Source organism: Collinsella sp. AF29-7AC, from assembly GCF_003475665.1.
Lineage (GTDB): Bacteria > Actinomycetota > Coriobacteriia > Coriobacteriales > Coriobacteriaceae > Collinsella.
In genome coordinates this window covers 1-57671 of record NZ_QRQX01000007.1, presented here as the reverse complement: position 1 = coordinate 57671, position 57671 = coordinate 1, and the positions used below count along the sequence as shown (strand labels likewise).

The window sequence follows — 57671 nt, the reverse complement described above, 5'->3', positions numbered from 1 at the left end:
CGACTCGATAAGGTCGCCGATAACGCCCAGAATGGACACGACCACGCCGCACAGCAGCGCATAGGGCAGGCTGAGCTTGTAGAAGTGCGTCGCCCACAGGATGAGCCAAATCAAAACCGAGCCCAGGATGCCGCCGACAAACCCCTCCCAACTCTTTTTGGGAGAAATCTTGGGAACCATCTTGTGCTTGCCGATACGGCTGCCCACGATGTAGGCAAACGAATCGGAGACCCAAAGGGACGCGCAAACGCCCACTGAAAGCAGGGCGCCGGCAAAACCGGGCACGGCATCGCGCAGCAGCACGATAGCCGACAGCATAAAGCCAGTGTAGATGGGACCCATGAGCGTCACGGCCACATCAGAGATGCGGGTACGCGGCGACCAGACATACCAAATGCCCACAGCGAGCATCAAGGCAAAAAGCAGGGCATTCAGCAACATCGAATCGCCCAACGCTGACAGCGGAAAGAGTACGGCGGCAGCGATACCCATGCGCTCGTTAGCCATCTTGCCATCGAGCCTTGTCATACGGAAAAACTCATAGCAGCACAGACCGCTCATGACGGAAACAAAGATGGCCGTGGGCACGATACCCAAAACCAGGCACAGGATAAAGACAACGGCGTAGACGATACCGGCGGCGGCACGGGTAATAAAGCCCGCCAGCCACGAACCGGTGCCGCTCTTCGCTGCAGGCGCTCCCGCAGTGGCAGCTTTGCGCGCAGGCGTCTTGGGAGCAGATGCCTTGGGACGATCGGACACGATTAAGCCTCCTCGGTCTTGCTCAGTCCACCAAACCTACGGTCACGGCCCTGATAGGCCAAAATGGCGTCGACAAGGCCCCAACGATCAAAGTCGGGCCAATAGGTATCGGTGACGTAGAATTCGGAATAAGCCACCTGCCACAGCAGATAGTTCGAAAGGCGCAGCTCACCAGAGGTGCGAATCACAAGCTCAGGATCGGGAAGGCCGGCAGTATAGAGGTGGGAAGCCACCATGTCGTCATCAATTGCGGCAGGATCGATCTTACCGGCGGCAGCGTCGAGTGCAATCTGACGGACAGCGCGGGTAATCTCGGCACGCGCGCCGTAGTTGACGGCAAGCGCCAGCGTCATACCGGTGTGATCGGCGCACTCGGCAAGACCGCGTTCAAAAACGTCGCGGGTCTTCTTGGGCAGCGCGGAAATGTCACCCAAAAAGACAACACGCACATTTTCGCGCTTAAGAAGCGGCAGCTCGTCGATAAACGTCTTGGCAAACAGATGCATCAAGACGTTGACCTCATGCTGCGGACGGTTCCAGTTTTCGGTAGAAAACGCATAGGCAGAAAGCACGTCGACGCCCAGGCGCACGCAGGCGGTAATGATCTCGCGCAGCGAGAGGATACCTGCCTTATGACCCTCGGTGCGTGCAAGACCGCGCGACGTGGCCCAACGACCGTTGCCGTCCATGATGCACGAGATATGGTGCGGAATGTTATTGAGGTCAAGGTCGGAAAAACCGACGCCCGCAGGGGCGTCGGCAAAGTACTCGACCAGTTTATGCTCGTCGTATTGCACCTTAGATCTCCATGACCTCGGCTTCTTTTTCCTTCAGAAGCTCCTCGACCTTGGCGACATACTCATCGGTGTGCTTCTGGACCTTGGCCTGCTCGCGACGGACATCGTCCTCGGTGAGCTCCTCATCGCGCTCGAGCTTATTGTTGAAGTCGCGACGGATGTTACGGATAGACACCTTGGCCTGCTCGGCGTACTCGCGGCACTCCTTGACGAGCTCGCGACGGCGCTCCTCAGTGGGCGCCGGGAACGGCAGACGAACGACGGTGCCATCGGAGTTGGGGGTAATGCCCAGATCGGAAGCGCCGATGGCCTTGACGATAGCGTTGATGAGCGCCTTGTCCCACGGCTCGATGAGCAGCATGTGAGCCTCGGGGGTCTTGACGGCGGCAACCTGCGTGACCGGCGTGGGGACACCGTAATAATCAACGGTGATGTCGGACAGAATGTTGGCGTTGGCGCGACCGGTACGGACCTTGGAGAAGTTATGCTTGAGGGACTCGAGCGACTTGTCCATATGGGCGGTGATGTTCTCTGCCATGCTTAATCCTCCTGATAGACGAGCGTGCCGACGGGCTCACCCGCGAGCGCGCGCTTGACGGTGTCCTCGCCATCGATGTTGAGGACCAAAATAGGCATACGGTTATCCTGGCACAGGGCCGTAGCCGTGGAATCCATAACCTGCAGGCCGCGAACGAGAACCTCGTGATAGGTAATCTTGTCAAAACGGACGGCATCGGCGCACTTGACGGGATCCTTGTCGTAGATGCCGTCAACCTTGGTGGCTTTAATCAGAATCTCGGCGCCGATCTCGCACGCACGAAGAGCCGCGGCGGTGTCGGTCGTAAAGTACGGATTGCCCGAACCGGCAGCGAAGATGACGACGTTGCCCTTGGACAGATGGTTGATAGCGCGGCGACGAATATAGGGCTCGCAGATCTCGTTCATCTGGATAGCGCTCATCACGCGGCAGGGAACATCGTTGTGCTCGAAGGCATCCTGCAGGGCGAGCGCGTTCATAACGGTTGCCAGCATGCCCATGTAGTCGGCCTGAGCACGCTCCATGCCACCGGCAGCGCCGGCCATGCCACGGAAAATATTGCCGCCGCCGACAACGACGCCGACCTCATGGCCAACGGCGAGCAGCTCCTTGACCTGCTTGGCAAGATGGTCGGTAACCTTGGGGTCGATGCCATATTGGCCGTCGCCCATCAGTGCTTCGCCGGAAAGCTTAAGAAGCACGCGTTTATATCGGATGTCGGACAAAGCGATCCTCCTTTAATTAGACTCTCAATATGATAACAAAGGCTTAACGGGGAGCCATGAAAAAGCAGGCTGTGAGTAAAACCCACAGCCTGCTCATTACCAGCTACAAGAGCTTATTTACTCGCCACGGACCAGACGGTCGAAGGCAACGACGGTAATGGTGTCGCCAAGCTCCTTGGAGACCTGCTCAGCGTACTTCTTGATGGTGAGGGAGCTGTCCTTGATGAACTCCTGCTCGGTGAGCACGGACTGCTTGTAGAACTTCTCCAGACGGCCGACAGCCATCTTCTCCTGGATAGCCTCGGGCTTGCCGGACTCGGCAGCCTGAGCCATGTAGATCTGCTTCTCGTGCTCGACGGTCTCGGCCGGAACCTGATCGCGGGTAGCGCAGATCGGGGCGACGGCGGCAACCTGAAGGGCAACGTCGTGAGCGAAGGCCTTGAAGGACTCAGCCTGAGCGGTCTCGGCCTTCTCGAAAGCAAACTCGACGAGGACGCCGATCTTACCACCCATGTGGATGTAAGAAGCGAGCGCGCCGTTCTCGGCCTTGCGGGCAGCGAAGCGGGAGATCTTCATGTTCTCGCCCATGATGTGAATCATCTCGGTGAGCTCGGAGGAAACGGTCTCCTCGCCCATCGGCTTCTCGAGCAGAGCGTCGACGTCAGCAGGCTCGGTGGTAGCGACAACCTCAGCGACCTTGGAAGCAAAGCCAGTGAACTTGGCGTTGGAGCCAACGAAGTCGGTCTCGCAGGAGAGCTCGAGCAGAGCACCGGTCTTGCCATCCTCGGAGACGAACGCGGCGACAGCGCCCTCGTTGGTCTCACGGCCAGCCTTCTTGGCAGCCTTGGCGAGGCCGTTCTTACGCAGAACGTCGACAGCGGCGTCCATGTCGCCGTCAGCCTCGACGAGAGCCTTCTTGCACTCCATCATCGGGGAGTCGGTCATCTCGCGGAGCTGCTTGACCATAGCGGCGGTAATCTGGGCCATTGTGGTTCCTTTCAAAGAGATGAAAAAGAATTAACTAAGACTGATTTACTCGGCCTTGGGCTCAGCGGCCATCTCGGCCTCGGAGACCTGCTCCTTGCCGGAGCCAGCGAGGCAGGCGTCAGCCATGAGCTCGCACATAAGGGTGACAGCAGAGATAGCGTCATCATTGCAGGGAATGCCGTACTCGACCTCGTCGGGATCGGAGTTGGTGTCGATCAGAGCGACGACGGGGATGTTCAGGCGCTGAGCCTCCTTGATGGCGTTCTCCTCGCGCTTGGTGTCGATGACGAAGAGAGCCTGGGGCAGACCCTTCATGTCGCGGGCGCCACCGAGGTTGGTCTGGAGCTTGGTGAGCTCCTTGCCGAGCACAGCCTGCTCCTTCTTGGGGAGCACTGCCATGCGACCGTCCTCGACCATGGCCTCGAGCTCCTCCATGCGGTTGATGCGGGAGCGGATGGTGACGAAGTTGGTCAGCATGCCGCCGAGCCAACGCTGGTTGATGTAAGGCATGTTGGCGCGCTCAGCAGCGTTCTTGACGGCCTCCTGAGCCTGCTTCTTGGTGCCGACGAACAGCACGTTGCCGCCCTTGGCGACGTTCTTGACGAAGGTGTAGGCCTGGTCGGCGTCGAGGATAGTCTGCTTGAGGTCGAGGATGTAGATGCCGTTGCGCTCACCGAAGATGAACGGCTTCATCTTGGGGTTCCAGCGACGGGTCTGGTGACCGAAGTGGCAGCCGGCCTCGAGCAGGGTGCGGATATTAATCTTGGTAGCCATGTTAAACCTCCTGTGGTTTGCCTCCGCGCGGGGTCATCCTCCAAAACCAACCCGGACATGTGCTACCAAAGCCCGGGCACCACGGTATGAAGTAGCCGCGCGTGCGTGATAAAAACCTGTTGCCGTGAAGCAACCCGATGAATGATAGCAGGAATGCATCTTCCTGCCAACCCGCAATCAAAACCACACACCTGAGCGCGGCGCGGGACGTCCCAGCCACTATTCGCCGCGGGGATGGGCTTGAGCCACAGCCCGCTTAAGCCGATCGGGTGTGAGATGCGTGTAGATCTGCGTCGTGGACAGGCTCGCATGACCTAGCAGCTCTTGAACCGAGCGCAGGTCCGCGCCGCCCTCGAGCAAGTCGGTCGCAAAGGTATGGCGCATCGCATGCGGGGCGATGTCGGCCGGAATGCCGGCGAGCGTCGCCAGCATATGAAACCGCCGCCTGAGCATGGCGGCACTCATGCGATTACCGCGCGCCGATATAAGCAGCGGATGCGGCCCGGTAGCGGGGTCACGACGCTTTGCCTGAGCGAGCAACTCCGGCCTCCCCTCCTCAATATAGAGACGCGTCGCCTCGAGCGCACGACGATACAGAGGGACGATACGTTCTTTGCTCCCCTTGCCCCACAGGCGCAGCGTGCGTTCGGACCACGCAATGGACTCCACATTGAGTGCTGCGAGCTCAGAGATACGGGCGCCCGAGGCATAGAGCAGCTCGAGCATCGCCGCATCGCGCAGTCCCGCGGGTGTTGAGGTATCAGGCGTCTTGAGCAGCGCCTCCACCTGTTGGGTCGTCAGCACACCGGGTAGATCGCGCGGGAGCTTGGGCGAGGAAATTGCCGAGACCACATCGCCCTCCACGACCCCCTCGGCAGCCATCCATCGATAGAGCGATCGGATAGCCGACAGATGCGCCGCAAGCGTTCGGGGAGCCACCTGCTCACGCGAAAGCTCGGCAAGATAGCGACGAATGGTGCGCACGTCGGCAGCGAAAGCATCGATATCCTCGCGCTCGCACCAGGCAGCAAAGCGCTCCAGCCTCGAGCCGTAGGCCGTCACCGTGTTGGGAGAAAGTCCCTCGACACGTGAGATATAGGCGATAAACGAGTCGACGGTGTCGTACAGGTCAAAGGCTATGACCGGTCGCCTCCAAACAGATCGGAGCGCGATTCCAGATAGGCATCAAGGGCCTCGAGCGCACGGTCCGCATAGGCCTGGTAGCGGTCGCGCTTGCTGCGGCGCTTACCATCCTCGAGTGGCGGCACCAAGCCAAAGTTGACATGCATAGGCTGATAGCCCACGGTGGCAGGATCGGTCGCATAGCCCACGAGCGCACCCAGGGCGCCCACGCGCGGCAACTCGACGCCCGCGACACCGATAGCCTCGGCATAGGTGTTGAGCGCCGCGAGCAGACCGGTCGCCACGGCTTCCATGTACCCCTCGGTGCCGGTGATCTGACCGGCCAGGCGCACGCTGGTACCGGGCACGGCAAAGGTGCCATCGAGCACGTGCGGGGCGTCGACAAAGGTATTGCGATGCATGACACCGTAGCGGAAGAACTCAGCGTTCCCCAGGCCCGGCACCATATGGAAGACGCGCTTCTGCTCGCCAAAGGTCAGGTTTGTCTGGAAGCCCACCAGGTTATAGGCGGTCTTCTCCTTGTTCTCGGCACGCAGCTGAATCGCCGCCCAGGGGCGACGTCCGGTACGCGGGTCGGTGAGGCCGACGGGCTTCATGGCGCCAAAGCGAATGGCGTCCTTGCCGGTGCGCGCAACTTCCTCGGCAGGTTGGCAGGCCTGGAACAGATCGCCGCCCTCAAAGTCTTTGAGCACCACGCGGTCGGCCGTGGTAAGTGCCTCGATAAAGGCCTCGTACTCCTCCTTGTTGAGCGGAGCGTTGAGATAGTCGCCGCTCCCCTGCTCCTCGTAGCGCGACTGCGAAAACAGCACGTCCATATCGAGCGTGGAGGCATCGACGATCGGCGCCGCGGCATCGAAGAACGCAAGGGCGTCGCCACCGACGAGCTTCATGACCTCTTCGCTCAGCGCCGGTGAACACAGCGGGCCCGCGGCAATGACCACGTGGCCCTCGGGAATCTGCGTGACCTCGCCGTGCACGACCTCGATATTGGGACGGGCGGCAACCTCGGCCTCGACAAGCTCGGAAAACTTGACGCGGTCGACCGCCAGGGCACCGCCGGCGAGAACAGCCGCGCGATGGGCGCAATCGAGCAGGACTGAACCCATGCGCTCAAGCTCGGCCTTCAGCAAACCAGCCGCGGAATCCGGACGGGTCGACTTAAACGAATTGGAGCAGACGAGCTCTGCCAAGTGATCGGTATGGTGAGCCGGGGAGCTCACCTGGGGGCGCATCTCGCACAGCCTAACGGCAAAACCGCGGTCTGCCAGCTGGATCGCGCATTCCGAACCCGCCAGACCGCCACCGATAACCGTCACCTGATCGAACTGCATCTGCAAACACCTTTCTAATTGACACGTTTTCCATTGTGACCGAAGGGCGTCTGGGCGTGAAGGGCAAACTTGGAGGGCGCATACCTTCCATCCATCATGCGCTCGATAAGGCCCTCGAGTTCAAGCGAACCCAAGAGTTTGAGTACGCCGACAGCATCGAGCGAGACGAGCGCCGCGATGTCGTCGACCTTGAGCGGAGAGGCGATGAGCGCATGCATCACGGTCTGCTGTGTTGGATCTAGGTCGGCAATGCCGGAAGCATCGGGGCGCGAGTAGCGCAGGGTGCCGTAGATGCGTGAGATAGCCATCTCGATAGATTCCTCGTCGATGATGCAGCAGGCACCGTTCGCAATGAGGTAATTCGTGCCACGCGACTCGGGCGATAGGATCGACCCCGGCACGGCAAGAAGTTCTCGCCCCAAATCCATAGCAGCCTCGGCTGTAGAAAACGTCCCGGAAGGCATACCCGCCTCGGATACAAAGAGGGCTTGCGACAGGGCCGCGATCACGCGATTGCGGCGCGGAAAGGCAAACTTGCGCGGACCCATGCCCCACGGGGAGATCGACACGACCGCGCCGCCCGTATCGAGTGTGCGCGTGATGAGGCCAGCACTCGAGCGCGGATAGACCACGTCGGCGCCCGTCCCCAGCACCACGACGTGTTTGCCGCCGGCATTGACCGCAGCCCAACCCGAGGCCTGGTCACAACCGACCGCGCCGCCCGAAACTACCGTCACGCCCGCCTCGACCGCAACCTTTGCCGCAAGCTCTGCCACGGCAAGACCATACGGAGAGGCCTTGCGCGCGCCGATGATGGAGAGCGCGGGCGTCGAAAGCACCTCGGGGTTGCCGCGCACATAGAGTGTCTGGGGTACATCAGAAAGCTCCAAAACGGTCTCGGGATACAACGCGTCACCTGGATGCAGCTCAAAGGTCCCCTCGGCCATCATTGGTCCCTCCTTCCCTGGTACATCGCCGCCTCGAGCACGTGGTCCTGCGTCACTTGCTCGCTCTCGGCGACGTCAGCGATTGTACGCGCGATACGCACCAGGCGCACGATGCCGCGGCCCGTGAGATGCGTGCGCTTCGACAGGCCGAGCACACACTTCTCCGCCGCATCATCGAGCTCAAAGGTCGAAACGACGCCGTCAATGGACCGTGTCTCGTCATCCTCGGTCTCGGCATCAGCATCGTCCATACGGGATTCGCGCCAAGCGCGAAAAGCGCGACCGCGCACAACGTAGTCACGTAACTCAGCTGACGACATACCCTCCGCGCCCTCGATAATCACCTGAGGGTCAGGACGGGTCACATCGATCATCATGTCGATACGGTCGGCCAAAGGACCGCGCAGTTTAGACCGATAGCGCTCGACCATCGCCGCCGAGCAGCGACACGGTACCTCACGATCGCCCAAAAAGCCGCAGGGGCAGGGATTGCTCGCAGCCAGCAGCTGAAAGCGCGACGGGAAGGTAAAAGCCCCGTCGACGCGTACGATCCTGACGTAGCCGCGTTCGATGGGCTGACGCAGCGTCTGCAGCACACCCGTGGGAAACTCGGCAAGCTCGTCCAAAAAGAGCACGCCGCCATGAGCAAGGCTGATCTCACCCGGGTGCACCGGGCGCCCACCGCCGATAAGACCTGCGGTCGAAATACTGTGATGGGGGCTGCGGAAGGGCCGGTGCCCCGCCAACAAGCCATCAATGTTCTCACCCAAAACCGAATGGATGCACAGCGCCTCCTGTTGATCCTCAACGGAAAGCTCGGGCAGGATGCCGGTCATACGACGCGCGAGCATCGTCTTGCCCGATCCCGGGGACCCGATCATGAGCAAGCCGAGTTCTCCTGCCGCCGCAAGCGCCATGCCGCGCTTGGCGACCTCCTGCCCCAGTACGTCGGCATAGTCGAGCTCGGGCTCAAAGGTCGCCTCGAGCACTTCAGAATCCAAGTAGTGCCGCGCGGCATCGCCCATGCCATGGGCAAGCTGAGACAAATGATCGATGAATCCACAATCCACGCCCGCGAGTGGCACATGCTGGTCGGACCTGCCGGCGATAAAAGACAGCCCCATGTCGCGAGCCAGCAGCTGAAACGCCACCTCGCCCTTGACGGGAAGCACCGTACCGTCCAAGCCGAGCTCGCCGGCGATAAGGCAGCGATCGAGGTTGTCACGGGGAATCTGCCCATCGGCCGCCAGAACCGCGATGGCGATGGGCAGATCAAAGCCGCTACCGGTCTTGCGAATATCGCCGGGCGCTAGGTTGACCGTAATGCCCGAGCGTGGGATCTCGAACCCGGCGGAGCGCATCGCGCAGCGAATACGACCGCGTGACTCCATCACCTCCATGCTCGGAATGCCGAGCATTTGGATGCCCGGAACACCACCGGCAAGCGAGACCTCGACCGTGACGTGAATCGCCTCGACGCCGCGGATGCAGGCCGCGTGAACGGCAAACGTCTCGAACGCCATCACGACACCTGCCAATCGAACGCGTTGTACTGATGCTCGATCTCAGCGATATGCCCGCCACGAATGGTGACGCCCACGGCATCGAAGCGAATCGCCTTGAGCGGATAATGCTCCATGAGATAGCAGCTTGCGATGCGGCGGTAGCGGCGTTGCTTCTGGACGTCCACGGCCTCCTCGGGAAAGACCCGCGTGTTGCAATCCAGTGCGACGCGTCTGGTCTTGACCTCGGCCATCACCACGACATCGTCGAGCTCATCGAGCAGCACCAGATCGGCCTCGCCCTCGGTGCAACGATAACCCTGCTCCAGCAAGGTGTAGCCGCGCTCGTTAAAGTAGTCGATGGCGATCAGCTCGCCCAGCATGCCCAGCTCGCGGGGACTGAGTCCCTTGATAAACTCGGGCGTCATCGCCCCGCAGTCGAGCTCGCCGTTTTCCCAACGCTCCTTGAGCTGCTGCGTCTTGCTCTTTTTGCTTGCGGCACTCATGGGGTCTCCTTTCCCGCACGCTGCATTGCCCCGATGATGAGGGCACCTTTCATGCGGGTAAGTACCGGAAGCAAACCAAAAGCTGACCAAATGCCGTCAAAAAACGGGCCGTACGCAGCAATGATGTTGCATACGGCCCGCTACCAGCAGGTTTATAAAACCCCTGAGGTCCCTGTCTCCACAATTGACCTAGAAAAGGCGCTCAGTCTGCAGAAAGTTCCCGCAAAAGCTCACGCGGTGCAGTGGACAAAGTCCATGTTTGCGAATGGCCTCGATGTGCTCGGGGCTTGCGTAGCCTTTCGATTCGGCCAAATGGTACTCGGGATACTCGGCATCGTACTCGACCATCACCTCATCACGCGTGACCTTGGCCATGATGGACGCCGCGGCGATACAGGCGATCTTGGCATCGCCCTTCACCACGTCGCGCTCGTTGGGAACGGCGCCCAAGGGGTTACCGTCCATAAGCACGCAATCGGGCTCGAGCCCCGTATCGGCCACGGCGCCCGCGACAGCGGCTCGAATGGCGCGGGCCATGCCCATCTCATCGATATCCTTCGGCGCGATATGGCAAAAACCGATTGCCGTCGCCACCTCGGCAATCTTCACCGAGAGCAACTCGCGGCGCGCGGGCGTGAGCTTTTTGGAATCGTTGATACCCCAGACGCGCGGCTCCATAGGAAGACAGACGGCGCATACCGTCAAAGGGCCGGCCACCGATCCGCGACCTACCTCGTCGACACCAACGACCACCCCATCGCCGCCAAGCTCATGCATAAGCTCGTACATGTCATTGACGCGCTCGCGCTCGGCAAGCTCTTTGTCATGGCGTTTGAGGGCGCGTTCACAAGCCTTGATCACCTGCTGGCGCGGGTCCTCGCAATAATGCTCCACGAGGGCGGGGATCTCCTCAAACGTAGCGCTCGCCAACTCACCGGCAACCTGCGATGCCGAAACCGAGCTCGTCATGTTGGCCATACCAGGCCCTCCTTGCATGCAAATCAGATAAAAAGAAGGGCCACCCGAAGGTGACCCTTGTGTCCAAACGAGTGGACAGACGCTGCGATCTTCTTAGCGCTTCTCGGGGATGCGAGCAGCCTTGCCCACCTTGTCGCGGAGGTAGTACAGCTTGGCGCGACGGACGCGACCATGACGGACGACCTCGAGCTTGGCGATCTTGGGGCTGTGAAGCGGGAAGGTACGCTCAACACCGACACCGAAGGACATCTTGCGGACGGTGAAGGTCTCGCGGGCACCGGCGCCGGCCATGCGGATGACGTCGCCCTGGAAGACCTGAATGCGCTCGCGGTCGCCTTCCTTAATGCGGTAGTGAACCTTGACGTTGTCGGCGACGCGAACCTGAGGAATGTCCTCGCGGATCTGCTGACGCTCGATTGCGCGGATGTAATCCATGTGCAATTCCTTACTCTTCTAGAGGTGCCGTACCACCTTGGCCGGCACGTAGTTGAACAAACGTATTCGAGTATACACGCGCGGGTTTCTGCTGCAAGAACATTTTTTCACGCAGACAAAAAGACAAAACCCGCACATGATAACCGCCCGTCTCACGAATGAGACGGGCGGCATGAAGGGGGCTACGCTAGGCGTCTAAACCCAAAACGTTAGGCGGAACGCTTGGCCTCGAGCTTGGCCTGAGCGGCAGCCAGGCGCGCGAGGGGCACGCGATAGGGCGAGCAGGACACGTAGTCCACGTCGGCCACGTTAAACAGGCCCTTGATGGACTTGGGGTCGCCGCCGTGCTCGCCGCACACGCCAAAGTGCATGTCGGGATTGGTGGCGCGGCCCTTCTCGACGGCCATGCGCACCAGCTCCAGCACCGCCGCGTCGATGGTCTCGAAGGGGTTGTCTTTCAGGATCTTTTTATGCATGTACAGCGGGATGAACTTGGCCTCGGCGTCATCGCGCGAGAAGCCAAAGGTCGTCTGGGTGAGGTCGTTGGTGCCAAAGCAGAAGAAGTCGGCATGATGGGCGATCTCGTCAGCGACCATGCAGGCACGCGGCAGCTCGAGCATCGTGCCCACGGGAATATTGAGCTCGACGCCTTCCTCGGCGGAAACCTCGGCGATCACGCGCTCGATAACCTCGCGGGTCTGGACATGCTCGGCCGTGATGGAAACGAGCGGAACCATGATCTCGGGGCGCGGGTCGACACCCTCCTTGACAAGGCGGGCAGCGGCCGTGGCGACGGCGCGAACCTGCATGAGCGGCAGATCGCCAAAGACGACGGACAGGCGCACGCCGCGCAAGCCCAGCATGGGGTTGGACTCGACCATGCCGTCAATGCGACGCAGGCGGGCGCGCAGGGCAGTGAGCTCCTCCTCGGGAGCGCCGGCGGCCTCCTTCTTGGTGATGGCGACCTCGAGCTCGCGAGGATTATCCAGGAACTCATGAAGCGGCGGATCGAGCAGGCGGACGACCACATCGCGACCGGACATGGTCTTGAACATCGCCAGGAAGTCCTCGGTCTGAACCTTGAGCAGGTCGGCCAGGGCCTGCTGCTTCACGGCCTCATCGTCAGACAGGATAAAGCTCTGGATGATGTTCTTGCGATCGCCCAGGAACATGTGCTCGGTGCGGCACAGACCGATGGCCTCGGCGCCAAACTCGAGCGCGAGCTCGGCATCCTCGGGGTTGTCGGCATTAACGCGCACGTGGTTGGCGTGGCCATCGGTCTCGTCCAAACGGATCTCATCGGCCCAAGACAGGATGGTGTCCAGGTCGCCGGTGAGCTCTGCAGAGACCAGGTCGACCGCGCCGTCGACGACGATACCCTGGGTGCCGTCGATGGAGATGACATCGCCCTCGCGCAGCACGCGGTCGCTGCCCTCGATGCGCACGACCTTCTCTGCCGCGTCAATGTGGAAGCGCTCAACGCCGCAAACGCAGGGCGTACCCATGCCGCGGGCGATAACGGCGGCATGGCTCGTCTTGCCACCGTGGCTGGTCAGGATGCCCTCGGCGGCGACCATGCCCTTCAGGTCGTCGGGGTTGGTCTCCCAGCGGACCAGAATGACCTTGTGGCCCTCGTTGGCGCGCGCGACGGCGTCATCACTCGAGAACACGACCTCGCCCACTGCGGCACCAGGGCTGGCGTTAAGGCCGCTGGCCAGGGCCTCGTACTTCTTGGAGGCGTCGAACTGCGGGTGCAGGAGCTGGTCGAGCTGCGCGGGATCGATGCGGCTCACAGCCTCCTCGCGGGTGACGAGGCCCTCCTCGACCATCTCGATGGCGATGCGCAGGGCGGCGGTGGCGGTGCGCTTGCCCACGCGGGTCTGGAGCATCCAGAGCTTGCCCTGCTCGATGGTAAACTCGATATCGCACATATCGCGGTAATGATCCTCGAGCGTCAGGAACACGCGCTCGAGCTCCTCGCCTGCGGACTCGAGGCCCGAGGTGGTCTTGAGGTCGGCGATGGGCTCGGTGTTTCGGATGCCGGCGACGACGTCCTCGCCCTGGGCATTCACCAAAAAGTCACCATAGAACTCCTTGGTGCCGTCGGCCGGGTTGCGCGTAAAGGCGACGCCGGTCGCAGAGGTCTCGCCCTTGTTGCCAAAGGCCATGGCCTGGACGTTGACGGCGGTGCCGAGCTCGTCGGAAATGCCGTGCTGCTTGCGGTAGATGCAGGCGCGCTCGTTCATCCAGCTGCCAAAGACGGCCTGGATGGCAAGGCGCAGCTGGAGCTCCGGATCGTGCGGGAAAACGGGCTTACCGTCGGCGACCTCGAGCTCGGGATACAGGGTCGCCTCGACGTTCTCGGAGAAGATGCCCTTAAAGGTCTCGACGAGCTCCTGCAGGTCCTCGGCCGAAAGCTCGGAATCGACACGAACGCCGGCGACCAGGCGGGCCTGGGTCAGGGCGTTCTCGAATAGGTCGGCGTCGACGCCCATGACGACGTTGGAGAACATCTGGATAAAGCGGCGGTAGCTATCCCAGGCAAAGCGCGGGTTTTGCGTCTGGGCGATAAGGCCCTGAACGGAATCGTCATTGAGGCCCAGGTTGAGGACTGTGTCCATCATGCCGGGCATGGAGAACGGAGCGCCCGAGCGAACCGATACGAGCAGCGGATCGGAGGCATCGCCGAGCTTTTTGCCGCAGCGGGCCTCGAGGTCGGCCTCGGCGGCAACAATCTCATCGAGTGCGCCTTCGGGCCACACATTGCCGGCACCGGAGTACTCGACACAGGTCTGGCAGGTAATGGTAAAGCCACCGGGGACCGGCAGACCGATGCGGCTCATCTCGGCAAGGTTTGCGCCTTTGCCGCCAAGCACGAAGTTCATGGATTTGTCGCCCTCAGTGACACAGGTGCCCTGGGCGTCGGTTCCAAAACGGTAAACCCTCTTGCAATCGCTCACGATACTTCCCCTTCCATGCGCTTACGCGCACGACCGTGGTAACGAATCGACCCGCCGGATGCGGGCCGTGAGGGAACTATACGGCGGGTTTTGGACAGGCTTGAGCAGAGGGTGCGCGGTTTGGTAAACGTGCTAAAACCGGCGGTAAACGGTAGGTAAAGGTGGTTAGCTTATGAAGATACCACTACAAGGAAAATGCAGGTCGGATGCGATGTTTTTGCTAAATCGCTTTACCATTTATCAGCATTATTTCCAAGTATTCTCTTTGGGCAGCTAAAAGAGCCCCGTCCCAAATTAGCTACCCAAACAACCTTGTCCCAAGAGAGCTACTTTTGTTGAGCGCGGCGGGCGGCACGGCGGGCCCTGGCTTCCTGGATCTCCTCGAGGTGGGCAATGATCTCGGCAGCGCTTTCCTCGATGGCTTTGCCGTCGGTGCGCACCACAAAGCAGCCCAGGCGCTTCATGAGGGCACGGGCTTCCTCGAGCTCGCTGCGCACGCACTCAGGCTCGGCATAGGAGCCTGCGACGGCGCGGGCGTAGTCGTCGCCCAAGCGGCTATCGCGAATCTCGGAAATCACATCGACGGTCGAAATCAAGCCGAACAGGCGCATCGGGTCAACCTCGTAAATCGACTTGGGCGGCTCCATGCCATGCGCCAACGGAACATTGGCGACCTTGTAGCCCTGATAGGCTAAATACATCGACAGCGGCGTCTTGGATGTACGCGACACACCCAGCAGCACGATATCGGCACCCGACAGATCGTCACAACCACGACCGTCATCGTGCTCAACGAAATACTCCATGGCCTCGATACGATGGAAATACCGATCGTCGGTCTTGTGAATCACGCCCGCAACGCCTTTGGGCGGCGCACCGATGAGCGACGACAATACGGCGAGCGTCGGACCGATCAGGTCGACCGAGCGAATGTGCAGCATGCCCAAATAATCGAGCACGCGGGCGCGAAGCGCCGGATCGACGATGGTGTGGAACACGGCGATATCGCGATGGTCGGCATCGACGCGCGGCCCCACAAATGACTTGACCTGCTCCACGGAGGTCACCTTAGGCAGGCGCAAAACGCGAAAAGCCCCTACATCAAATTGCCCGGACGCCGCAAGCACCACCTCACAAGCGGTATCGCCGAGCGAGTCGGAGATAACGATAACGGTGGGACGAGCGGTGACCGGGCAATCCATGCGGGGCTCCTTTTGCGCTTATGCGCAGGCTGGCTTACTTCTTGCGGGCAAGCTCACCGATGTTGGCAATGCCGGAGAAAACGGCCTCGAAGCGGTTGAGCAGCTTAAGGCGATTATCGCGAAGCTGCTCGTCTTTGTCCATGACCATGACCTCATCGAAGAAACGGTCGATGGGCGCGCGCAGGGCGGCGAGGGCGGCAAATGCGGCCGGGTAGTCCTCGACAGCAAGGGCGGCATCGACAGCGGTCTGAGCGGCCTCGGAGGCGTCGGCGAGCGCGAGCTCGACCTCGCCCATCAGGCTGCGGTCATACTCCGCACCAAGCTCAGGCTTGGAGATATGCGCGGCGCGGGCATAGGCGGTCGCCAGGTTGTCGAACGTCTCAGCGTCGTTCTTGCGGGCCTCGTCGAGGGCGGCGCAGCGGGCGAAGAAGACGGACGGGGCGATAATGTGCACCGCGGAGACGGCGGCAACGGTATCGGCCGGGATCTTTTCGTCGCGGGCCATGCTCACCAGGCGGCCATGGAAGAAGTCACGAACCTGCTGGGCGACCTCGGCGGCGTCGAACTCAATGCCCTGCTCGCTATAGAGCTCGAGCGCAAAGTCGATGAGCGACGTGGGATCGATCGGCAGACGGTCGCGCAGGATGTTGATGATACCGATAGCGGCACGACGCAGCGCGTAGGGATCGGAGGAGCCAGTCGGGGGCTCGCCGATGGCAAAGATACCGGCGATGGTATCAAGCTTGTCGGCGCAGGCCACGATGCAGCCAGCGGTGCCCTCAGGCAGCTCGTCACCGGCAAAACGGGGACGATAGTGATCGCGAATGGCGTGGGCGACCTCGTCGTTCTCCCCCATCGCGGTGGCGTAGTAACCGCCCATCACGCCCTGCTGACTCGTGAACTCGACGACGGCGTTGGACACCAGGTCGGCCTTGCACAGGTGCGCGGCGCGAGCAGCGTCGGCGGCAAGATGGGCGCCCAGATGAGCCTCGCGGGCAATAGCGAGCGCGAGCTGCTCGATGCGCTCGGACTTGGCGAGCACGCTGCCGAGCTTCTCCTGGAAGGCAACCTTGGCCAGACGCTCGCGGAACTCGTCGAGGGAGATCTTCAGGTCCTCCTCGTAGAAGAACTTAGCGTCGTCTAGACGGGCGCGCACGACGCGCTCGTTGCCGTCGATCACGCGCTCGGCATTCTCGGGCTTGCTGTTGGAGACGACCACGAACTCACGCGTGAGCTTGCCCTCGCCGTCATAGATCGGGAAGTAGCGCTGGTTGGTGAGCATGGACTCGCAGATAATCTCGTGCGGGACCTTGAGGAACTCCTCGTCGAAAGTACCGACGAGCACCGTCGGCCACTCGCAGAGGTTGATAACCTCCTCGAAAACCTTCTTAGGCGTATCGACATGGCAGCCGGGACGGGCAGCCTCGACCTCGGCGATACCGGCGAGAATCGCCTCGCGACGACGCTCAGCAGAGAGCACGCCGGCGTCCTCGAGCACCTGCTCGTAGACGGCGGGGCTGGCGACAACGTGGTCACCAGGGCCAAGTACGCGATGACCACGCGTGGTGTTGCCACTCGTCACGTCGGCAAACGACACGGGAACAACATCCTCGCCCAGAAGGCAGCAAATCCAGCGGACCGGACGCACGAACGTCGCGTGCTCGTGGCCCCAGCGCTGGGAGCGGTAGTTGGGCCACTGCAGGCCGGCAATGGTCTTCTCGCACAGGGCCGTCAGGATCGGGGTTGCCGGTGCGGAGGGAATGTTCTTCTCGGCAAAGACATACTCGCGACCGTCGGTATCCTCACGACGGACCAGGTCCTCGGCAGCCACACCGCACTTGCGGGCGAAGCCCTGGGCGGCCTTGGTGGCGTTACCGTCAGCGTCGAAGGCGATGTTTGCCGCGGGGCCACGCTTGACCTCGTGAACCTCATCGGTCGCGGTGGCAACGTCGGCAACGAGCGCAGCCAGGCGACGCGGGCTCGAGATCACGCGGACCTCGCCGTGGGCCAGACCGGCCTCGTCGAGACCCTTGGCGATCATGGTACCAAGCTGCTTGACGGCATTGTTCAGCGGTGCAGAGGGCATTTCCTCCGTACCGATCTCAAACAGGAAATCCTTAGCGTCTGCCATGGCTTACGCCACCTCGCCTTCCTGGTCGGCATTCTCGTTGACTCCGGCGACCTCGGCCATGTAGGCCTCGCAGCACGCCTTGGCGACGGCGCGGACGCGCAGGATGTAGTTGGCACGCTCGACCGCGGACAGGGCGCCGCGGGCATCGAGCAGGTTGAAGGCGTGACTGCACTTCATGACACAGTCGTACGCCGGCAACGGCAGCTTGCGCTCCAGGCAGGAATGGCACTCGGCCTCGTAGTCGTCAAACTTCTGACGCATCATCTCGACGTTGGCGACCTCAAAGTTATAGGCACTGAACTCGCGCTCGTTCTCGAGGAACACGTCGCCGTAGGTCATGGGCGTGCCGTCGGGCAGATAGCTCCACACCAGATCGTAGACCGAGTTGACGCCCTGAGCGTACATGGCGATACGCTCCAGGCCATAGGTGATCTCGACGGGCACGGGGGCGACCTCGATACCGCCCACCTGCTGGAAGTACGTGAACTGCGTGACCTCCATGCCGTTGAGCCAGACCTCCCAGCCAAGGCCCCAGGCGCCCAGCGTCGGGCTCTCCCAGTCGTCCTCGACAAAACGGACGTCATGGTCGTTGGGGTCCAGGCCAATGGCAGCAAGAGACCCCAGGTAAAGCTCCTGAGCATTAACCGGAGAGGGCTTAATGAGCACCTGGAACTGATAGTAGTGCTGCATGCGGTTAGGGTTCTCGCCGTAGCGGCCGTCGGCGGGACGGCGGCAGGGCTGCGCATAGCAGGTGCGCCATTCGGCGGGACCGAGCGAGCGCAGCGTGGTCGCGGTATGGAAGGTACCGGCACCGACCTCGGAGTCATAGGGCTGCATAATGACGCAGCCCTGCTCGCCCCAGTACTGCTGGAGGCGCAGGATGATGTCTTGGAAGGAAAGCGATGAAGCGTTCATGCCTCTAATATCCCCTCGTCGAAACGATTACACGGTTAGGTACTGTACTATAGCGGTTTTTAGTCGATAGCGCCGATGCGGTTGAGCGGCCAGTAGCGCACAAGCGCCACAGCGATCAAATCAGAGCGATCGACGGGACCAAAGTAGCGCGAGTCGGCAGAGTTTTCGCGGTTGTCGCCCATCACCCACACGCACCCGTCGGGAACGGTGTAGGGATAACTCACCTGGGCGCCAGGCGCTTGGACCGAAAGCGGCCAGCTCATGCCCGTCGTATAGTCCTCATCGAGCGCTTGGCCGTCAACGACCACCTTGCCGTCCTGCAGGTCGACCGTCTGGCCGGCCGTGGCAATAACACGCTTGACAAGAACATCATGCTCGGAAGTGACATCGGGGTTGTGGAACACCACGATATCACCCTGTTTGACGGGCTGACCGAGCTCGAGGCTCACCTTTTGTGCCAGGATCTGGTCGCCAATCTCGATCGTGTCCTCCATGGAGCCGGTGGGTACCACAAAGGGCTCGACCACAAAGGTGCGGATCAGGAAGGTGGCCACGAGCGCGATCGCGATGACCGCGACCCACTCAAAAGCGCCCCTCAACGCGGAATGCTGCGATGGAACCATTCTCACTCCTCGCTCTGCGAATACGAAGCGTCCAGAATCTCCTGCGCGTATGCGCGCTCCTGGGGCGTAAGCCGTGCCGTCTCGATCAGGTCGGGACGCCAGCGGCAGGTGCGCTCGATGGCATTCTTACGGCGCCAGGCGTCAACCTTGGCATGGTCACCGCTCACGAGCACCGGCGGCACGCCCTCGCCGTTGAATTCAGCAGGGCGAGTGTACTGCGCATACTCGAGCAGGCCTCCGTCCTCGGCGGTCGAGAACGACTCGTCGACGTTGCTCATCTCGTCACCAAGGGCGCCGGGAATCAGGCGTACGACGGCATCGGCAACGACCATAGCGGGAAGCTCGCCGCCCGTGAGCACGTAATCGCCGATCGACAGGCGCTCGTCGGCATACGCATAGGCACGCTCGTCGACACCCTCGTAACGGCTGCACACAAACAGCAAGCGCTCGCTTTTGAGCAGGCGCTCGGCCACATGCTGTGTAAAGGGCTCGCCACAGGGGGTAAAAAACACCACGGTGGGCTTAGGACCCTCGGAGCTAATAGCCTCGATGGCCTCGACAATAGGCTCGACCTTCATGAGCATGCCCTGCCCGCCGCCGTACGGCTCGTCATCGACGGTACGATGGCGGTCGTGCGTCCAGTCGCGCAGGTTATACGCCTTAAAATCAAAAAGGCCGGCCTTGCGGGCGCGGCCCAAAATCGATGTGGACATGACGGGCTCAAACATCTCGGGAAAGACCGAAAGGGTCTCAATCAGCATGTTGTCCTCCCTACTTGTCCATATCGATCAGGCCGTCCATAACGTGGACGGAAATTGTTCCTGTGTCGGGAAGATCGAGCACAACCTGCTCGATCACAGGAATCAGTACCTCGCCGTACCGATCACCCTCGACAACCCAAACATCGTTAGCGGGCGTCGACATGATCTCGACGATCGTGCCGAGTGAACCGAAGCGCTCGTCGACCACCTCGCGACCCATCAGGTCGGTATAGGCGGCGTCGAGTGAATCGAGCTCTAAATCGTCACGATTTGCCAACACATAGCATCCCGTGATGCCCTCGGCGGCCGTCAAGTCGTCAATGCCCTCAAACGAGACCAGATCGCCATCGCCCGTATCGGTGACGGACACGACCGTGCAAAAGCGGTCGCGCTTGAGCGCCGGCGGCGTCAGGGCGACGCGCATACCCGGCTCTAATACAGAAGGAAGCCCCCGCAGCGGTTGCGCGAGGACCTCCCCCTTCCTTCCGTGCGGCTTGACCACACGGGCGATGTTTTTGTACTGGGACCTCAAGGTCCTAGCCCAGAACCTCTACCTCGACAGCAGTGTCGAGGCGAGCGGCCAGTGCACGGGCGAGCGTGCGAATGGCCTTGATGGTACGGCCACGACGGCCGATGACCTTAGCGACGTCATCCTCGGCGACCGAAACCTCGATCGTAGAGGCGTCGTCACCATCGATGACCTCAAGGCTCACGGAATCCGGGTCGTCGACGATCTGAACAACGAGATATTCGACGAGATCGGCGATGCGATCTGAGAGCATTGCCTCACCCTCGAGCTGTGCAGCGTCAACCTCAGGCACGATTTACTCCTCGGCGCCCTCAGCGGCCTCAGCGGCAGCCTTAGCGGCCTCGGCCTCTTTGGCGAGCTGCTTCTTGGACTTCTTGACGACGGTCTCGGTCTTCTCGCCCTCGTTGGCGGCCTTGACCAGAGCGGCGACGGCGTCGGTGAGCTGAGCGCCCTTGGACTGCCAGTCGGCGATCTTCTCGAGGTCGAGGTTGATGGTCTTGGGGGCGGTCATCGGGTTGTAGCGGCCAACCTCCTCGATGATACGACCGTCACGCGGGGCGCGGGAATCGGCGACGACGACACGGTAGTACGGACGCTTCTTAGCGCCGTGACGAGCAAGGCGAATCTTGACTGCCAAAGGAAACTCCTCCAACCAAGCAGCTTTAGGCTGCAACTACAAACAAACAGTTGAACATAATACGCCATCGACGCGGGCAGGTGAAGTCCGTGAGACCAACTTCTTCGGTGTAGTCGAGGGCAAATCCATATCTTAGACAAGAATTCGGGATTTGCAAGCACATACACGCACCCCACATGAGCTGCGCGGTATACTCATGACATGGAAAGACGCGAACATACATACGGTTATGAGGATGCCATGGGCGTCACGCCGCCTCCCTGGACGGGTCCGGCAGTGGGCCTGATGGACCTCGATGCGTTTTTTGCGAGCGTGGAAATGCTCGATCATCCCGAATGGCGCGGAAAGCCGCTCATCGTGGGCGGAGACGCCGATTCGCGTGGCGTCGTGTCCACGTGTTCGTATGAGGCACGTCGCTTTGGCGTGCACTCTGCCATGGCCTCGGCCGAGGCGCGGCGCTTGTGCCCGCAAGCCATTTGGACGCACGGGCACTTTGATCGCTACCGCGAGGTGAGCGCGCAGGTCATGGCGATTCTCGCCGACGAGACCCCGCGCGTTGAGCGCGTATCCATCGACGAAGCCTTTATCGATATCACACCGGGTCGCTTTGCGCCCGAAGACCCACTGCTGGTTGCGCGGCGTATAAGCGACCGCGTGGCAGCGCTGGGAGTGACGTGCTCCATCGGCGTGGGCTGCAACAAGACGGTTGCAAAGATCGCAAGCGAGCGGGATAAGCCGTTTGGGCTGACCATCGTGCGCCCCGGAACCGAGCAGCGCTTTTTGGCCGCGCTGCCGGTGTCTGCCATGAGCGGCATCGGACGCTCAGCCGAGGAGCGACTGCGCCGCATGCGCATCTACACCCTCGGCGAGCTATCACGTGCACCGGAATCCACCTTGGCCTCTATTTTTGGCGTCAACGGCGAACGCATGCGCCAGCGTGCGCTGGGACTCGAGGTTTCCGAAGTCACGAGTCTGGACGAGGAACGCGAGGTTAAATCGGTGAGCAATGAGCGCACCTTTGCGAAAGATTTGACTGAGCGTGGGGACATCGAAGCGGCGATTGCGCTGTTGGGAGAGTCAGTGGGACGCCGTCTGCGCCGTCAGGGACTAACGGGCGCCACGGTGACGCTCAAGCTTAAGTATTCGTATGGCAGCGGGCGTACGGCACAGCGTCGACTTCCACACCCCACCGATGACGAGAATATCTTTGTTGCCGTGGCGCTCGAGCTGCTCGACAATATCTGGCAAGAAGGCATGCACGTGCGTCTGGCAGGTATCGGAATGAGCGACTTCAACCACCAAGGCGGTATCCAAACCGACCTGTTCTGCGAAGTCGATGGCCGCGGGGCCCAATCCAGCGACCGACGCGACCTCTCCGTCGCCATCGACGCCGTCCGAGACAAATTCGGCGACACCGCCCTATCCTTCGGCCGCCAATCCCGCTTCAACGATTAACCGCCTTTAGGCAAAAAAGAAAGCCGGGCAGGTGCGGAAAACCGCAACTGCCCGGCGAAATGCGCGAAGCTAGCTAAAAAGCCCCGTATCAAATGAGCTACTAGAGGAGATTGAGGGGGAGCTGGGGGGCGTCACCCCAGAGCTTTTCTAGGCGGTAGAAGTCGCGGGCTTCGGGAGTGAAGACGTGGACGACAACCGAGCCGTAGTCCATGAGCATCCAGGTCTTCTGCTCGCGGCCCTCGATGGAGAACGGATGCTCGCCGCAAGCCTCGGCGACCTTCTCCTCGATCTCGTCGACGATCGAATCGACCTGGCGGTTGTTGGTACCGGTGGCAAGCACAAAGTAGTCGCACACGTCGGAAAGCTCGGTCAGGTCGAGCACCTGCACGTCGTCGCCCTTCTTGTCGTAGGCGGCCTGCGCGGCGGCGCGGGCGACATCCTCGGCGGCGACACCGCTCGCGGACAGCGAGGCGGCGGTGCGGTCGGACGTGGCAACGAAACTCTTGTGCTCCACACCTTCAAGAATCTGCTCGTCAGTCATGGTCTCGTCGGCCATGGAATACCTCTTTCTAGACACACCCGAGCTAGCGCAGCTGGGCGTAATGGTTGTAAATCGTAATAGCCGTGGGATAAAGATAGCGCCCGGACTGGATCACATAGACCAGACCCTGCGCAAAACAGGAGAAGAACAACTCGTCAAGCGTCGACTCCCCCACCATCTTGCGCAGCGCGTGGGCATAATCACCATGGCGGTTGGGTTCGATGGCATCGGCCACAAAGACCACCATATCGAGCGGCGTCATGTCGCAGGCACCCACGGTGTGACGGTCGACAGCCTGGAAAACAGCCGGCGACAGCTCGGGGAAAAGCTGCGGAAGCTCATAGGCGGCAACAGGGCCATGCAAAAGCGGCGTCGCGGCGGAAGGAGAGCCGGCAACCTTGATGCCATAGTGAAGCGCGCGGGCCACGAGCTCGTCATCGGAAAGAACCTTGTCCCAATCGTGAATTAAGCCGGCGGCAGCCGCATCAAAGCGGTCAACGCCGTAGACCTCGGCCAGATGAAGTGCGGTCTCGGCAACACCCAGCGAATGCACATAGCGCTTGCGCTTATCTTTCATGCGAACATCGAGCAGCTCTTGAATGCGCTTGAGCAGCGCGCGCTCATCGCCCTCAAACTGATCCTCTACCGACAACGTAGCCCCCATCACTCAAAATCTTCTTGGCCCAAATCGGCATATAGCCTGCGCTTGCGAATGTAGCCGAGCACGGACTCGCTCGTAAGATAGCGCACGCTCATGCCGCGGGCAACTCGCTTACGAATGTTCGTCGAGCTGATCGCCAGCGCCGGAATCTGAATATAGCGCACGTCGAACGGCAGCCCCGACTCTTTGATTCGGGCACGCGCCGTATCGATATCAAAGCCCGGTCGCGTCGCCGCAATAAAGGTAGCAAGCTCAGCGATTCGTTCGGCATCATGCCAGGTCACAATATCGATAATCGCATCGGCGCCCGTAATAAAGTAGAGCTTTACCTGCGGCGGGTAAAAATCGCGAAGGGCATGAAGCGTATCGGCCGTATAGGTTACGCCCGGACGGTCAATCTCGAACCGGCTCGCCAAAAAGGCCGGGTTCGCGGCGGTGGCGAGGACCGTCATGGCATAACGGTCCTCGGCAGGCGTCACCGGCTTGTCAAGCTTAAAGGCGGGAGAGCCCGCCGGCATAAAGAGCACAGCGTCCAAGTCGAGCGACTCGCGCGCCTGCTCGGCAGTCACCAGGTGCCCGTAATGAATCGGGTCGAATGTGCCGCCCATAATGCCAAGCCGAAACTCCTTGCCCTCTTTTATGGGAAGCTCGGGCAAACCGATTCCACCGCGCAGCGACATGGCTTACTCGCCCTCCGAGGTCTCGGCATCGTCCGCGGCATCCGCCGCATCGATAGCCTCGACGCCCTCATCCGCAGCATCGGCCACGTCAATGGCCTCAACGGCAACGTCCTCGCCAGCGTCCTCGAGCTCCTCGTACTCCGAGAAGTCCTCAGCGCCCTCAAAGTCAAAGGCGCGCTGGCAAATGCGGACCTCGTCGCCCGCACGGCAACCGGCCTTCTCGAGCGCGTCGTCAACACCCATACGCGCAAACTTATGCTGCAGGTAGATGACGGCTTCCTCGTTTTCCCAGTCGGTCTGGATGACCATGCGCTCGATGGCACGACCGACCACGCGGAAGGCGCCGGGCTCTTCCTGGACAATGCGGAACCGCTTCTCGCGCTGCAGACGGCGGCGCTCCCACTCCTCGTCGCGCAGATCGACCGGCTCATCAGAGACCGCCAGCTCGGCGCGAAGCTTAGCCACCTGCTCGCCTACGGCAAGCATCAGCGTATTGAGACCGGCACCCGTCACGGCGGACACGGCAAAGAACATATGGCCGTCGTCGAGTGCCGCACGCTTGAGGTCGGCAATCTTGTCGGCCGTGCCCGGCGCATCGCACTTGTTGGCGACGACGATCTGCGGACGCTCCGAAAGCTCGGCGCCATACTGCTCGAGCTCACGGTTGATGATACGGTAATCCTCAACCGGGTCGCGATCCTCAAACCCGCCCGTCATGTCAACGACATGCATGATGAGCGCCGTGCGCTCAATGTGGCGCAGGAACTGATGGCCCAGGCCCTTGCCCTCGCTTGCGCCCTCGATCAAACCAGGAACGTCGGCAACGACGTAAGAATACTCACCGGCACGCACCATGCCGAGGTTCGGCACGAGCGTTGTAAACGGATAGTCGGCGATCTTGGGACGGGCGGCACTCATGCGCGCGATAAGCGAGGACTTGCCCACCGAGGGGAAGCCCACGAGCGCGGCATCGGCCATAAGCTTCATCTCGAGCTCAATCCAGTGCTCCTCGGCCGGTTCGCCCAGCTGAGCGAACGCGGGCGCGCGGCGCACCGACGTCACAAAGTGCGTGTTGCCCAGGCCACCGGCACCGCCGGGCGCCACGACAACGCGCTCGCCATCATGCACCAGGTCGGCAATCTCGAACATCGGGGTCTGCGTCTCGGGGTCGAGCTCGCGCACCACGGTGCCCATAGGAACCTTCAAAATTAGGTCCTCGCCGCTCTTACCGTTACGACGGGCACCCTGCCCGTGCGTGCCGCGCTCGGCGCGGAAGTGATGCTTAAAGCGGTAATCGATCAACGAAGACAGCTGAGCATCGGCCTGGATGACGACATTGCCGCCACGACCGCCGTCGCCGCCATCGGGGCCGCCCTTGGGGACAAATGCCTCGCGCCTAAACGACATGCATCCGGCTCCGCCGTCGCCGCCGCACACGTTAATACGGCTGATATCGGTGAACTGTGACAACAGAATCGCCTCCTACAAAAAGAGGGAGACCCTTGAATCCTAAAACTCAAGTGCCTCCCACATATGTGCTCTATGAAGGGTGAATTACGCGTTCGCGAGCGGGCGTACGCTGACCCTGTGCTTGATACCCTTGTGGAACTCAACGGTACCGTCGACCAGCGCGAACAGCGTGTCGTCCTTGCCACGGCCAACGTTCTCACCCGGGTGGATGTGAGTGCCGTGCTGACGGACGAGAATCGTGCCCGTGGTTACCGTCTGGCCGGCATAGCGCTTCGTGCCAAGGCGCTGACCGCGGGAGTCACGGCCATTACGGGAGGAACCGAGTCCTTTTTTGTGTGCCATTGTGTATACCTACTCTTTCGTTACGAGTGTAATCTACTCGGCGACGGGAGCCTCGGCAACAGCCTCGGCCTCTGCCTTGACAGCCTTCTTGGCGCGGGACGTAGCCTGGACCTTCACGATCTTCAGCTTGGTGAGCTGCTGACGGTGACCCTTCAGACGACGATAGCGCTTACGCTTGTGGAACTTGAAGACCAGCTGCTTCTCGCCCTTGAACTGCTCAACGATCTGAGCGGTAACCTTGGCCTTGGCCAGCTTGTCGGGATCGGTGACGATCTTCTTACCATCGTTGAGGAAGATGACCGGCAGGGTGACCTTGTCGCCCTCATTGCCCTCGATCTTCTCGACGGTGATGACATCGTCGGTGGCGACCTTGTACTGCTTGCCGCCCGTGTTAACGATTGCGTACATGTTTACTTGCCCTTCATGCATCAGTTAGTGCAACAGCCGAATATAGTAGCAGGCGAAAATACCCCCGTCAACGAGTATGTGGAGCAAATCCACAAGTTCGCACAGGTATGGGGCTGACGAGTCGGCCCTCGTCGTCCTCGCATGCTTGATTCTGACGCTCGACATCGTAGGAGCAGATGGTCACGAGGTCTTGCATACCGGTGGAAACAATAGGTGCATCCACGCCCGGGGTCAAGCCCTGCAACAAAACATCAGCAGCAGAAAGCAAAATTTCCGGACGCATGGAGCCCTCGTTGTCGGCATGGGTGTCGAGCATGAGCACCAAATGGTCCGGGCGCTCCCCCGCCGTGAGCTCATAGCCCACGAGCGTGTGATCCAAATCCAAGCGCTTGCTCTTTTTGCCGCGCGCGTAGTCGATGCCATGGTCCGCGCGCAGCGTGTCGATCGCACGACGCACCTCGTCGGTGCTTACGGGCGCCTCGGGATCCAAGTGCAGGTCGATGCGATACGACAGACGCGTGAGCTGCGCCGTCAACGCCGGCGTGCGCACGTCGATGTAGGCAGCCTCGATAGGCGCCAGATCGGCCGGTGATGCAGCGGCCAGACGCTCAAAGGCCTCGTCAAGCGCGACGAACTCGGTCATAAACAGGTCATACCACTCGCAGGTCGACGACGTGCCCACGGGCAGCGCCGACGAAAAGCCCACGCGCATATGCGGTGAGAAACCCTGCGTCACGGCATAGGGCAGGCCCGCACGGCGCACGATACGCTCAATGGTATGGATTAGTTCCAAATGGCCCAGGTACTTGAGGCGATCACGCTTGCCGTAGCGAACGCGCAGCCTAAAGAGCGTGGGATTGTCGGTCAAACGCTCACTCATGCGCGATCACCCATCAATACATTCTTGGCGTGGAGCGTGGGGCAGATTCCGCAACCGGTGCACGACGTGCGGGTGCAGTCGGGCGTCGTGACGCCCTCGAGCGAACGGCGGTATTCGCGCTCGAGGAAGCCGCGCGAGCAGCCGGGGCTCACGTGCTCCCAGGGCAGACGCCAGTCCAGCTCATAGGGCAGGTGCACGAGCTCGTTGAGGTCGATGCCGTTTTTGGCAGCGGCCTCCTTCCAGTTGTCGAGCGAAAAGTGCTCCACCCAGGCGTCGAAGCGCGAGCCCGCACGCCAGGCATCGATGATGACCGGCGTCATATCGCGACCGGCACGGGAGAGCGCAGCCTCGATGAGCGAGGTCTCGGCATCGTGGTAATGCACGCGGACGGCACGGTTACGAACGCTCGTGATGAGCAGCTTCTGGCGGCGCTTGACGTCGTCGTAATCGAGCTGCGGGCACCACTGGAAGGGCGTTGCCGCCTTGGGGATGAACACCGAAACCGAGATAGACACCGAGATAGACCCGCGGCGCGCCTTGGGCACCACGGAACGGCCAAGCTCCAGCACGTGATCGGCCAGGTTGGCGATAGCCACGATGTCCTCATCGCGCTCGCCGGGAAGGCCCATCATGAAGTAGAGCTTCATGCGGTTCCAGCCGGCCTCGAAGGCTGCCTTGGCCGCGCGATCCAAGTCCTCCTCGGTCACGTTCTTGTTGATGATGTCGCGCATACGCTGGCTGCCCGCCTCGGGCGCGAACGTCAGGCCGCCCTTCTTTTCGCCGGCGACCGACTCGGCCATATCCACGCCAAACGAATCCAGGCGCTGCGAGGGAATGGACACGCGAATGCCCGTGTCTTCCAGACGGCGGTTAAGGCGACCGAGCACATCGCGGATGCAGGAGTGGTCGGTCGTCGAAAGCGAGGTAAGCGACACCTCGTCATAGCCGGTCTTTTCCAGGCCCTGGATCACCGACGAGACGATCTGGTCGGCCGAACGCTCACGCACCGGGCGATACGTCATGCCGGCCTGGCAAAAACGACAGCCGCGAGCGCAGCCGCGCAGAATCTCGATAGACAGGCGGTCGTGAACCAGCTGCGCATAGGGCACGCACGACTGCGACAGCGGATTCGTGGCGCCGAAATCCTCGACGACGCGTTTGTAGACCACGGTCGGCGCATCCTTGCCCTCGCGCGGCACGGTGTAGCCATGCGGCGAGCAGGGCTCGTCGTGACGAACCTCATAGAGCGACGGCACGTAGTTGCCGGCAATGGATGCAAGCTGCTCAACAATCTGCGCGCGCGGGACTCCTTCGTCGCGCAGGCGGCGATGCAGCTGGCAGGTCTCGAGCAGCGATTCCTCGCCCTCGCCGATGAGGATGGCATCGAAGAAGGCCGCGTACGGCTCGGGGTTGTACACCGAGGGGCCGCCGGCGATGATGATGGGGTCGTCTTCACCTCGGTCGGCCGCTAACAGCGGAATGCCAGCGAGGTCGAGTGCCTCAAGGAAGTTCGTCACCGCCATCTCGTGCGGCACATGCAGACCGACGATATCAAACGAAGCGACGGGGGCGGCACCCTCGAGCGACAGCAGCGGAATACCCGCCTCGCGCATGGCGTCACCCATATCGGGCCACGGCACATAGCCACGCTCGCAGGAGATGCCCTCGGCCTGGTTAAGGATGTTGTAGAGGATGGCGATGCCCTGGTTGGGCAGACCGACCTCGTACACATCCGGGTAGATCAGGCAGCAACGGTAGTCGGCATCGGCCTTTGAAAGCGTGCCCCACTCGTGATCGATATAGCGGCTCGGCTTTTCGACCTTGGCGAGCAGCGGCTCAATTAAATGAAAGCAGTCTTGATACGGAACGCGCAACGGAAAACCCCTAAGCAGCGAGATCGGATGCGTCCTGATAGGACGCCATAGGACGGGTAGCGCCCGCGACCGTGGTCACCAGATCGCGAACGCGGGAGAACGTGGCAGTGACCACCTCGTTGGCACGGCTGTAGTCGACATCGCGCTCGTAGAGCGAAACGAGCGCACGGCCCATGCCATAGGTGCCCGCGGCGGCAGTAAGCGCCTTGACGGCAAACCCAATATGCGGCGTCTGCTTGACGAGCGCGCGGGTGAACGCGCGGATCACAAGACCGCCGGCAAGCACGCCCGCGACCTCGTAGCCGCGCTCAGGCTTAATGCCGCGTCCAAAGACGGCAGCGAGCTCAAAGAGCATGCCCACCTGCGCCAGCGCCATCACGGGATAATCGGCGCCCGGCAAAAACACCAGCGCACCGGTCGCCATATTGGTGAGCGCGCACGAGGTGATGATACGATTGGCCGCCGCGATGCGCATGAAGGCAAAGTTCGCCGCAAAAGCCGTTTCCTTGTCGGTGCGATCGAGAATCCAGCGGGCAAGCGTCTCGAGCAGATACGTCTTATCGGTTGCCGCTACCACGCCGAGCATAGGCGTGGACTCCTCGATAAACGGCACCTCCACAGCAGACTCGGCAAGCACGCACACGGGCGCGCCGGCGATCACGAGCTCCTGCACGGCACTCTCCAAGCGGTCGGAGCCGCACGAGAGCACCAGTACCACATCGGTATCGGTCTTTGGAGCAATTCGCTCCTCCCCCAGACGCTCGACGCGCACAATGCCCAAGGTCGTCTGCGGTACAAAGGCGTCACGCACTGTCTCGGCCAGAAAGCGCGAGGCGGACGAATCCAAATAGACCGAGACGCGCACCGGCGTATCGGAATCCTTCTTAACGGACGCGCCCATCTTAAAAGCGCGGGTCAGCTTATCTACGGGAATTTTCATAGCAAACCCCTCCAGCGGTTACGCGGCGCCCGAACGATGCCGCCATATGGATTGTACGATACCCACCGTCAGCAGCTGAATCATCATCGAAGACGAACCGAAGCTAATAAACGGTAGCGGAATACCGGTAATCGGCATCATGCCGATGCACATGCCGATGTTTTCGAAGGTCTGGAACGCCCACATGCCAACGATGCCCACACACGATAGGCGCAAGAACAGCGACTCACACTTAAAGGCGACGCGAATCGTCGAAAAGATCAGCAGCACGTAGAGGCACAGGAGCAAAAAGGAACCGCAAAAGCCAAAGGTCTCGGACAGGAAGGCGAAGACGAAGTCGGTGTGGAACTCGGGCAGAAAGCCGCCGGCCGACTGCGTCGCATGGCCCAAACCCTTACCAAAGAAGCCGCCCGAGCCAACGGCGATAAGCGACTGCTGCAGGTTGTAGGCATCGTCCGAATCGGCATTATCGGGGTCGATAAAGACCGTCAGGCGGTTCATCTGATACTGCTTGATGAGCACATCGTGGCCGAGCAACGAATCAAAGACCGAATCGAGCGCCAGGACGAGGGCCACCAGGCCCACGAGCAGGGCCAGGGTCGACAGCACCCATTCGCGGCGCGCACCGCTCATGCAGATGACGATGGCGCCCGAGACCAGCACGACCAGGCCCGAGCCCAGGTCGCCCATGGCGACGACGGCCAAAAACGGGATGGACAGCATGCCGCAGAGCTTGACGTAGTCGCGAACGGTATCGATGCGGCCGTTATACTGCGAGCCAAGCGTGGCAATAAAGAAGATGGTGATGAGCTTGGCAAGCTCGACCGGCTGGAATGTCAAGCCGATACCAGGAATCTTGATCCAGCCCGTCATGCCCAGACCGCCCGTATAGGACAGACCCGGAATCTTGGGCGAGAAGATCACGATCAGGTCGATGACGAGCAACGCCGTCGAGAAATTGGAAATACCGCGCAGGTCGGTACGCCAGACCAGCACCGCCAGCAACGCCCCGATACCAATTCCCAGCAGATGGCGTGAGAACGAAGCATCGGCCTTAAACTGCGAAGCCGACCAGATAATGATGGCACCGTAGGCGACGAGCGCCACTGTGGCCACGAGCACACCGATATGCACCTTTTGGCGAAACGTGCCGCGCGAGGCCGAAAGTTGCTTGTTGACGCGGTCCAGGCTGCTGCGAGAGCCGGTCTTGGTTGAACGGAACAGATCCGCCGGAGAAAAATCCATCGCAACCTCCTATCGAACCGAAGAATCGCCCGAGGCCGAAGAGGTATCGGGCTCGTCATAAATCACGCCGAGCACATCGCGCACGACGTGCATCGCGGTATCTGAGCCACCGCCGCCCTGCTCCAGGACCGTAGCGATGACATACTTGGGATCATCGGCCGGCGCATAGGCGCAAAACCACGCGTATTCGTCCTCGCCGCTTTTCTCGCCCGTGCCCGACTTGCCGTATACCTGCGGCGTCAGGGTGCCAAAGTGAGCCGCCAAGGACGTCGATGCCGTGTAAATCACGTCGTGCATGCCGTTGCGAACAAGAGCCAAATCCGAATCGCTGTTGATCTTGGCCTCCAGGCGCTTCTTCTTGCCCTTGCCGTTGTACTTATAGGCATCGCCGTCGCCATCGCGCGACACGGCAGACAAAAACACGTGAGGCACGTACTGTTTGCCGCCGTTGGCAAGACCCATATAGGCGCACGCCATCTGCAGGGGCGTCACCAGGATGTCGCCCTGGCCGATGGCAATGTTGGTCATATCGCCGGCATTCCACTTGCGGTCCTCGGCAGAGGCGTCGGTAAAGTACGACTCCTTCCACTCGGCATCGGGAATACGGCCCGCGCCCTCACTCGGCAGATCGATACCGCAGGTCTTGCCTAGGCCCCAGCGACGAAAGACCTCCTGCAGGCCCTCGGAATGTTGCTCGTCATAAAAGAACGCCTTGCCCATGTCGTAGAAGACGGGGTCGCACGAGTTGGCGATACCCGACTGCAGCGTCATGGTGCCGTGTCCAGACGTCAGCCAGCAGCGCTTGCCCCAAGCCTTGCCCAAGCCCGTCCAATAGCCCGTGCAGTTGGTCGTCTGCCCCGACGTGTAGGTTCCAAACTCAAGACCGGCCAGGGCCGAGAGCGGCTTGATGGTCGAGGCCGACATGTACTGTCCGCTAATGGCGCGGTTGAGCAGCGGGTGCGAACCCTTGTCATCATTGAGCTCGGTCCACACGTCATTTGAGACGCCGCCGATAAAGACAGAAGGATCGAACTTAGGCTCGCTCGCCATGCCCAGGATCTCGCCATTGTTGGGATCGAGACACACCACAGCGCCGTTGCCGGCATTGCTGTAGCCAGTGGTCTTGGCAAGCTCGATGGCGCTCGCCAGTGCCGTCTCACAGGCCTGTTGGATCTTAAGGTCGAGCGTGAGCTTAATGTCGGAGCCGGCCTTGGCGGGCACGGCGCCGGCCTGACCGGTCACATTGCCCGAGGCATCGACCTTGACGGTCTGCTCGCCACGAATACCCTGCAGCAGGTTTTCGTAGTAGCTCTCAACACCCGCCTGGCCCACGATATCGCCCGACTGGTACGTAATCCGGCCAGCAGAAGCATCATCATCGCCAGAGGTTTTCTTATTCTGGGCCTCGAGCTGCTCGGAGGTAATGGTGCCGGTATAGCCCAAGATATGGCATGCCGTCTCGCCATATGGATACTGGCGCTCGGTACGCTCGGCAATCTTGACGCCCGGGAACTCGCCGGCGTGCTCCTGAATATAGGCAACCGTGGAGCGACGGACGTCCGTCGCGATGGTATGCAGGCTCTGGGCGCCCTCGGAATTGTCCTGAATATTGCGCAGAACCGCCACGTAGGGCATACCGAGCACGTTGGCAAGATGGCGAACCAGAACCTCATCCTCGGCAAGGTCGCGGTAGGCCACGACAGCAAGTGAGGGACGGTTCTGGACAAGTGCCACGCCATTGCGGTCGAGGATGCGGCCACGCACAGCGGGTGTGGTAACGGTGCGCGTCTGATTGCTATTAGCCTGCTTTTCGTAATAGTCCGACGAGACCATCTGCATGCCCCACAGCTTGACGGCAAGCGCCGCGAACATCGCGCCCACACCCGTGGTGAGGATGGAGAAGCGGCCCTTAAAGGCGGTCGCCGCGGTATTGCCCTCGCCCTCGGTGGCGCGCGGGGCCGTTCCATGCTGCGTATCGTAGGTAAAACGGGAATCGCCGCGACGCATGATGACCAGCGCGACCACGATGGCCACAACCAGCACGATACCGGCGATAATAACCGTCATCTGGGAAGACATCTACAGGCCTCCCCTATTTGAGCTTGCGGGTCTTGGGCTTAAAGCGCATGCCCGTCTGGCGTCCGCCACGTGCGGAGAATCCATAACCGGACTGCGGCACGACGCCGGACATCAAAAATGGAATGGCAACCAGACCCGTCAGGATCGAAGACGGCAGCGCATGACCGAAGATCGCCACGACAAAGCTCGTCTCCAAACCCATAAACAGCAAGATGATGCTGTAGATCACATTAATGACGAGCGCGAAGGCACCCACCGTGATGCCGCGCGCACTCGGGGTACCGCCCGTCTGACCGGCGGCGCTATGCACCAGGGCAAAAGAACCCACGGTCAGCAGGAGCGACATAACGCCCACCGGCACGGCAGCGGAAAGGTCATAGAACAAGCCGCTGCAAAAACCGCACACGACGGCACGGGTCGGGTCGCCCGAGAACACGCTTATGCACACCAGGATAATCATAAAGTTGACGCGACCGCCCGCAATGGAGATCTGCGGTGCCAGGCCTGCCTGCAGCAGCACGCACACGATGGCGGCGATTACAAACGTGCGGGAGCTCATCCCCTGCTCGTGTAGATCCATGGACATGCCCCCTATTCGCTCGAGCCGGAATCGGTCGTCTCGGACGTGTCGGAACCGTCATCCGAGCTCTCGTCCTTCGTCTTGGTCGCAGCATCGCGCGACGTTCCCTGCGGCTTGCTATTAGCGGTGCTCACGTCCTCATCCGAGGCCGACTGTTCGTCGGTCAGCGAGGTGATGACCAGCACTTCCTCGTTGTTCTCGGCCGTCGTCTGGGCGCGCACCACAATGGTGTAGTACACGTCGTTTGCGGATTTTTCAACCGACGAGACGGTGCCGAGCGGTAGACCCTTGGGGAACACACCGCCAATGCCCGAGGTCACGATGATGTCGCCAACCTTAACATCGGAGTCGACGCTCACGTACTCAAGACGCAGCGTGCCGTCAGCCTGACCCTGCAGCATACCCTGGGCGCGCGTGTCCTGCACCATGGCGGATACGCCGGAGTTCTCGTCGCCAATCAGGCGCACGGTAGAGGTCTTGGCCGATACCTCGATAATCTGGCCGATAACACCGGCAGAACTCGTCACGGGCATGTTGATGGTAAGGCCGTCGGCAGAGCCCTTGTCGATGGTAACGGTCGAGGTCCAGGCATCGCCGGAGGCACCAACGATACGAGCAGCGGTCGATTTGAGGTTATAGGTCGACTGCAGGCCGACCAGCCCCTCCAGACGCTCGGCGGTCTTTTGAGCCTCGGAGAGCTCGGCAACCTTAGAGGTCAGTTCCTCGTTTTGCTTCTTAAGCTCGTCAAGCGTGTCCTGCGACGCCGTAAGGTTAGAGAACACGTTACCGATCGCATTGAAGGGAGCCGCCACAGCCGAGCCCACAAAGCGCACCGGCGAGGTAATCGTCGTCACGCCCGAGCGCACGGCATGAATCGGTCCTGCCTCGCCCTCGCGGATGTAAAACGTGAGAAGCAACACCGAAATCAGGCTGAAAACAATCAACGGGCGCATACCCGTTGATTGTCGCTTGGTATTCAGATTTGTGGAGAAACCCGAAGATCGTGCCAAATGGAATCCACCTTTTGGAAATTAAGCATTGGTCTGGACGAAGCCGCCATCAAACGCATTGGCCTCGAGCACGCGGGCACAGCCGTTAACGACGTTATCGAGCGCCGTGGGGCTAACGTTGACCGAAACACCGGTCTCATCGCGCAGGCGCACGTCGAGACCACGCAGCAGCGCGCCGCCACCGGTCAGCAAAATGCCGTAGTACATAAGGTCCGAGGCAAGATCGGGAGGCGTAGCGTCGAGTGCGTCCTTGACGGCCTTGGCCATCTCGTCGAGCGGCTTGTTGAGCGCGCGACGAATCTCCTCGCTCTCGATGCGCACGGTCTTGGGCAGACCGGTGATCACGTCGCGGCCGTTGACCTCGACGTCGAGCTCATCCTTGAGCGGCACGGCGGAGCCGACCTTGATCTTGATGTCCTCTGCCGTACGCTCGCCGATGGCCAGGTTGTAGGCATCGCGAACGTGCGTGAGGATGGCCTGATCGAACTCGTCACCGGCAATACGAATGGACTGCGAAACGACAATGCCGCCCATAGCGATAACGGCAACCTCGGTGGTACCGCCGCCGATGTCGATGACCATGGAGCCGGTGGGTTCCTCGACGGGCAGGTCGGCGCCGATAGCAGCTGCCATAGGCTCTTCGATCAGATAGGCCTGGCGGGCGCCGGCCTGGATCGTGGCCTCAAAGACAGCGCGCTTCTCGACCGACGTGACACCGGAGGGAACGCAGACGACAACACGCGGACGCGGAGTCCACGGATAGCGCTTCTCGGACGCCTTGTCGATAAAGTAGCGAAGCATGGCCTCGGTAACATCGAAGTCGGCGATGACGCCGTCCTTCAGGGGACGAACGGCCACGATGTTGCCGGGCGTACGGCCGAGCATGCGCTTTGCCTCGATACCGACCGCCAGGATGCGCTCGTCGTTCTTGTCGATGGCAACAACAGAGGGCTCGCGAATAACGATGCCCTTGCCGCGCACGGAGACAAGCGTATTTGCGGTGCCGAGGTCGATGGCAAGATCGCCCGCATAGCTACCGAAGAACATATCCATCAAAGAAAACAACGCAACTCCTGATGTGTTGGATGATTGCTGGAAAACTACTAGCTCATCATACTAGCGCAAGCCCGGCACCTCACTTGCGGTGAAGCGCCGGGCAAAGCTAAATCCCATAAGGTCACTACTGGTTGTCAGCAGCCGAGAAATCCATATCGAGCGAAGAAACGGCCCAGCCGATATGGTTGTCGGAGCGCACGAATTTGACGGTGTACTCCTGCTCGCTGCCCTTGGACAGCGATGCCTTCACCTTGGCGGTCGTCTCGGTCATGGACTGATCCATGCCCTCGACGGACACGGTGGCACCCTGCGGAATCGAGGAGATGATCATCGACTTAGCGTCCTCGGACAGGCTCGAGGCCAGGCAAGACTCGGCCTTTGCGGCGTCACCGTCGCCGGCAGCCTGGAACAGATCGGTAACGACAGACTCCTGAGACGGGAAGCCAAAGCCGCGCGTGTAGGCAAAGCCCAGACCGCCCGCGGCGATCAAAATGAGCAGAAGCAGCACGATGAAGACTTTGAGACCCGTATGGCGATGGCGACGACGGACCTTGGCCTGCTTGCGATCCTGACGGTCCTGCTGGACCATCTCGGACTCGGACAGCGTAAAGAAGCCGGTGTCCGAGGGATCAGGCATAAACTGACCGGTCGCGCCCGTAGGATCGAGCGGATCGACGGCAGGAGCGTCCATCGCGGGCGCCGGAGCCGTGGCCATAGCCGTCTGGGCAGACAGCGCGGCAAGCGAATCCTGCACGCGGGCAAGCTCATCGGCCTGCTCGGAGGTGAGCTGGTAGATGCCATCGGCAGTAGCGGCATTAAAGGCGTCGAGTGCGTCGGAGGGACGGCCGGCGGCAGAAAGCGCCTGACCCATGCCGGCGTTGAGCGCACGCGTGTCGTCGCGGGGGCCGGCAAAGTCGATAGCCGTGCGATAAGTCTCCACGGCATCCGCCGGACGGCCGAGCTTAATGAAGCAACGACCGAGCTCGCCGAGTGCGGCGGCAGGAGCCGGATTGGCGCCGTCGATGGCAGCCTGACGGAAGGCGGTTCCCGCGTTGGCATAGTCGCCCGACTGGAACAACGCATTGCCCAGGCCCAGATAGGCCTTGAACGGCGTGGCATAGGAAGCATCCTGCGTAGCGGCAGAGAAAGCCTGAGCGGCCGTCGTGTAGTCGCCCACGGCGGCGAGCGCCTTGCCGCGGTTGGTGAGCAGCGCGCCGCGCTTGCCGTAGGTACCGTCGTTGAGGGCGGCGGCATAGGCCTCGGCGGCCTCGGCATACATGCCCAGGTGCATCAAGGCGTTGCCACGAAGGTGATCGGCCTCGCCCATAATCTCATCGGGAGTCTTTGCCGCCCCAAGCATCTGGGCTGCAGCGGAAAAATCACCCGCGCGGTAAGCGGCGCGGCCCTGTTGGATCAGCTGGCTATTCAAGGAAGTCCCCTTTACTCGTGAACGATCTCGACATGGACGATCTCGTCGCCGGCACGCAGCTGCGAAATCACATCGAGACCCTCGACCGTGGTACCAAAGACGGTGTAACCGGAATCGAGGTTATGCTGGGCACCCAGGCAGAAGTAGAACTGCGAACCCGCGGAATCGGGGTCCATGGAGCGTGCCATGGCAAGGGCGCCATCGACATGGCTGTTGCGCGGATTGGTGGCAAACTCGCCCTTGATGCAGTAGCCGGGGCCACCGGTACCGGGCATGCCGTCGGGGCCCTCAAGACCGGCGGCGACGTCGGCGCCGGACATGTCGCGGGTATTGGGGTCGCCACCTTGGATAACAAAACCGGGCACATAGCGATGGAACTTAAGGCCATCATAGAAGCCCATCGTGGAAAGCTCACAGAAGTTCGCGACATGAATGGGAGCGCCCTCGCCGTCAAACTTGACCTTGATGGTACCCTTCGACGTCTCGATTACGGCGCACTCGTCGCCGACAAGCTGATACTCGGGCGTGTAGAGCTCTTTCTTAAAACCAAACATGTGGTTCCTTCCTCGTGCGTTTAAAGCATATTTGTACGAATTGTAGCAATAAGCACGGGCTTACATCAATTGCGCACGTAGGTTATGCCGACTATGGCGAACTAATTTTAGGAACGCTGCTGCGGCTTCCAGGAACCCACATTGGCATCGTACTGGTTCAGCGCGCTGTTGCCGCCCTGCGCGATGGGCGCCAGGATCTCGCTTTGGTGGGAACTCATCGACTCGCCATCGGGAATGGCCAGCGAGATATCCCAGCTCTGGCAGATCACGTCGACGCGCTCATACATCCACTCGGCAAGCTGCTTTAAGTGGGCGATGTCATCCGCATAGACCGTATCGTCCTGTACTTTCAGGTTGTTAAGCTCATCTTGCGTCTTTTTGATCTGGTCGCGCAGGGCGTAGGCACTCTGCGACAGCTCCTGACGGGTGGACAGCGGCGTTCGGAGATAGCCGTTGTTAAAGGAATCGATGACCTCGCCGATCTGGTCCTCGTCAGCGTAGGACACGATGGTCTGATACAGACCGTCGAGCCTGGTATAGAGCTGATCATCGGTCAGCACGGTTTCTTCCTGGACCACCTCGGCAGAATCGTCCTGCTTGGTATCGTCCTCAGTCGCCTCGCCCTTTTGGCGCGTGGGGAAGGTCGTCTGCGCGGCCTGGCCAAACTGGTCATAGAAACCGGGCATGACACCCATGGGATCGGCCGTCACGAACCAATAGGCACCACCGCACACGACGGCAAGAACCGCGATGACGATAAGCGGCTTGGGAATATGACGCTTGTGCCTGTGATAAGCGTCCTCGTCGGGATGCACCTTACGCTTGGGTTTTTGAGGATCGTCGTGCAGGGAAACCGGCGTGGGAATAACGACCTTGGGGATACCGAAATCCTTATCGAAAGCCGGCAGCACGCAGGTCTCATTGGGGTCGGCGGCGTCCGAAAGCACCGCAGCGGCAGAGGCTGGCGCATGCGGCACCTCGGTATCGATCTGCTCTTGCGTTAGGCGCGGAAAGCCCGCCGTGCGGCCCGCTGCCAGGTCGGATGCGGCCGCGTCCTCGGAGAGGATACCCGGAGCGGGGCGTCCGCATTTGGGGCACGTACGATCATGCGGAGAAAGACGGGCACCGCAGCCCTCACAGAACACAAACTCGGTGTGCTCGGGACCATCGCCCGGACCCACATAGGCGTTGCAGTAGGGGCAGAACGAGGCGCCGTCCTCGATAGTCTTAAGGCAATGCGGGCAGATCACGGCATCCTCTTTTCGAAGCAATTCAAACAATCGAGGTTAGAGCATAACATCGCCACGGCCCCACAGGAGCAAGGCACCAATTCAACATCGCCAGGGCGCGTAGCTACTTCTTCTTTTTGCTTGGCATCGAAACTTTGATGCCTTGGGCGGACTTGGTTACGCGGGAGCGCTTGGCGCCCGTGGGCTTCTTTTTCTTGGGCTGGGCCTGGGCCACGCCCTCGAGTGCGCGGGCCTCGGCCTCACGAACGGTGCGAGCTTCGCGGCGCTGCGCCATGTCGGCGGCGACGCGCTTGGCAAAACGCTCCGCCGTCGAACCCGTCGAGCTCACCTTGCCGCCACCGCGACCCAAGCGAACGCGCACACCGCGGCCAAAACCAGTTGCGGCATGACGACGACGCGGCTTGAGCGAATCCATCATCGTGGCGAGCTTAAAGAACACCGAACAAGTAAAGACCACGATGACAGCCAAGATAACCATTTGGCCCATCGTCAGATTGGCAATAGACAGCAGCTCCGGGAATCCGATAACGCCCACCAGGATGCCAGCGACTACAAACACAAAGAGCACCACACGTAAGGGCGTGAGAGGCTGCGAGATGCGCCAGATCAGGCTGACGCTCGCCGCGCACGACGTAAGCAGGCACATCGTAGACAGCGTGAGCTGGCTAAAGCCAAACACCCGCGCCACAAAGATATCGAGCGCCGCAGCCAAAATGACCGCAATCGACGGCGGCAGCGCCCGCTTGAGCACGTTCGTCAGGAACGACCCCTTCACGCGAGCATTGTTGGGCTCCAGGCCCAACACAAAGCCCGGCGCGCCAATACAGAAGAAGTTAATGAGCGTCATCTGGATGGGCTCGAAGGGGTACGGCGGCAGCGCGATGCACAGCGCCGCCAAGCCCATCGAGAACAGCGTTTTGGTCAGGAACAGCGCCGCGGAGCGCTGCAGGTTGTTGATGGAACGACGGCCCTCGGCCACCACGGCAGGCATCGAGGCAAAGTCGTTGTCGACGAGTACGATCTCGGCCACGTTACGCGCGGCATCGGAACCGGCCGCCATGGCGACGGAGCAGTCGGCCTCCTTGAGCGCCAGCACGTCGTTGACGCCGTCGCCCGTCATGGCCACGGTGTGCTCGCGGCGCTTGAGCGCCTGCACGAGCTCGCGCTTCTGCTGCGGGGTCACACGACCAAAGACATGGTAGCGGTCCACTGCGGCATCGAGCTTGGCCGGCGTATCGAGCGTCGTGGCGTCCACATAAGCGTCCGCTCCCGGCACGCCCACCACGCGCGCGATCGACGACACCGTACGCGGGTCGTCGCCACTGATCACGTTGAGGGTCACGCCCTGCTCGTTAAAGTACCCGATGGTCTCGGCGGCCGAGGTTCGGATCTCGTCGCGAATGGTCACAAAGCCCACGGGCTCGGCCTCGCCCACCATATCGCCATCGGGCGTAAAGCCGTCCACGCAGGCCACCACGAGCACGCGGCAGGTATCGGCAAGCTCGGCCACGCGGTTCTCGACCTGCGAAAAGGCGCGCTCTGAAAGCACAAATTGCGCCGCGCCCATCACATAGGAGCCCTGCGCAAACGAGGCACCGCTCCACTTTTTGGACGACGAGAACGGAATGACCGACAGCGGCTCAGACACCTCGACCGGGCGGTCGGCGTAGTAGTTGAGCAGCGCCTGGCAGGTCTCGTTGGCATCCGCAGAGGTTGCGCGGGCAACATTGGCAAGCGCAAAGTCGAGCACCGTGGTATCGACGGGGACAGACGCCTCGCCCTCCCCCGCGCCCATGCCAAAGCCCTCGATCGGCAGCGGATACGTGCCCTCGACCTCCATGCGACCCGACGTGATGGTGCCTGTCTTGTCCAGGCACAGCACGTCGACGCGCGCGAGCGTCTCGATGCAGTAGAGCTGCTGCGTCAGCACCTTGCGGCGGGCCAGGCGCACCGTGGCGATGGCGAGCACCGACGAGGTCAGCAGCACCAGGCCTTGCGGGATCATGCCCAGCAGGGCGCCCACCGTGGACAGCAGCGCCGACGAGGGCACGCGGCCGGCCAGCAGCTCGGAGAAGCACCACGAAAGCGCGCTATCGCCCGGGGTTCCCGCGGCATCCCACAGCTCGCTCACACTCGAGGAAAACAACGCCAAACCGAGCGGGATCATGATGATGCTCGCAAACCGCACGATGGCGTTAAGCGCGTTCATGATCTCAGAATTGACCTTTTTGACGTACTTGGCCTCGTTATTAATTTTGGCTACGTAGTTGTCGGCGCCGACATGGATCACGCGGGCGCGCAGCAGGCCCGAGTCGATAAAGCTGCCGCTCATGAGCTCAGAACCAGGCTGTTTCTTAATAAGATCGCTCTCGCCCGTCAGCAGGCTCTCATTCACGAGCGCCTCGCCCGAAACCACCACGGCGTCAGCGGGGATCTGGTCGCCGCGCCCCAAGCGGATGATGTCATCGAGCACGATCTGGTCCAGGTCGAGCTCCACCTCGGCGCCGTCGCGCACCGCGATGGCCTTCTTGGAGGTCAGCAGCGTGAGTTTATCGACCATCTTCTTAGAGCGCATGGACTGGATGACACCGATGGCGGTATTGAGAAACACCACGAACAAAAACGTCAGGTTCTTAAACGACCCGGTCACAATGACCAGGAGCGCCAAGATCACGTTGATCAAATTGAACAGCGTGCAGAGGTTCTCGATGATGAGCTCTTTGACCGACTTGGTCTTGAGCTCCATGTTGCGGTTGATCTTACCGGCGGCGATGCGCTCCTCGGCCTCGGCGGTCGAGAGTCCGCGCTCGATATCCGTTGCTGCCATACCACGTCCCATCACGTCGCGTCGGTATAAGAAAAACCGCCCGGACCATGCGAGGTTCGGACGGTCTCACGTTCGATGGTGCCCCATGTTGGATTCGAACCAACGGCCTTCTGCTCCGGAGGCAGACGCTCTAATCCCCTGAGCTAATAGGGCCAACGTTTGGCATTATACCCAAGTGCACCACGGGCTATCAAAATAAAAGAAAAAGCTTTGCAATTCCGGGGAAGACGCGGCGCAACGGCTCACTTTAGAAGGCAAAAGCGAGTCAGATAGTATAAACTCTCATGCACCATATGTACACGGCTCGCGATGCGGGCCGTTTTTGCAAGGGTTATCCATCGAGGTGAGAGGCACACCATGATTGCAATTTTAAAAGAGAGCGCCAGCAACGAGGCCGTCAGCCATATCGTCAGCTGGATTGAGAAAAAGGGCCTGAAGACCGATGTCTCGCGCGGCGAGAATGAGACGATCATCGGCCTGGTGGGCGATACGACCAAGATCGACCCGTTCCTGCTCGAGTCCATGGATGTCGTCGAGCGCGTGCAGCGCGTCTCCGAGCCGTTCAAGCGCGCCAACCGCAAGTTCCATCCCGAGGACTCCGTCATCGACTGCGGCCACGGCGTCAAGATCGGCGGCGATCAGTTCCAGGTCATCGCCGGCCCGTGCTCCGTCGAGGGCGAGAACCTCATCCGCATCGCCCGCCGCGTGAAGGCCGCCGGTGCCACGATGCTGCGCGGCGGTGCCTACAAGCCCCGCACTTCCCCTTACGCCTACCAGGGCATGGGCCCCGCCGGTCTGGACCTGCTGTGCGAGGCGTCTGCCGAGCTCGACATGCCGATCGTCACCGAGATCATGGACCCGCGCGACGTGCAGGTCTTCCTGGACAAGAAAATCGACGTCATGCAGATCGGCGCCCGCAACGCCCAGAACTTCCCTCTGCTCAAAGAGGTCGGCAAGACCAAGACTCCGATCTTGCTTAAGCGCGGCATGTCCGGCACGATCGATGAGCTGCTCATGGCCGCCGAGTACATCATGAGCGAGGGCAACGACAACGTCATCCTGTGCGAGCGCGGCATCCGCACCTTCGAGACCCGCACCCGCAACACCTTCGACCTCAATGCCGTGCCGGTGCTGCACCACCTGTCGCACCTGCCCGTCGTCGCCGACCCCAGCCACGCCACCGGCTACACCCGCTACGTTGAGCCCATGGCGCTCGCCGCGACCGCCTGCGGTGCCAACGGCCTGGAGATCGAGGTCCACGACGAGCCCAGCCGCGCATGGTCCGACGGCGCTCAGGCCCTCACCCCCGATCAGTTCGACGACACCATGCGTCGCATCCGAGCCATCCGCGAGGTTGTCTGCCAAGAGACCATGGAGTAGCCCATGGGTACAGTGAGAAACGCGCGCGTTAACCAGGGCGGCCCCAAGTGCGCCGGCATCGTCGGCCTTGGCCTCATCGGCGGCAGCTTTGCCCGCGGCTATGCGCAGGCGGGCGTCCGCGTGCTGGCCTGGGATCCCGATGACGATGTCATGACGGCTGCCAGCATGGGCACCGTTGCCGGCGAGCTCAACGACGAGACGCTCGGCGAATGCGACATCATCGTCCTGGCTTGCTACCCCGAAGCCTGCATCGAGTGGCTCGAGGCACACGCCCAGGCACTCGCCGACGCCACCGATACCGAGGCCATCATGGGCCCCGTGGTAATTGACACGGTGGGCGTCAAGGGCATCGTGTGCGAGCGCGCCTTTGAGCTAGCCCGCGAGCACGGCTTTTACTTTGTGGGCGCGCACCCCATGGCGGGCACGCAGTACTCGGGCTATGCGCACTCCCGCGCCGACCTGTTCCAGGGCGCTCCCCTGGTGCTCGTTCCACCCGCGGTAGACGATGCCCTTAAGCTCGAGCTTTTGGGCCAGGTGCGCGAGATGGTGCGACCCTTGGGCTTTGGCAAGTTCAGCGTGACCAGCGCCGCCGAGCACGACCGTGTCATCGCCTTTACGAGCCAGCTCGCGCACGTCGTCTCTAACGCCTATGTTAAGAGCCCGACCGCTCAGGTCCACCACGGCTTTTCGGCCGGTAGCTACCGCGATCTCACCCGCGTGGCGCACCTCAACCCGCAAATGTGGTCCGAGCTCATGATCGACGACGCCGACGCGCTCGCCTTCGAGATCGACCATCTGATCGAATCGCTTGGCGCCTACAGCCGTGCGCTCAAGGACCGCGACCAGCGCTATCTGGAGAATCTCCTTGCCGAGGGCGACCGCATTAAGCGTGCACTCGACGACGAGGCCTCCCACTAGACCACCCATCACGCCAGGTCGAAAGGACCGAAGCTTATGGCGATTACCATCGATATCGACACCGCACGCCCCTACCAGGTGCATGTTGGCACGTTTTTGCTGGAGCAGGCGGGACCGCTCGTGCGCGCCACTGCCGGCGGCACCAAGGCCGTCATCGTTACGGACACCAACGTGGGCCCGCTCTACCAGATGCCCGTTAAGCAGAGCCTGGAGGCGTCAGGCTACGAGGTGAGCATCTGCACCTTCGAGGCCGGCGAGGCCCATAAGCGCGCCGAGACCTATGTTGCCATTTTGGAGTTTGTGGCCGAGCACGAGCTTTCGCGCTCCGACGTGATCGTGGCACTCGGCGGCGGCGTCGTGGGCGACGTGGCGGGCTTTGTGGCCGCCACCTACATGCGCGGCTGCAAGTTTGTGCAGATCCCGACGAGCCTGCTCGCCATGGTGGATTCATCGGTGGGAGGCAAGACCGCCATCGACCTGGCTGCCGGCAAGAACTTGGCCGGCGCCTTTTGGCAGCCGAGCGTGGTTATCGCCGACGTGGGGTGCCTGGCCACCCTCACGCCCGAGCAGTTCGCCGACGGCTGCGGCGAGGTCGTCAAGCACGCCGTGATCGCCGACCCGGAGCTTTTCGCCGAGCTGGAGAAGACCCCGCTCACGCTGGAGCTGCTCAACCAGGACGTGGCTCGCGTGGCGCTTATCATTGCCCGCAATATCGACATCAAACGCGCCGTGGTCGTCGCCGACGAGCGCGAAACCAACCAGCGCAAGCTCCTCAACTTTGGACACAGTGCCGGACATGCCGTCGAGGCCTGCGAGCACTTTGAGCTGGGACACGGCAACTGCGTGTCGATCGGCATGGGTATCATCACGCGCGCCGCGGCCCTGCACGGCGTTTGCGATGCTGCCCTTCCCGGTCGTATTGAGGAACTCTGCGCCCGCCATAGCCTCAAGACCCGCTGCGACCTAGATGCCGATGCCGTCTTTGCCGAGGCGCTCCACGACAAGAAGCGCGCGGGCGACACCATCGATCTGGTGATTCCGCACGGCATTGGCCGCTGCAGCATCGACCGCACGCCGCTTTCCACTTTCCACGAACTCATTGCCGAGGGCCTCGGCCAGAAGGGAGATGCATCCGCATGCTAGCCCGCATCACCCCGTCCTCGCTCAAGGGCACCGTTCCCGCCATCGCGTCCAAGTCGATGGCGCATCGCCTGATCATCTGCGCTGCGCTTGCCAACGGCGAGACGCACGTCACCTGCAACACCACCTGCGCCGACATCGAGGCCACGGTGCGCTGCCTTACGGCACTGGGTGCTCGCATCGAGACCGTCGAGGACGGCTTCCAGGTCCACCCCACCATGAAGAGTGTTGAGTTTGGTCTGCTCAAGGCCCTTGCCGGCGGCACGCTTGACTGCGGTGAAAGTGGCTCCACGCTGCGCTTTATGCTGCCTGTCGCCTGCGCGCTGGGTGCGGATGCCACCTTCGTAGGCCATGGCCGCCTGGGCGCCCGCCCGCTCTCCCCGCTCTCGGACGAGATCATCGCCGCCGGCTGCGACCTACAGGGTCTGGGCGGTTTTCCGCTCAAGACGAGCGGCCGCATGCGCCCGGGCACCTTTGTGCTTCCGGGCAACGTGAGCTCGCAGTACATCTCGGGCCTGCTGCTGGCAGCCCCGCTGCTGGCCCAGCCCTCCTGCGTGCAGGTAACCGGCCTCATCGAGAGCCGCCCCTACATCAACCTGACGATACAGGCCATGAAGGCCTTTGGCGTCGAGGTCAACGTCGAGCGCATTCCGGCCAAGGACGGCCAGCCCGAGGTCACGAACTTCCGCGTGAGCAGTGGCTCGTACCGCACGCCCGGCAGCGTAGCCGTCGAGGGCGACTGGTCCAACGCCGCCTTTTGGCTGTGCGCCGGCGCCATCGGCACCGACCCAATCACCGTCGAGGGCGTGTCGCTAAGCTCCGCACAGGGCGACCGTAACGTGCTTGCCGCGCTTTCGCGCTTTGGCGCCCGCATCGTGCGCTCCACCAACGCCGCCACCGTGCAGTCCGACAAGCTCGCCGGCTTTGAGATGAGTGCCCACGACATTCCGGACCTGGTGCCCGTCATCTCGGCCGTGGCCTCGCTGGCACAGGGCCGCACCTTTATCCGCGATTGCGCCCGTCTGCGCATCAAGGAATCCGACCGTCTGGTCACCACCACCCGCGAGCTCACCGCGCTGGGCGCGCAGGTGCGCATTGCCGGTGATGACCTCATCATCAAGGGTGTCGACGCCTTCACCGGCGGCGAGGTCGATTCGCACAACGACCATCGCATCGCCATGATGGCCGCTATCGCCGCGAGCCGCGCCACCGGCGAGGTCGTGATTCACGGCGCCGAGGCCGTCAACAAGTCCTATCCCGATTTCTTCGACCACTACCGCCTGCTGGGCGGCAAGGTCACACTCGAGGAGGAATAGCATGTCCTCGACCTTTGGCAACGTCTTGCACTTAAGCATCTTCGGCCAGTCGCACTCCCCCGCCATCGGCTGCTCCCTCGATGGCATTCCGGCGGGCATCGCTGTTGACCAGGAGCAGCTGCAGGCCTTCCTCGACCGTCGTGCCCCCGGTCGCGACGAGACCGCGACCAAACGCCGCGAGGCCGACGCCGTGCACATCATCGCCGGTGTGGTCGATGGACACACCACCGGCGCGCCCATCGCGGCAATTATCGAGAACACTAACACGCGCTCCAAGGATTACTCCGAGCTGCGCCGCAAGCCCCGCCCCGGACATGCGGACTTCCCTGCGCGCGTGAAGTATCACAACATGCACGATGTCGCCGGTGGCGGGCATTTCTCCGGCCGCCTAACGGCACCCCTGTGCATCGCCGGCGGCATTGCGCTGCAGGCACTCGAGGCCCGCGGCATTAAAGTGATGGCGCATGTGGCGCAGATCGGCGGCATCTCCGATCTGCCCATGGACGATATGGTCTATCGCGAGGCCGACCGCAAGGCGATCCTTACGAACGATCTGCCGTGCATTGACGCCGCCGCAGCCGGCCGCATGCGCGAGGAAATACTAGCCGCGCGCAACGAACTCGACAGCATCGGCGGCATCGTGGAGTGCGGCATTTACGGGCTTCCCGCGGGCATCGGCGACCCCATGTTCGACGGCATCGAGAACCGCATCGCGCAGATCGCGTTTGGCATTCCCGCCGTAAAGGGCGTGGAGTTTGGCATGGGCTTTGCCGTGGCCGCCATGCGCGGCAGCGAGAACAATGATCCGTATCGCATCGATGCCGAGACCGGCGAGATCGAGGTCGAGTCCAACAACGCCGGCGGCATCCTGGGCGGTATTTCGACCGGCGCGCCCGTCATGTGGCGCATGGCCGTAAAGCCGACGCCCTCGATTGGCCGCGAGCAGCAGACGGTGGACATGGACGCTATGGAAAATGCCGAGCTCTCGGTCCACGGCCGCCACGATCCCTGCATCGTCCCCCGAGCCGTCCCCGTAGCCGAGGCAGCCGCCGCCCTCGCCATCTGGGACGCCCTCCTAGAGGACGCAGACCAGCGCTAACTACCCACCCCTCAACATCCCCCGACACGTGAAAGGGGTCTCCATGGACCTTGCTGACATCCGCCAGGCCATCGATGGCATCGACGCCACGCTCCTCAACAGCTTTGTCGAGCGCATGGACATTGCCACCGAGGTCGCCAAGTCAAAAATCGAGATGGGCAAGGCCGTCTTCGACCCCGCCCGTGAGCGCTCCAAGCTCAACAACCTCGCCAGCCGCGCGCCCGAGCGCTATGAGGCACAGACCATCACCCTGTTCCGCTTGCTCATGAGCATGAGCAAGGCCGAGCAGCAGCGCTACATCAACGAACTCAAGGGCATCACTGTCTCGCAAAAGGCCCACGCCACGGCCGTGGCCTTTGACACACCCTTCCCCCAGACGGCCACCGTCGCTTGTCAGGGCGTTGAGGGCGCTTACAGTCAAATCGCCGCGTGCAAGCTCTTCGACGTGCCCGACATCGCGTTTTTCGAGACCTTCGAAGGCGTTATGCGCGCTGTGCGCGACGGCTTCTGCGAGTTTGGCGTGCTGCCCATCGAGAACTCCACCGCCGGCTCGGTCAACGCCGTCTACGACCTGCTCGCCCAGTTCGACTTTCACATCGTGCGCTCGCTTCGCCTCAAGATCGACCACAACTTGCTCGTCAAGCCCGGCACCAAGCTCGCGGACATACGCGAGGTCTACAGCCACGGTCAGGCCATCGCGCAGTGCGCTAGCTTTATCGAGGCGCACGGCCTGCACGCCACCAAGTACCCCAACACGGCCATGTCGGCCGAAATGGTCGCCAGCTCCGAGCGCACCGATGTTGCTGCCATCGCATCGCGCAGCTGCGCGGCACTCTATGGCCTGGAGGTGCTGGAGCCCAATATCCAAGACTCAGACAACAACTACACGCGCTTTGTCGTCATCAGCCGCGAGCCGCGCGTCTACCCCGGCGCTAATCGCACCTCGCTCATGATCACCACGGCCAATGAGCCGGGCGCGCTCTATCGCGTACTCGAACGTTTCTACGCGCTCAACATCAACCTCATCAAGCTCGAGAGCCGTCCCATCCCCGGTCGCGACTTTGAGTTTATGTTCTACTTTGACCTGGACTGCCCCTTTGGCAGCAAGGCCCTCGACGACCTGCTCAATTCGATCGACGACGTGTGTGAGAGCTTCACCTACTTTGGCAGCTACACGGAGGTGCTCTAGATGACCGATACCGCCGCAACCCGCCCCTACGGCGTACTGGGCCGCGTGTTGGGCCACAGCTACACCCCGACCATCTACAAGGAGCTCGCTGGGCTCGAGTACGTGCGATTTGAGCGCGAGCCCGAGGACCTCGCGGCCTTTATGACGGGCGACGAATGGGAGGGTACCAACGTGACCATCCCCTACAAGCGCGCCGTCATAGAATACCTGGACGAGCTGAGCCCGCTCGCCGAGCGCATGGGCAACGTCAACACCATCACGCGCCTGCCCGACGGCCGCCTGCACGGCGATAATACTGACTACTTCGGTTTCCAGTGCCTGGTCGAGGAGTTGGGCGTTGAGGTTGCCGGCAAGAAGGCCCTCGTGCTCGGTGCCACCGGCGGCGCCGGCACCACGGCAAGTATGGTGCTGGGAGACATGGGCGCCATCGTCGTACCCGTGGGTCGCACGAGCGAGGTCAACTACGACAATATCGCGCAGCAGTCCGACGCCTCCCTACTCGTCAACTGCACGCCCGCCGGCATGTTCCCCCATTGCCCCGACGCGCCTTGCACGCTCGAAGGCCTCGATGCGCTCGAGGGCGTCATCGACATTGTCTACAACCCCGCCCGCACGGGCCTGATGCTCGAGGCCGAGCGCCGCGGCATCCCCTGCATCGGCGGCCTGCTTATGCTTGTTGCCCAGGCGGCACAAGCTGTCGAGCGCTATACCGGCAAAGCCACCCCGCGCGAGAGGATCCTGGACGTAACGGAGCGCCTGTCACGCCGCGAACAGAACATCGCGCTGATCGGCATGCCGGGCTCGGGCAAGACCCGCGTGGGCGAGCAGATCGCCCAGCTCACGGGCCGCGAGCACATCGATCTCGATCGCGCCCTCGAGGAGCGCCTGGGCATGCCCTGCGCCGACTTTATCATCAAGTGCGGCGAGGCGGCCTTCCGCGAGCAGGAGACGGCAGCGCTGGCCGACATCTCCAAGCGCAGCGGCTTGGTGCTCTCCACCGGCGGCGGCGTGGTTACGCGCGACGAGAACTACCCTCTGCTGCACCAAAACAGCCAAAACGTGATGCTCAACCGCAAGCTCGACGAGCTCGCCCACAAGGGCCGCCCCATCACCGCGCGCGACGGCATCGACAAGCTGGCCGAGCAGCGTATGCCGCGCTACCGCGCCTGGGCCGACTACATCATCGACTCACGCGACTGCGCCGCCAACACCGCCCATGCCCTCCTCGACACCCTCCCACCCGCTCTCTAACCAAAACCACCACAAAGGGGGCAGGCACCTTTGTGGTGGTTTTTCAACTGCAAAGGAAGCAACCATGAAAGCACTCGTCATTAACGGCCCCAACCTCAACATGCTCGGCATTCGCGAGCCAGGCATCTACGGCAGCGACAACTACGATCGCTTAGTGCAGATCTGCCAGGAAGCGGGTGCCGCACAGGGCTTCGACGAGGTCGATGTCTTCCAGTCTAACCACGAGGGCAGCATCGTCGACAAGATCCAGGAGGCTTACGGAAAGGTCGACGGCATCGTCATCAACCCGGCTGCCTACACGCATACGAGCGTGGCGATCCTCGACGCCCTCAAGGCCGTTGCCATCCCTGCCGTCGAGGTGCACATCAGCGCCGTAGAGACGCGCGAAGACTTCCGCCAGGTGAGCTACGTCCGCCTAGCCTGCTTCGCCACCATCACCGGCGAGGGCCTGCAAGGCTACGCCCACGCGCTGGAGCTGCTGAGGGAACGTCTCGAAAAGTAGCCTCGCGAGCAAATCCATCAACGCGATTCACACGCTAATAATGCCAGTGCCGCCAGCAGCAACCTCGCTACTGGCGGCACTTTATTACTGGCATATAATCATTGCAGTCACACAACGTCTGGAGACGCGCATGTTAAGCATCCATCTGGGGGATTACCCCGGTTCCATCTACGATACCGAAACCTATTTTAGGAACTCATACTTGGACTCATGGTTCGAAGACCCTATGGCCGCACAGATTATTAAAAGCGTGGACGGATCAGAGCTCATCGGTCCCCACAACATCGTAAGCAAACAGCTGGGCTCGATCACCCCACTCGAACTGTCCGGCGGCGTTAAGACGCTGCTGCTGGTGCGCAATCTCCCAAATATGGTGTTCAACGCATCCACCTGCGGAGACAACTGTGCCCGCTGGCTACTCAAGATCGGCAAAGAGCAGGATGTGATGGTGACCTTATACCACATCATGAAATTCCCCTGGAAGAGCTTTGAAATCCGCATTGAAAACGATGGCCGCATCGTCAGAAACATGCAGGAGTTTGTCGGCGCCACGAATGACTTTTTGGATGTTGATGAGTAATGAAGGGAACGCATACCGTTGTCGTAGAGCGTGCAAAGGTCAAATACACACTCACGTTTAAGCGCAATATTTCCTTTATACGCGGCAACAGCGGCACGGGTAAAACGACGCTCATCTCGATGATTCGCGACTACAACGACCGAGGACCGGAAAGCGGCGTTGCACTCAGTTGCGACGTGCCTTGCGAAACGCTTTCCGGCAGACGCTGGGAGCGCGAGCTATCGATCATCGAAGATTCAATCGTCTTTCTAGATGAGGGTAACGAGTTTATCTACTCAAAGGACTTCGCCAAAGCCGTCAACGGCTCGTCCAACTATTTTGTTCTGATATCTCGTCGCGATGCCAACGAGCTCCCCTACAGCGTTGATGAGATCCTGAAGCTAGTCAACACGACAAGTAAAACAATCAATGGCCGCAAGAGCGACAGGCGCTTCTACTCGGTGACCAAGCCGCTATATGACCACACGGCAAGTATGCTGTATCAGGATCTAAATGTTGGATTCGAGGTACCCGACGCCGTAGTTGTCGAGGATAGCAAATCTGGCTATCAATTCTACGACGCTCTTTGCAACCGACTCGGGATCCCCTGCTATACCGCCACCGGCGTTGCGAATCTAAAACGTACGATTCACGAATGTCCCGAGCAAAACATCCTTGCTATTGGAGACGGAGCAGCATTTGGTCCCTACATCGAAAAGGTGCTCGGACAGCGCGTTTACAAGAACGTACGCTTGTTCCTCCCCGAATCATTCGAGTGGACACTCCTGCAATCTGGCCTCATTCCCAGTAACGATATCTTAAAAATCCTCGAGGATCCCTCAAGCTATATCGAAAGCCGCGACTACCTGAGCTGGGAGCGGTTCTTCACCGATGTGTTGATCAAATACTCGGCAGACACTCGCTACGCCTACAGAAAGGTAAAGCTCAATGAGCAGTACCTGAGGCCGCAGGCGATGAATGCAGTTGCAAACGTCTTGCCCGAGTGCCTGAAGGCAGACTAGATACAGCGGGGAGGGCCAAGTTGGTCCTCCCCGCTTTTGTTACGCCTTCTTGATCACGTACGCCAATCCAATATCGCAGGCACAGCGTACGATTGACGCGAAGAACCACGATGCTGGCAGCGTCATAAGCAGAGGCTTGCTCACGCTCGGCTCCAGCCCCCTTTGGCGCGCCGTATAACCAATCCACATCAGCAGCACAATAGCAGCTCACGCCACGGCTTCGGCCTAAACGTATACCCGGCAAGAACAAAGAACACCGGCATGTGAAAAAGCCCAGACCACCAAGCGGTCTGGGCTTAATAAACGATGGTGCTCCATGGCGGATTCGAACCGTCGACCTTGGGATTAGAAGTCCCCTGCTCTATCCAACTGAGCTAATGGAGCAAATAGCCGCACGCCCAAGCAAGCGCAAGCCTGTCAGGCACAAGTAATTATAACCTAGTTGAACTGCTCGCGATACGCCTTGCAGACCTCATCAACCGGGCCGTCCATGCGAAGGTCACCCTTCTCAATCCAAACGGCACGCTGGCAGATGCGCTCAACCTGCTCCATAGAGTGCGAAACGAACAGAACCGTCACGTCGCCGCTCTGGATAAAGTGCTGGATACGGTCCTCGCACTTCTGCTGGAAGAACACATCACCGACGGACAACGTCTCGTCAACGATCAGAATATCGGGCTCGGTAATCGTCGCGATTGCAAAGGCGATACGCGCCACCATGCCCGAGGAGAAGTTCTTAAGCGGCATATCGACAAAGTTCTGCAGCTCAGCGAATTCGATAATGCCGTCAAAGTTGGCATCGATGAACTCCTTGGTATAGCCAAGCAGGGCGCCGTTCAGATAGATGTTCTCGCGGGCGGTCAGCTCGGGGTCAAAACCAGCACCAAGCTCAATCAGCGGCGCGATGTTACCGTGCACCTTAACGCTGCCCTCGCTTGGCTCAAGCACGCCAGCGATAATCTTGAGCATCGTAGACTTGCCGGAGCCATTGGTGCCGACCAGACCCACGACCTCGCCACGATGAATATCAAACGAGATATGCTTAAGCGCCCTAAACTCCTCAAAGAACAACTCATGCTTGGCAAGCTTAATGAAGTACTCCTTGAGGTTGGTCAGCGACTCGGACGCCATGTTAAAGATCATGGTGACGTCGTCGACCTCGACAGCCAGAGGCTGCTCGCTGTAATCAACAACAGATTCAGTCATCACAGCACTCCTTAGATGTAGAGGATGAACTTGCGCTCGGACTTATGGAACACGGTATAGCCAATAATAAGCGCAAGAACCGCCCAGGCAACGCACATACCAAACGTCATAAGCGAGGGCGTAGTCTGGAACAGGAAGATATCGCGCATAAACTGCAGGTAGTTGAACATGGGGTTCGCATACATCAAGATACGTACGAGATGCGGCATTTGCGCAATATAGTCAGTCGTCCAGAAGATGGGCGTAATGTAAGTCCACGCCGTAATGACGACGCTCCACAGATGCATAACGTCGCGGAAGAAGACCGTAAGGGCAGAGAGCATCATGCCCAGGCCCATGCAGAAGCACATAAGCAGCAGCAGGCAAACCGGCAGCAGAATCAGGTGCCAAGAAGGCATAACGCGGAACCACAGCATGACGATGGCGACGGCGACCAGCGAGAAGGCAAAGTTGACCAGCGAGAAGAGCACCTTCTGCACCGGGAAGACCCAGCGGTGCACCTTAACCTTCTTGAGCAGAGGGGCAGCGCCCACGATCGACGTCAGGGCCTGGTTCGTAGACTCGGACATGACGGCAAAGGTAATGTTACCCACGATCAAGTACAGCGGGTACATCTCGGGCGTCATTGAGCCATTGCGACCCTGGCCAAAAATCGTCGAGAACACGATGGCCATGACGATCATCATCAGCAGCGGGTTGAGCACCGACCATGCGACGCCCAGAACGCTACGGCGATACTTGATCTTAAAATCCTTGGTAACCAGCTGACGAAGGATAAACGCGTCCTTCTCAAATTCGTTCTTAGCAAACGTCGCAGGCAGACTGCGAGTTTCTTGTTGCTTTGTCTGATCCGACACGGATGCAACTCCTTTACTCGTAATCGTTGACAAACGAACAGTATAGACCCGACGGCCATGCAAACGATTCGCGCAACAAAACTGGAGAACTAACCCACATCTTAGGATGCCAAGCCCAAACGGCTATACTTTCAAGGATTGAACGTATAAGGAGCATTGAGTGAATTCTGAATCCATCGCCGTCATCATCCCCTGCTACAACGAAGCGCCCACGATCGGCAAAGTCATCGACGACTTTCACCGCGAGCTTCCGCAAGCGACGGTCTATGTCTATGACAACAACTCGTCGGACGATACCTCACGCATCGCCACCGAGCACGGCGCCACGGTCCGCTTTGAGCCCCGTCAGGGAAAGGGCAACGTATGCCGCCAGATGTTTCGCGACATCGACGCCGATTGCTACCTGATGGTCGACGGCGACGACACCTACCCCGCCGAGGCGGCCAAGGCCCTCTGCGAGCCCATCCTTAACGGTACGGCCGACATGACCGTAGGCGATCGCCTTTCAAACGGCACCTACGCCGAGGAAAACAAGCGCGCCTTCCACGGCTTTGGCAACAATCTGGTCCGCGCCATGATCAAGTGGATCTATGGCTACAGCTTCGATGACGTCATGACCGGCTACCGCGCCATGAGCCGCCCGTTCGTTAAAACCTTCCCAGTGCTTTCCGAGGGCTTTCAGATCGAAACCGAGCTCTCGATCCACGCCGTCGACCACCGCTGGCGCATCAAAGATGTGCCCATCGAGTACCGCGACCGTCCCGAGGGTTCCGAGTCCAAACTCAACACAGTGAGCGACGGCATTAAAGTCGTTGCGATGATCGGCACGCTGTTCAAGGACTACCGCCCGCTGAAGTTCTTCAGCCTCGTAGCGCTTCTGTTCGCGGTATTCGGCCTCGCCCTGGGCATGCCCATCGTTGTCGAATATTTCCAGACCGGCCTCGTCCCGCGCTTCCCCACCGCTATGCTCGCCGCCTCGTTTATGTTCCTGTGCGGCCAGAGCCTTGCGACCGGCTTCATCCTAGATTCTGTAGCAAAGGTCGAAAAAAAGCAGTGGGAGGTCAACGTGTACAGCAAATACGCCTACGACGACCAGCCCGGCCACCCTACTTCCAAGCCAAGCGAGAGGTAGATCTTCCGCAAAATACTATTGGCACCACTGCGCAGATAGCCACCAACAAGAAAAGCCGCCGTTAAAGAACGGCGGCTTTTACTCTCGAAAAGTTAATAGCGCCTAGAGCGTCTTGATGTACTCCCCCAGCTCTTCCTCCCAGTCGGGCATGTGGAAGCCGGCAGCCTCGAGCCTGGACAGGTCGAGCGCGGAGTGGACCGGGCGCGGGGCGACGGGGCCCTCGGCGCTCGCGTAGTAGTCGGCGGTCGATACCGGCACGACCCTGTCCCCGTTGCCGTTGGCGGCCTCGAAGACGGCGCGGGCGATATCGGCCCAGGACTTGACGGTGCCGGAGCCGGTGCAGTCGTAGGTGCCGTAGGGGGCGTGCGTCCCCAGCACGTGGAAGATGGCCTCGGCCATGTCGCGCGTGAAGGTCAGGCGGCCCAGCTGGTCGTCAACGACCGTGACCTGCGTGAGCTTATCCTCCGGGTCGGCGACGCGGTCGGACAGCCCCTTCATGGTCTTGACGAAGTTGTGCCCCTCGCCGATGACCCAGGAGCTGCGCATGACGTAGTGGCGCGGGCACCCGGCCACGGCGATGTCGCCGGCGGCCTTGGTCTGGCCGTAGACGGACAGCGGGGAGAACGGCTCGTCCTCGTCGTGCACCTCGGCGGTGCCGTCGAAGACGTAGTCGGAGGACACGTGGACGAGGGTGATCCCGTGCTCGGCGCAGGTGCGTGCGAGAAGGGCGGGACCGGCGGCGTTGGCCTTCCAGGCGGTCACGCGGCCCTCGGGGGTCTCCGCTTTATCCACGGCCGTGTAGGCGCCGCAGTTGATCACGGTGCCGTAAAGCGACCAGTCGTATTTTGAGTAGGCGTCCGGGTCGGACATGTCGAAGGTGTCGATGTCGCAGAAGTCGAAGTCCTTGGCGACGCCGCGCTCCTCCGCCAGCGCGCGGACCGCATGGCCCAACTGGCCGTTGCAGCCGGTGACGAGGGTGCGCTTCGGCGCCATGGGGACGACGTCCTTGAGCATCGGGTGGTTGAGGTCGGCATCGGAGACGGTGGCCTCGTCGAGCGGGATGGGCCACTCGATGGCGAGCTCGGGGTCGGCGAGGTTCACGAAGGTGTAGGTCCTCTTGAGCTCCGGCGACCAGTGGGCGTCCACCAGGTAGGTGTAGGCGGTGCCGTCCTCCAGGGCCTGGAAGGAGTTGCCCACGCCGCGCGGCACGTAGATGGCCTTCGAGGGGTCGAGCACGGTCGTGTAGACCTTGCCGTAGGTGGCGCTGCCCTCGCGCAGGTCCACCCAGGCGCCGAAGACGCTGCCGCGGGCCACGGAGATGAACTTGTCCCAGGGCTCGGCGTGGATGCCGCGGGTGACGCCGCGGCTGTCGTTGTAGGAGATGTTGTTCTGGACGACGCGGAGGTCCGGGATGCCCAGGGCGCACATCTTGGCGCGCTGCCAGTTCTCCTTGAACCAGCCGCGCGAGTCGCCGTGGACGGCGAGGTCGACGACCTTGAGGCCCCCGATGCCGGTCTCGGCGACGGAGAGGTCCTTCTCGAATGCGATGTCTGCCATGTGGGAAAAGCTCCTATCGAAGAGGTTGGGTAACCGGGGGCGCCCGCGCGGGGCCGCAGGGTCATCCCCATGCCCTGCG

General features: G+C 61.3%; 55 protein-coding genes and 2 tRNA genes (1 of these 57 running past the window's edge). 12 read left to right on the top strand and 45 right to left on the bottom strand.

The genetic code is table 11. From position 1 onward, the window contains the following. From DWZ15_RS04565 to rpsP, 22 genes are all read right to left on the bottom strand, one after another. A protein-coding gene (locus tag DWZ15_RS04565; RefSeq protein WP_233524910.1) for a phosphatidate cytidylyltransferase crosses the window boundary here: on the bottom strand, positions 1–762 show its 5' portion. Its footprint begins 138 nt before the window's first position; 762 of the gene's 900 nt are visible here — the first part of the coding sequence; the start codon lies at positions 760–762; the stop codon falls past the left edge of the window. A gap of 2 nt (positions 763–764) precedes the next feature. Further along, positions 765–1559: an isoprenyl transferase gene (locus tag DWZ15_RS04560; RefSeq protein ID WP_089573403.1), complete on the bottom strand. Its 795-nt coding sequence runs from the start codon at positions 1557–1559 to the stop codon at positions 765–767. A 1-nt stretch (position 1560) separates the two neighbouring features. Then, a complete protein-coding gene (gene frr / locus DWZ15_RS04555) occupies positions 1561–2097 on the bottom strand; it encodes a ribosome recycling factor (RefSeq protein WP_006236112.1) in 537 nt (178 codons plus the stop codon). 2 nt (positions 2098–2099) lie between these two features. After that, the gene (gene pyrH, locus DWZ15_RS04550) at positions 2100–2822 is read right to left on the bottom strand and encodes a UMP kinase (protein WP_040359955.1); all 723 of its coding nucleotides are present in this window, start codon (positions 2820–2822) and stop codon (positions 2100–2102) included. A gap of 117 nt (positions 2823–2939) precedes the next feature. Beyond that, complete coding sequence (gene tsf / locus DWZ15_RS04545; protein ID WP_089573406.1) at positions 2940–3809, bottom strand: translation elongation factor Ts; 870 nt, start codon at positions 3807–3809, stop codon at positions 2940–2942. Positions 3810–3854: 45 nt separating this feature from the next. Beyond that, complete coding sequence (gene rpsB, locus DWZ15_RS04540; protein ID WP_006236109.1) at positions 3855–4583, bottom strand: 30S ribosomal protein S2; 729 nt, start codon at positions 4581–4583, stop codon at positions 3855–3857. 219 nt (positions 4584–4802) lie between these two features. Continuing rightward, positions 4803–5711 carry a tyrosine recombinase gene (locus DWZ15_RS04535; protein ID WP_252200135.1) on the bottom strand — a complete coding sequence of 303 codons (909 nt, stop codon included), beginning with the start codon at positions 5709–5711 and terminating at the stop codon, positions 4803–4805. 8 nt (positions 5712–5719) lie between these two features. Beyond that, positions 5720–7057 (bottom strand): methylenetetrahydrofolate--tRNA-(uracil(54)-C(5))-methyltransferase (FADH(2)-oxidizing) TrmFO, encoded by a 1338-nt coding sequence (trmFO, locus tag DWZ15_RS04530; protein WP_118449630.1) that lies wholly within the window; start codon positions 7055–7057, stop codon positions 5720–5722. A 14-nt stretch (positions 7058–7071) separates the two neighbouring features. Then, on the bottom strand, positions 7072–8007 hold the full coding sequence (locus DWZ15_RS04525; RefSeq protein WP_369833222.1) for a DNA-processing protein DprA: 936 nt from the start codon (positions 8005–8007) through the stop codon (positions 7072–7074). Then, the gene (locus tag DWZ15_RS04520) at positions 8004–9527 is read right to left on the bottom strand and encodes a YifB family Mg chelatase-like AAA ATPase (protein ID WP_118449628.1); all 1524 of its coding nucleotides are present in this window, start codon (positions 9525–9527) and stop codon (positions 8004–8006) included. Before DWZ15_RS04520 ends, DWZ15_RS04525 begins: the two co-directional genes overlap by 4 nt. Then, entirely contained in the window at positions 9527–10012 is a 486-nt protein-coding gene (locus tag DWZ15_RS04515; protein WP_118449626.1) for a YraN family protein, read from the bottom strand. Before DWZ15_RS04515 ends, DWZ15_RS04520 begins: the two co-directional genes overlap by 1 nt. Before the next feature lie 189 nt (positions 10013–10201). Then, on the bottom strand, positions 10202–10990 hold the full coding sequence (locus DWZ15_RS04510) for a ribonuclease HII (protein ID WP_118449624.1): 789 nt from the start codon (positions 10988–10990) through the stop codon (positions 10202–10204). 93 nt (positions 10991–11083) lie between these two features. Further along, positions 11084–11425 (bottom strand): 50S ribosomal protein L19, encoded by a 342-nt coding sequence (gene rplS, locus DWZ15_RS04505; RefSeq protein ID WP_006236098.1) that lies wholly within the window; start codon positions 11423–11425, stop codon positions 11084–11086. Between the two features lie 209 nt (positions 11426–11634). Then, the gene (gene ppdK, locus DWZ15_RS04500; protein ID WP_118449622.1) at positions 11635–14385 is read right to left on the bottom strand and encodes a pyruvate, phosphate dikinase; all 2751 of its coding nucleotides are present in this window, start codon (positions 14383–14385) and stop codon (positions 11635–11637) included. 326 nt (positions 14386–14711) lie between these two features. Then, the gene (locus tag DWZ15_RS04495) at positions 14712–15587 is read right to left on the bottom strand and encodes a pyruvate, water dikinase regulatory protein (protein WP_118449620.1); all 876 of its coding nucleotides are present in this window, start codon (positions 15585–15587) and stop codon (positions 14712–14714) included. Between the two features lie 34 nt (positions 15588–15621). Further along, positions 15622–17718 (bottom strand): glycine--tRNA ligase subunit beta, encoded by a 2097-nt coding sequence (gene glyS / locus DWZ15_RS04490; RefSeq protein ID WP_118449618.1) that lies wholly within the window; start codon positions 17716–17718, stop codon positions 15622–15624. 3 nt (positions 17719–17721) lie between these two features. Next, positions 17722–18633 carry a glycine--tRNA ligase subunit alpha gene (locus tag DWZ15_RS04485; RefSeq protein WP_118449616.1) on the bottom strand — a complete coding sequence of 304 codons (912 nt, stop codon included), beginning with the start codon at positions 18631–18633 and terminating at the stop codon, positions 17722–17724. 59 nt (positions 18634–18692) lie between these two features. Next, positions 18693–19256: a signal peptidase I gene (lepB, locus tag DWZ15_RS04480; RefSeq protein WP_117757138.1), complete on the bottom strand. Its 564-nt coding sequence runs from the start codon at positions 19254–19256 to the stop codon at positions 18693–18695. A gap of 2 nt (positions 19257–19258) precedes the next feature. Next, positions 19259–20017, bottom strand: a complete 759-nt coding sequence (trmD, locus tag DWZ15_RS04475; protein ID WP_117854710.1) for a tRNA (guanosine(37)-N1)-methyltransferase TrmD — start codon at positions 20015–20017, stop codon at positions 19259–19261. A gap of 10 nt (positions 20018–20027) precedes the next feature. Then, positions 20028–20519, bottom strand: a complete 492-nt coding sequence (rimM, locus tag DWZ15_RS04470) for a ribosome maturation factor RimM (RefSeq protein ID WP_233544634.1) — start codon at positions 20517–20519, stop codon at positions 20028–20030. A 34-nt stretch (positions 20520–20553) separates the two neighbouring features. Continuing rightward, positions 20554–20799, bottom strand: a complete 246-nt coding sequence (locus DWZ15_RS04465; RefSeq protein ID WP_171021534.1) for a KH domain-containing protein — start codon at positions 20797–20799, stop codon at positions 20554–20556. Between the two features lie 42 nt (positions 20800–20841). Beyond that, positions 20842–21183: a 30S ribosomal protein S16 gene (gene rpsP / locus DWZ15_RS04460; protein ID WP_022094749.1), complete on the bottom strand. Its 342-nt coding sequence runs from the start codon at positions 21181–21183 to the stop codon at positions 20842–20844. A gap of 201 nt (positions 21184–21384) precedes the next feature. Between rpsP and dinB the strand changes: the two genes are divergently transcribed. Beyond that, positions 21385–22638: a DNA polymerase IV gene (gene dinB / locus DWZ15_RS04455; protein WP_199572076.1), complete on the top strand. Its 1254-nt coding sequence runs from the start codon at positions 21385–21387 to the stop codon at positions 22636–22638. Positions 22639–22738: 100 nt separating this feature from the next. Here the strand turns inward: dinB and rsfS are convergent, their stop codons facing one another. From rsfS to DWZ15_RS04360, 19 genes are all read right to left on the bottom strand, one after another. Then, the gene (gene rsfS / locus DWZ15_RS04450; RefSeq protein WP_117803142.1) at positions 22739–23194 is read right to left on the bottom strand and encodes a ribosome silencing factor; all 456 of its coding nucleotides are present in this window, start codon (positions 23192–23194) and stop codon (positions 22739–22741) included. A 28-nt stretch (positions 23195–23222) separates the two neighbouring features. Further along, the gene (yqeK, locus tag DWZ15_RS04445; RefSeq protein WP_192924102.1) at positions 23223–23756 is read right to left on the bottom strand and encodes a bis(5'-nucleosyl)-tetraphosphatase (symmetrical) YqeK; all 534 of its coding nucleotides are present in this window, start codon (positions 23754–23756) and stop codon (positions 23223–23225) included. An 86-nt stretch (positions 23757–23842) separates the two neighbouring features. After that, positions 23843–24520 (bottom strand): nicotinate-nucleotide adenylyltransferase, encoded by a 678-nt coding sequence (gene nadD / locus DWZ15_RS04440; protein ID WP_117637231.1) that lies wholly within the window; start codon positions 24518–24520, stop codon positions 23843–23845. Between the two features lie 3 nt (positions 24521–24523). Next, positions 24524–25990, bottom strand: coding sequence for a GTPase ObgE (gene obgE / locus DWZ15_RS04435; protein ID WP_192934567.1), 1467 nt, complete (start codon positions 25988–25990; stop codon positions 24524–24526). 84 nt (positions 25991–26074) lie between these two features. Continuing rightward, entirely contained in the window at positions 26075–26332 is a 258-nt protein-coding gene (rpmA, locus tag DWZ15_RS04430) for a 50S ribosomal protein L27 (protein ID WP_006236075.1), read from the bottom strand. A gap of 33 nt (positions 26333–26365) precedes the next feature. After that, the gene (gene rplU / locus DWZ15_RS04425; RefSeq protein ID WP_035138585.1) at positions 26366–26740 is read right to left on the bottom strand and encodes a 50S ribosomal protein L21; all 375 of its coding nucleotides are present in this window, start codon (positions 26738–26740) and stop codon (positions 26366–26368) included. A 67-nt stretch (positions 26741–26807) separates the two neighbouring features. Continuing rightward, on the bottom strand, positions 26808–27620 hold the full coding sequence (locus tag DWZ15_RS04420) for a TIGR03936 family radical SAM-associated protein (RefSeq protein ID WP_118449612.1): 813 nt from the start codon (positions 27618–27620) through the stop codon (positions 26808–26810). After that, a complete protein-coding gene (locus tag DWZ15_RS04415; RefSeq protein ID WP_117786065.1) occupies positions 27617–29494 on the bottom strand; it encodes a TIGR03960 family B12-binding radical SAM protein in 1878 nt (625 codons plus the stop codon). Before DWZ15_RS04415 ends, DWZ15_RS04420 begins: the two co-directional genes overlap by 4 nt. A gap of 10 nt (positions 29495–29504) precedes the next feature. After that, complete coding sequence (locus DWZ15_RS04410; RefSeq protein WP_118449610.1) at positions 29505–30434, bottom strand: YcjF family protein; 930 nt, start codon at positions 30432–30434, stop codon at positions 29505–29507. A gap of 18 nt (positions 30435–30452) precedes the next feature. Continuing rightward, complete coding sequence (locus DWZ15_RS04405; RefSeq protein ID WP_099431830.1) at positions 30453–31679, bottom strand: FtsW/RodA/SpoVE family cell cycle protein; 1227 nt, start codon at positions 31677–31679, stop codon at positions 30453–30455. Positions 31680–31688: 9 nt separating this feature from the next. Further along, positions 31689–33758, bottom strand: coding sequence for a penicillin-binding protein 2 (gene mrdA, locus DWZ15_RS04400; RefSeq protein WP_118449608.1), 2070 nt, complete (start codon positions 33756–33758; stop codon positions 31689–31691). Between the two features lie 13 nt (positions 33759–33771). Next, positions 33772–34338, bottom strand: a complete 567-nt coding sequence (locus DWZ15_RS04395) for a hypothetical protein (protein WP_117635284.1) — start codon at positions 34336–34338, stop codon at positions 33772–33774. Positions 34339–34349: 11 nt separating this feature from the next. Continuing rightward, positions 34350–35291: a rod shape-determining protein MreC gene (gene mreC / locus DWZ15_RS04390; RefSeq protein ID WP_118449606.1), complete on the bottom strand. Its 942-nt coding sequence runs from the start codon at positions 35289–35291 to the stop codon at positions 34350–34352. Between the two features lie 78 nt (positions 35292–35369). Beyond that, positions 35370–36401 (bottom strand): rod shape-determining protein, encoded by a 1032-nt coding sequence (locus DWZ15_RS04385; protein ID WP_006236061.1) that lies wholly within the window; start codon positions 36399–36401, stop codon positions 35370–35372. 127 nt (positions 36402–36528) lie between these two features. After that, complete coding sequence (locus DWZ15_RS04380) at positions 36529–37833, bottom strand: tetratricopeptide repeat protein (protein WP_233544633.1); 1305 nt, start codon at positions 37831–37833, stop codon at positions 36529–36531. An 11-nt stretch (positions 37834–37844) separates the two neighbouring features. Beyond that, positions 37845–38387, bottom strand: coding sequence for a peptidylprolyl isomerase (locus DWZ15_RS04375; RefSeq protein WP_055249980.1), 543 nt, complete (start codon positions 38385–38387; stop codon positions 37845–37847). Between the two features lie 107 nt (positions 38388–38494). Further along, complete coding sequence (locus DWZ15_RS04370; RefSeq protein ID WP_158572495.1) at positions 38495–39637, bottom strand: zinc ribbon domain-containing protein; 1143 nt, start codon at positions 39635–39637, stop codon at positions 38495–38497. A 103-nt stretch (positions 39638–39740) separates the two neighbouring features. Then, positions 39741–42464 carry an HAD-IC family P-type ATPase gene (locus DWZ15_RS04365; protein WP_118449602.1) on the bottom strand — a complete coding sequence of 908 codons (2724 nt, stop codon included), beginning with the start codon at positions 42462–42464 and terminating at the stop codon, positions 39741–39743. A 76-nt stretch (positions 42465–42540) separates the two neighbouring features. Further along, a tRNA-Arg gene (locus tag DWZ15_RS04360) sits at positions 42541–42617 on the bottom strand. 204 nt (positions 42618–42821) lie between these two features. On the opposite strand from DWZ15_RS04360, the gene aroF reads away from it, so the two are divergent. The 10 genes from aroF to DWZ15_RS04310 all read left to right on the top strand — a co-directional run bounded on the left by aroF (position 42822) and on the right by DWZ15_RS04310 (position 52840). Further along, entirely contained in the window at positions 42822–43844 is a 1023-nt protein-coding gene (gene aroF, locus DWZ15_RS04355; protein WP_089573434.1) for a 3-deoxy-7-phosphoheptulonate synthase, read from the top strand. A 3-nt stretch (positions 43845–43847) separates the two neighbouring features. Further along, positions 43848–44762, top strand: a complete 915-nt coding sequence (locus tag DWZ15_RS04350) for a prephenate dehydrogenase/arogenate dehydrogenase family protein (protein ID WP_117583253.1) — start codon at positions 43848–43850, stop codon at positions 44760–44762. A 36-nt stretch (positions 44763–44798) separates the two neighbouring features. After that, positions 44799–45905 (top strand): 3-dehydroquinate synthase, encoded by a 1107-nt coding sequence (gene aroB / locus DWZ15_RS04345; RefSeq protein WP_118449600.1) that lies wholly within the window; start codon positions 44799–44801, stop codon positions 45903–45905. Beyond that, complete coding sequence (gene aroA / locus DWZ15_RS04340; protein WP_118449598.1) at positions 45899–47218, top strand: 3-phosphoshikimate 1-carboxyvinyltransferase; 1320 nt, start codon at positions 45899–45901, stop codon at positions 47216–47218. Before aroB ends, aroA begins: the two co-directional genes overlap by 7 nt. A 1-nt stretch (position 47219) precedes the next feature. Further along, entirely contained in the window at positions 47220–48317 is a 1098-nt protein-coding gene (gene aroC / locus DWZ15_RS04335; RefSeq protein ID WP_118449596.1) for a chorismate synthase, read from the top strand. Between the two features lie 43 nt (positions 48318–48360). After that, positions 48361–49506: a prephenate dehydratase gene (pheA, locus tag DWZ15_RS04330; protein ID WP_118449594.1), complete on the top strand. Its 1146-nt coding sequence runs from the start codon at positions 48361–48363 to the stop codon at positions 49504–49506. Further along, the gene (locus DWZ15_RS04325) at positions 49507–50757 is read left to right on the top strand and encodes a shikimate kinase (protein ID WP_118449592.1); all 1251 of its coding nucleotides are present in this window, start codon (positions 49507–49509) and stop codon (positions 50755–50757) included. 64 nt (positions 50758–50821) lie between these two features. Beyond that, positions 50822–51259 carry a type II 3-dehydroquinate dehydratase gene (gene aroQ / locus DWZ15_RS04320; protein WP_118270365.1) on the top strand — a complete coding sequence of 146 codons (438 nt, stop codon included), beginning with the start codon at positions 50822–50824 and terminating at the stop codon, positions 51257–51259. A 130-nt stretch (positions 51260–51389) separates the two neighbouring features. Continuing rightward, a complete protein-coding gene (locus DWZ15_RS04315; protein WP_055249958.1) occupies positions 51390–51839 on the top strand; it encodes a DUF4869 domain-containing protein in 450 nt (149 codons plus the stop codon). Beyond that, a complete protein-coding gene (locus DWZ15_RS04310; RefSeq protein WP_055249956.1) occupies positions 51839–52840 on the top strand; it encodes a hypothetical protein in 1002 nt (333 codons plus the stop codon). Before DWZ15_RS04315 ends, DWZ15_RS04310 begins: the two co-directional genes overlap by 1 nt. Positions 52841–53147: 307 nt before the next feature. Here the strand turns inward: DWZ15_RS04310 and DWZ15_RS04305 are convergent. The 3 genes from DWZ15_RS04305 to DWZ15_RS04295 all read right to left on the bottom strand — a co-directional run bounded on the left by DWZ15_RS04305 (position 53148) and on the right by DWZ15_RS04295 (position 54903). Further along, positions 53148–53224: transfer RNA gene (locus DWZ15_RS04305), tRNA-Arg, on the bottom strand. A 54-nt stretch (positions 53225–53278) separates the two neighbouring features. Continuing rightward, on the bottom strand, positions 53279–54046 hold the full coding sequence (locus DWZ15_RS04300) for an ABC transporter ATP-binding protein (RefSeq protein WP_022094777.1): 768 nt from the start codon (positions 54044–54046) through the stop codon (positions 53279–53281). A gap of 11 nt (positions 54047–54057) precedes the next feature. Then, positions 54058–54903 carry an ABC transporter permease gene (locus tag DWZ15_RS04295; protein WP_022094778.1) on the bottom strand — a complete coding sequence of 282 codons (846 nt, stop codon included), beginning with the start codon at positions 54901–54903 and terminating at the stop codon, positions 54058–54060. A 160-nt stretch (positions 54904–55063) separates the two neighbouring features. Between DWZ15_RS04295 and DWZ15_RS04290 the strand changes: the two genes are divergently transcribed. After that, positions 55064–56035 (top strand): glycosyltransferase family 2 protein, encoded by a 972-nt coding sequence (locus DWZ15_RS04290; RefSeq protein ID WP_055249954.1) that lies wholly within the window; start codon positions 55064–55066, stop codon positions 56033–56035. Between the two features lie 102 nt (positions 56036–56137). On the opposite strand, the gene DWZ15_RS04285 is transcribed toward DWZ15_RS04290, so the two are convergent. Then, complete coding sequence (locus tag DWZ15_RS04285; protein WP_118449590.1) at positions 56138–57592, bottom strand: sugar nucleotide-binding protein; 1455 nt, start codon at positions 57590–57592, stop codon at positions 56138–56140. Positions 57593–57671: the final 79 nt, after the last annotated feature.

Coding starts and splice junctions, on each gene's coding strand:
- trmFO (WP_118449630.1), bottom strand. CDS start 7,057: ATGCAGTTCGATCAGGTGACGGTTATCGGTGGCGGTCTGGCGGGTTCG.
- mreC (WP_118449606.1), bottom strand. CDS start 35,291: ATGCGCCCGTTGATTGTTTTCAGCCTGATTTCGGTGTTGCTTCTCACG.
- rpmA (WP_006236075.1), bottom strand. CDS start 26,332: ATGGCACACAAAAAAGGACTCGGTTCCTCCCGTAATGGCCGTGACTCC.
- rplS (WP_006236098.1), bottom strand. CDS start 11,425: ATGGATTACATCCGCGCAATCGAGCGTCAGCAGATCCGCGAGGACATT.
- DWZ15_RS04285 (WP_118449590.1), bottom strand. CDS start 57,592: ATGGCAGACATCGCATTCGAGAAGGACCTCTCCGTCGCCGAGACCGGC.
- pheA (WP_118449594.1), top strand. CDS start 48,361: ATGGACCTTGCTGACATCCGCCAGGCCATCGATGGCATCGACGCCACG.
- DWZ15_RS04395 (WP_117635284.1), bottom strand. CDS start 34,338: ATGGATCTACACGAGCAGGGGATGAGCTCCCGCACGTTTGTAATCGCC.
- DWZ15_RS04405 (WP_099431830.1), bottom strand. CDS start 31,679: ATGGATTTTTCTCCGGCGGATCTGTTCCGTTCAACCAAGACCGGCTCT.
- nadD (WP_117637231.1), bottom strand. CDS start 24,520: ATGTCGCTGCGCGGTGGAATCGGTTTGCCCGAGCTTCCCATAAAAGAG.
- aroQ (WP_118270365.1), top strand. CDS start 50,822: ATGAAAGCACTCGTCATTAACGGCCCCAACCTCAACATGCTCGGCATT.
- trmD (WP_117854710.1), bottom strand. CDS start 20,017: ATGCTGATTGAGACCCTTTCGGTCTTTCCCGAGATGTTTGAGCCCGTC.
- DWZ15_RS04375 (WP_055249980.1), bottom strand. CDS start 38,387: ATGTTTGGTTTTAAGAAAGAGCTCTACACGCCCGAGTATCAGCTTGTC.
- DWZ15_RS04365 (WP_118449602.1), bottom strand. CDS start 42,464: ATGGCAGCAACGGATATCGAGCGCGGACTCTCGACCGCCGAGGCCGAG.
- lepB (WP_117757138.1), bottom strand. CDS start 19,256: ATGGTTCCATCGCAGCATTCCGCGTTGAGGGGCGCTTTTGAGTGGGTC.
- glyS (WP_118449618.1), bottom strand. CDS start 17,718: ATGGCAGACGCTAAGGATTTCCTGTTTGAGATCGGTACGGAGGAAATG.
- DWZ15_RS04465 (WP_171021534.1), bottom strand. CDS start 20,799: ATGCTCTCAGATCGCATCGCCGATCTCGTCGAATATCTCGTTGTTCAG.
- DWZ15_RS04385 (WP_006236061.1), bottom strand. CDS start 36,401: ATGGATATGTTCTTCGGTAGCTATGCGGGCGATCTTGCCATCGACCTC.
- DWZ15_RS04315 (WP_055249958.1), top strand. CDS start 51,390: ATGTTAAGCATCCATCTGGGGGATTACCCCGGTTCCATCTACGATACC.
- tsf (WP_089573406.1), bottom strand. CDS start 3,809: ATGGCCCAGATTACCGCCGCTATGGTCAAGCAGCTCCGCGAGATGACC.
- DWZ15_RS04495 (WP_118449620.1), bottom strand. CDS start 15,587: ATGGATTGCCCGGTCACCGCTCGTCCCACCGTTATCGTTATCTCCGAC.
- rpsB (WP_006236109.1), bottom strand. CDS start 4,583: ATGGCTACCAAGATTAATATCCGCACCCTGCTCGAGGCCGGCTGCCAC.
- DWZ15_RS04520 (WP_118449628.1), bottom strand. CDS start 9,527: ATGGCGTTCGAGACGTTTGCCGTTCACGCGGCCTGCATCCGCGGCGTC.
- mrdA (WP_118449608.1), bottom strand. CDS start 33,758: ATGTCTTCCCAGATGACGGTTATTATCGCCGGTATCGTGCTGGTTGTG.
- DWZ15_RS04300 (WP_022094777.1), bottom strand. CDS start 54,046: ATGACTGAATCTGTTGTTGATTACAGCGAGCAGCCTCTGGCTGTCGAG.
- DWZ15_RS04515 (WP_118449626.1), bottom strand. CDS start 10,012: ATGAGTGCCGCAAGCAAAAAGAGCAAGACGCAGCAGCTCAAGGAGCGT.
- rsfS (WP_117803142.1), bottom strand. CDS start 23,194: ATGGCCGACGAGACCATGACTGACGAGCAGATTCTTGAAGGTGTGGAG.
- frr (WP_006236112.1), bottom strand. CDS start 2,097: ATGGCAGAGAACATCACCGCCCATATGGACAAGTCGCTCGAGTCCCTC.
- dinB (WP_199572076.1), top strand. CDS start 21,385: ATGGAAAGACGCGAACATACATACGGTTATGAGGATGCCATGGGCGTC.
- yqeK (WP_192924102.1), bottom strand. CDS start 23,756: ATGAAAGATAAGCGCAAGCGCTATGTGCATTCGCTGGGTGTTGCCGAG.
- DWZ15_RS04485 (WP_118449616.1), bottom strand. CDS start 18,633: ATGAACGCTTCATCGCTTTCCTTCCAAGACATCATCCTGCGCCTCCAG.
- aroB (WP_118449600.1), top strand. CDS start 44,799: ATGGCGATTACCATCGATATCGACACCGCACGCCCCTACCAGGTGCAT.
- aroF (WP_089573434.1), top strand. CDS start 42,822: ATGATTGCAATTTTAAAAGAGAGCGCCAGCAACGAGGCCGTCAGCCAT.
- aroC (WP_118449596.1), top strand. CDS start 47,220: ATGTCCTCGACCTTTGGCAACGTCTTGCACTTAAGCATCTTCGGCCAG.
- DWZ15_RS04510 (WP_118449624.1), bottom strand. CDS start 10,990: ATGGCCAACATGACGAGCTCGGTTTCGGCATCGCAGGTTGCCGGTGAG.
- rplU (WP_035138585.1), bottom strand. CDS start 26,740: ATGTACGCAATCGTTAACACGGGCGGCAAGCAGTACAAGGTCGCCACC.
- DWZ15_RS04410 (WP_118449610.1), bottom strand. CDS start 30,434: ATGAAAATTCCCGTAGATAAGCTGACCCGCGCTTTTAAGATGGGCGCG.
- aroA (WP_118449598.1), top strand. CDS start 45,899: ATGCTAGCCCGCATCACCCCGTCCTCGCTCAAGGGCACCGTTCCCGCC.
- DWZ15_RS04310 (WP_055249956.1), top strand. CDS start 51,839: ATGAAGGGAACGCATACCGTTGTCGTAGAGCGTGCAAAGGTCAAATAC.
- DWZ15_RS04350 (WP_117583253.1), top strand. CDS start 43,848: ATGGGTACAGTGAGAAACGCGCGCGTTAACCAGGGCGGCCCCAAGTGC.
- DWZ15_RS04325 (WP_118449592.1), top strand. CDS start 49,507: ATGACCGATACCGCCGCAACCCGCCCCTACGGCGTACTGGGCCGCGTG.
- DWZ15_RS04420 (WP_118449612.1), bottom strand. CDS start 27,620: ATGAGTGAGCGTTTGACCGACAATCCCACGCTCTTTAGGCTGCGCGTT.
- DWZ15_RS04525 (WP_369833222.1), bottom strand. CDS start 8,007: ATGATGGCCGAGGGGACCTTTGAGCTGCATCCAGGTGACGCGTTGTAT.